We start from the raw sequence: 52,328 nt of genomic DNA on the forward strand, positions 1-52,328 counted from the left end.
AACCCTAACTTTACTTTTACCGCCACCTCGGGAAGCGGCCTTAACTTTTATATCGTAGCGCCAGACTGCGTTCCGCAGACGATAGCGCTGAGCGCCAACCAGAACTATATCCTCACCTCGGTGCCGCAGGTAGGAGGCATGACGAGCGCGGCTTCGCTTGCAAACCGCACCACCTGCGAGCTGATGCAGACGGTGCAGTATATGGACGGCCTGGGCCGGCCGCTGCAAACCGTGCAGGTAAAAGGCTCGCCATTGAAGAAGGACATCGTACAGCCCTTTGCCTATGACCAATATGGACGTGAAGCGATGAAATACCTGCCCTATGCGGCCACAACAACAGACGGCAGCTACAAGAGCGACGCGCTGACAGGCGCATTAACCAATTTTTATAATCCCGGCAACACCTCGGCAACGCAGCAAACCAATGGCATGCCGAATACTTCATTTCCCTTTGCACAAACGGCTTTCGAGGCATCGCCCCTGAGCAGGGTGGTTGAACAAGGTGCACCGGGAACGTCATGGCAACTGGGCACTACACCTGATGCCGGCAGCAACAGCCATTCGGTACGGATGGTATATACCACCAATGACCAGACCAGCACTTTTAGTACGGTTGTAACCGGGAATAACGGGAGCAGGATAGCAGCTTTGTATACGGCGGGTATCAGTGCGACCGGCAATCAAAGCCGTATCTTAAGCAGGGCGAACAACAATGCCACCTATGCCCCTAACCAGTTATCGGTCACGATCACCCGTAACGAAAACTGGAAGTCGCTGCCATCATCTGACGGTTGTTTCAACACCACCGAAGAGTATAAAGACAAGGAGGGACACGTAGTGCTGAAACGCACTTATAATATCAAGGGAGCGGCAGCAGAGATGCTCTCGACCTATTATGTGTATGATGACCTGGGCAACCTGTGCTTTGTATTGCCGCCGGCTGCAAACCCGGATGCACAAGGCACGGCAATTTCCCAGATAACGCTGGATAACCGCTGTTACCAGTACCGTTATGATACTCGGAACAGGCTGGTGCAGAAGAAAATCCCGGGCAAAGGCTGGGAATATATCATCTACAACAAACTCGACCAGCCGGTAGCCACCCAAGACTCGGTGCAGCGTATGAAATCGCCACAAGAATGGACGGTCACAAAGTATGACGCTATCGGCAGAACCGTACTGGCAGGCATTTATCAGCATACAGGCAGTACCGCAGGTGTGGATATCCACGCGGCGATCCAGGGACTGGTGGATAACCAGAGTGCCCAATGGGAAACACCGGTTAACACCGGCAACGGTTATACGACTAATAGCTGGCCGGGAACTATGGCAACTCCGCTGAGCGTGAATTATTATGACAGCTATGCGGGCATCCCAAGCTTTCCGGCAGCCTATGACCAGACCGGCAATACCGCATACAGCAAGCAGACAACCGGACTTTTGACTGCTTCAAAAAGGCTGGTGCTGAATACCGCAGGCGACTATTTATGGAGTGTGCCGTATTATGATAATAAAGGGCAGGTGATCAGGACGTTCAGCCAGCATTATGTAGGAGGAAATGCCCTGTTAAGCGTTTACAATTACGACGATATACAAACCAAATACAATTTCACCAAACAGCCTACGGAAGCATACAGGTACCATTACTTAAAGGACTCGGCAGGTAACGCTGGGGTGCGTACCCTGACCGAACGGAATAGTTATACCTATGATCACATGAGTCGTGATCATAGAACCGTCCACCAATTACAGGACGGCAGCAGTGCAGCGCCGCAGGATTCAGTGATATTGACCAGGAGTGATTATAACGAAGTCGCCCGGCTCAAAACCAAACGCCTTCATTCAAAAAATAGCGGGACGAACTACCTGCAAACCATCGACTACAGGTACAATCCGAGGGGCTGGCTGAGCAGCATCAACAACGCGAACCTGAACAGTGACGGTGGCCTGACGAACAATGATACCAACGACAAATTTGGTGAGGAATTGAGCTATGACGGCACAACCACGGCAGCCAAACAATACGGCGGCAATATTGCCACCGTGGTTTGGAAATCGGCACCAATTGTCATCGGGGGTACTACAATAACACCGATAAAACAAACCTATAATTATGGTTACGATAACTTAAACCGCCTTCTTTCCTCAGTATCAATAACAAGCACCAGCAACCCCAAGGATAACCTGTATGGTGAAAATGTGACCTATGACAATATGGGAAACATTACTGGCTTGGGGAGGTATGATAATACCGGCACAGCAGCCAGCCCGGTAAGAACCCGGATCGACAGCCTCACCTATACCTATACACCCAATACCAATCTGGTAGACAAAATCGATGACGCAGCAACAGGCTATACAGGAAACGCAGGTTTCAAAGATGCGGTACAAACAGTCCACGAGTACACGTATGACGGCAATGGCAACCAGACCAAAGATCAGAATAAAGGGATTACCGGCATAACCTACAATCTGCTGAACCTGCCGCAAACCATCACCAAAAGCGACGGTAGCACGGTAACCTATGTGTACAGTGCAGAAGGCAACAAGCTACGAAAAATATTGGTAGCAGGTGGCCTTACCACAACAACGGAGTATGAGAATGGTATCGAATACGACAACAGTACGAATACTATCGCCTTTATCCAAACCGAGGAAGGCCGGGCAAGGAAAAGCGGCAGCACTTATGTATACGAATATGACCTGAAAGACCATTTAGGCAATACCAGGGTAAGCCTGACGCCTGATCCGGCAGACGGCAGCCAGCAAACAGCGAAACTATTGCAGGAAAATGATTACTATGCTTTCGGGTATGGGATTCAATCAACACAACAAACAATATCTCCCAAAAATGAATACCTTTATAACAACAAAGAGTTACAAGAAGAAATCGGAGGGCTGTATGATTATGGCGCGCGGTTCTACGATCCGGTTATTGGGAGATGGACAACGGTTGATCCTCTCGCAGAAAGTTACCGTACTTGGTCTCCCTTCAACTATGTTCAGAACAACCCCGCAAGAATGACAGACCCTGACGGAATGGGTCATTTCGATAGGCAGGGAAATTGGATCGCGGATCCTACTGATAATGACACCTATGATTTTCGGTCGCAGGTGACCCAAAATGGTCAAACGTTTACCTGGATGGGAAACAACACAGGGTGGATCGCGGAAAATCAACTACCCGATGATCAGTTGGAAAGTATGTATAATGGTTATACGCGGGCAGGCCAAAATCCATACCAGGGAGCCTACGGCAACCAAATAAGGATCTGGGCTCAATCCTGGGCTGGCTTTCAATCCGGTTACCAAAGGAACACCAGGGGACTTGCTTTAGCCAAAGGTACGGCAATAGCTGCGACAATGGTGATGAGCGGCGGGTTAGGAGCTGGAGAGGTTGGGGGAAATTTCTTAATAAATGGAGTTGCAAGAAAGGCGGATTTTGCGGAAGGATTGGCTGCTAGATTAGCAGCGGAGGGATTATTAGGCTTAAGAAACGTTGCGGGAATAAGTTTAAAGGAAGCTTTAGCAAAGGTTGGCGGCTCTACCGAGGCTTCGGAATTTTTGGGATGGGGCAGTAAAACTGTATTAAAGAAAACAGCAGCTGACTTTACAAAAGAACAATTGTTAGAGGCTGGTTACACGAAAGAAGCATTGCAAGATATTTATTCAGGTCTTATGGAGGCCGCTAAGAAAACTATTCGGACCACCGGGAAATTGAATCCTGCGTCTGTTGTAAGAGCTGAACAAGTTTTAGAAATTTTACTAACTCATTTCTAATGAAAAAAATTAAAATCCGAATTAAGAACGATAGCGATGACTTAATGTCAATAATAAAGGAGCCAGAGGCAATAGAAGGATTTATTAGCAAGGGCGATAGGATTTGCGTTGAAACCAACGATGAAGAAGACAACATTCAAATTAATGTTGGTAAGAATGTTGATGGAACAATCTTCATCCAAATATGGGATGCGCTTAATACATGTTATACGATAAATCATAATGGCAAAAACATGTTTGAGGAGTACCTTTAGATGTAATAGCCACAACTTGATCTGACAGTTGAGTGGTTTTAAAAGTTGTCAGATGGGTTCTGTGAATATAGCTTATTTTGTGCAAACTCGGCAGACACAGCTTTTATCTCATCACTTTGTGGGGTGTGAGATAAAAGCTGGTCTTCGGCCAGTCTCTCCAGTAGCTTTTCCTGCGCCATCGGGATGCTGTCGATAAAGGTCTGCGTAGGCGTTTTGCCAAAGCAATATCTTCCGCTGTGCGTACGCTCATTGTTGTAATTAAGCATCCATTTGTCCAGGTCAGCCTGTAGTTCAGCGATGCTACGATAGATCTTCTTTTTGAAAGCAATAGCATAAAACTCATCCTGAATGGTACGATGGAAGCGCTCACAGATGCCATTGGTCTGTGGGCTTTTGGCTTTGGTCTTGCTGTGATCTATATCCTCGATAGCCAGATACAACTGATACTCGTGCTGCTCCCGTGATCCACAATATTCTGTCCCTCTGTCAGTCAGCACCCGAAGCAAACGCAGGTCATATTGTTCAAAGAATGGAACTACTTTGTCGTTATTATACATCGCACTAACCATATGTGGATAATTGGGCGTATACTCGCACGAGTCAAACGGGCAGGTTGCTCGATTTGTAATAAGTTTAGGTTTACCAAGGCGGGGCGCGAGGTCGCCGCTTCGGTTATTTCACAACAACATCCATTTACCCAATGCATACCACTCCTGAAGAACGGTTATTCCTCGAAAAGGTCGGCCTGAAAATCGCGCAATTGCGAGAACAGAAAGAATGGAGTCGACAGCAGTTGGCCGACATGGCGGATATCGACATCGCGATGCTGATTCAAATAGAACAAGGAGCCTGCGATGTCGACTTGTGGGATATGGACAAGCTGCATAAAAGCCTTGGGGTGGATTCAGGGAAATTCTTTGCAGTCCTTTAAAGAATGCAACCCGGAGGAGTATGAAAAGAGAAAGTAAATAAAACCATTTGCTGACGATTACCGAATTGAAAGTTAATAGGTGTTTTAACCTTTGTGTTTTGTTTAAAACACCTATTGGATTTCAAAAGAACAATATTTAACTTTCGCGCAATTATATAACTAATATGCACCTTAATATCACAAATACCATGAATGTTCAGATAACATCACTTTGTTATCACTTATTATTCGTAACCGCCCCTCAAAAGCACATCAACTCTAAATACATTGTGAAATAACGCAATTTTTTAGCGCACTATGTTTACGATTATCAGCAGCAATTGCAAATAGGTAAGCATATTAACAAACTTAAACTATTATCCAATTTAAAATGAATCTCCTTAACCCAAGGTTTTATTTAACCCTTTGTGTTTTGTGCACTTTTTTTTCGATCAGAACATTGGCGCAAAACGATCCACTAAATCCATTTATGGCAACCGAAGTTCTCCCGCCCGCGCCCAATGCCGGGCAGTTGGGACGCTTCGGCGGCGTTGGCCCAAGTCTATTTACCGGTGCGGCACAACAGCAAATAGCATTATTTACAGTTCAAACCAGAGACCTGAACGTACCGATCAGCTTATCCTATCATTCTTCAGGAGTAAAAGTGGACGAGTTGGCATCACGGGCCGGTCTTGGCTGGGTGCTGAATTTTGGGGGTGTAATCAACAGGACTGTCTACGACGTCCCGGATGAATTTGGCACATTCAAATCTCCTCCCACAAGCTTTAGTAATCGTATTCCGACGTTGTATAATTATCTTAAGACCGCCGTGCAAAATGACTATACCGGCCAGGACACTCAGCCCGACGTTTTCAATTTTAACTTTAATGGTATCTCAGGGAAATTCATACTGGATTCTATCAAGCATCCTATATTGATTGACAAATCCAACCTGAAAATTGAGCCTGCTTTTTCAGGAACTGTGTGGAATTTTAAAATCACTGATGGTAACGGCACACAATATTTTTTTGGCGGAAGTCAGGCGACAGAGAACACCAAAACCTATACGGCAGGCGGCACGGGCTGTGGGAAAACCTATGGATCACCCATACCAACTGCCTGGTATTTGAATAAGATCAAGTCGGTAAAAGGCGACTCTGTGGTATTTAAATATACTGAGATCGATTACTTCTACAGCTCAGCAGTGAGTGAGTCTTTAACCCGAACACCAAATACCGGAGCCGGAGCGACATGCCCCGGCGATCAGACAACCTGCGGAACCATCTCCAATGATATTGTGTGTGGGGCATCGCTTAGTACACAGGGTGTTGCATTAGCTGAAGTCGATTTTGATCAGGGCAAGGTAACAATCGACAATATATCAAGGGCAGACGTAAATGGCGATGTTCTAATAGGTAACATTAACATTTATAATAACACCAGCTCGGCTGTACTTAAACAATTCTCGTTAGGGTATATATATTCCAATAGCGGGACAAACTATGTTTCTAATAAATATATCGGAAGCAGGGAAAAAGTAAGACCGTTTCTTCAGAGTGTCATGGAAAAAGACGCAGGTTCCGTCGTTTCTCAAAAATATGTTTTCAGTTATGAAGACATAAATGGACTCCCACCACGCCTTTCGTTTGCTCAAGATCACTACGGTTATTTTAATGGAAAAGACAACACGATCTTTGTGCCTCCTGCGGATGATCCGTATATCCAAGACATGTTCCCCGCGTTTATGGGCAATAGAAGTGCTGATTCCGCTTACGCGAAAAAGGGACTTTTAACAAAAGTTATTTATCCCACGGGAGGAAGTGACAGCCTCGTCTATGAACCCCATAAAGGCCTTGTTACCGTCGCTATTCCTCCGCCAAATAAGACCGTTTCCCAAACCGTGACCGGGGCTGGCGTAAGGTCGCCGGTCACAGCTTCGAGTACGTCAAGCGTGATATTGAAATTAGCTGGCGGTGTTTTTACCTTATATTGCGAAGGGCTCGGAGGATCGGGCACCTATGACACGATACATCAATTTGCGGAAGCCGAAGTCGACGATGCCGCTTCCGGTTCGAGAGTTTTTTACTTGAAAGCCCTTCCGTTTGAAACAAAGACAGCCAACTTTGCTCTCGAGACAGGGCACACTTATACGGTAAAAGTTACTGCATATGGTTCGGTTATAGCAGGAAATGCCCGGCTTACTTACGCTGATGGGGATGTTACTTATCAGCAGCAGATAGGACAATTTGGCGGAATGCGTGTTGCAAAGGTTATCACATTCGACCCCGTTCAAAGTAACACTTCGACGAAACGTTTTTACTACGCGCCTCTATCTAATTTTAGCGCCCATTCGAGCAACACAGTTATCGATGCGGCTTCGATTCTTTATTATAAGGATTATAAATCGATCACCAATTGTGAGACTTTCTGCACTTATAAGCAAGGCAGTTCATCCAGCTTATATAACCTTTTTGTCTATGACGGCGATAATGTGGTATATGACAGCGTAATTGAAGGGTTCGGCAACAATTTTGAGAACGGAGGAGTAGAGCACCTATTTACCGTCCGTTCCGATATCCCCGCTCATATTGCTATGGGAAGCGATGTCAAAGGAGCTCCGCTTTCAAATATCGGCTGGGATAATGGGCATGAAACCAATACCAACTATTTCAAAAAAAACGGGGCTGGATATCTGTACACCCGAAAGATTTATAATCACTTTGTAAACGACAGTCGGGCAAAAGAAACTCATTATGGTTACGTAATCACTAATGAGTACACGATTGAACATAACCCGATTGCCTCGACCGATTACGATCAGTTTGACGTATTGCAATACAACATTAATTCCAATTGGGTATATAAGGACTCCACCAGGACGACGGACTATGATGCCCAACAAAATATCATATCTTCCCATTTAGAAGTTAACCGATACGACAACCCGAATCATTTCAATCTAACTCGCAATCAGATTACTAAAAGCAACGGACAACTGCTGACAACATTAACTACCTACCCACAGGATTATACAACTTCAACAACCTTCATTAATAACCTTGTTACCAGTCACGTACTTGACGTGCCAGTTGAGACGGTAGCATATCGGCAGAACGCGGATGGCACCAATACCAATATTATTTCCGGACTGCTGAGGACGTACAAGCCGGGTGGAAAAGGGCTTGTCGATTCGGTATATGGCATCAAGACGGTGAATCTGATTCCGCTTGCTTCTTTCAAATTCTCCAATGCCGCCTTCGGAGTGTTGCCCATTACGGGTGCAGCGGGAGGATATGCAAAGTCCGCCAGCTACGAGCTACGACTAAATTCAGTTAGCTATGACAGCTTCGGTAATTTGACCGAGCAACGGGTTGAAAACGGGGCGTTCATTTCATATAAATGGGGATACAACTCGACCTATCCTATTGCAAAAGCAACCAATTCGGAGCCGAACGAATTCTATTACGAGGGATTTGAAGAAAGCACAGCAAGCGGCGTGACAACAGGTACGGGGCATACGGGCGTCAGATACACTACCAACCCTTTGGTCACGTGGACAAAACCAAACTCACGCAGCTACGTGATTAGTTATTGGTATCGTAGCGGCACCGGGGCGTGGCAGTTCAGAAAAGAACAGACATATGTTGGGCCAAACTTCACTATGTCGGGCGGAGACTCTTTTGATGATATCAGAATTTGTCCAGCAGATGCCCAGATTAATTCGTTCACATTCAACCCTATGCTTGGCGTAACAAGCAGTACTGATGGTAAAAGCGAAACTACATACTATGAATATGACTCGTTTCAGCGATTGATGAATGTTAAAGACAAGGATGGCAACATTGTTAAACATACAGATTATCACTACAGCGGACAATAACACCTAAACAATATCAATATGAAAAGACTAATGCTAATCACAGTTCTGTTCGTTTCCATATCGAACTATCTTTTTGCTCAATGGACGCCGAGTGGAAATGATATTTATAACAGCAATACCGGTAATGTGGGGATTGGAACGTCGACCCCGAAAGCCATTTTGGATATGGGCAAACCATTGAACCCTGGGCAGGTAAGTACCATTTTGGCCCGACTCTCTGAAGGCTATAGCGCTGGCGGAGGGACGTATCTCGGCACGGTAGGCTATAACACACAACCGAGCGGAACAATTACAGATGTGACGGACGTGAAAAGCTTCGCGATTGAGCACAGCTTCTATGGATCGACCAACAGCTCCATCAATTTTTTGCGGGGTGGCGGTACGACCGGGGGTAGCATTTCATTTAACACCAATGACAATACTGAAAAAATGCGCATTCTGTATAACGGGAATGTGGGCATTGGTATAGCACATCCGAAAAACAAGTTGGACGTGAACGGCACTGTTCATGCCAGGCAGGTTCAGATAGACCTCAATGGCTGGGCAGACTACGTGTTTAAGCCAACGTACCAGTTGCCTGCATTGAGCGATGTAAAATCATACATTGACCATAACCAGCATCTGCCGGACATTCCTTCGGAACAGGAGATTTTGAAAGATGGATTGAATGTGGGAGAGATGAACAAGCTGCTGATGAAGAAGGTCGAAGAGCTGACTTTATATCTGATCGAGAATGAGCGAAAAGACAAGGAAAAGGACAAGTTGCTGACAGGCATGCAGAAACGCATAACCGAGTTGGAAAATAATACTTCAAAGCAAAAAAGACGTCAAAAATGAAAAAGACCTTATTATCACTAACATTTATATTCTTTTCTACCATTATTGCTCATGCCCAATGGAGCACTACCGGCACAGTTACCTCTACAACCAATTCAGTTGGTATTGGAACAGCAGCGCCATCTCAAGTCTTCGATGTAACTGGAACGGGAGGTTCTTTTAGTACCACTGGTAAAGCTAATGCTGCTTTCATACAAGATCACACCAATTATAGAGGCATAAATCTTGGTTATGATAGCTCTGGCCAGATAGGTATCATTGGGAGTAGTACACCTGGAGCCCCGAGCAATCTCGCATTTTGGAACCATAGTGGTACCGGCTGGTTTGAAGCTATGCGCCTTACGTCTAAGGGCTATTTAGGTATTGGAACAACAGCCCCACAAGGCGCGTTGCACGTCAATGGCATGTCTGTTTTTGCCGGAAACTGGAGTAATTTAGATAACAGAAATAACACGGTTAGCCTTAATTTTTTAGCCAATACCGGCCAGATGGTTTTGGGATGGAATAGGACACAAGCTGATGGGGAGACGGATTTTATCGCCAATCAGGGAGCCGGCACCGTTGGTGGATTCGCATTCTATAATCATAATAATAGTAATAACGAAAGTCAGTTACTTTACATTCGGGGAGATGGTAATGTAGCCATTGGCACGTCAGATCCTAAAGGCTATAAGCTTGCAGTGAACGGCAGTGTTATTGCAACCTCAGTTACTGTCAAGCTTTATGGCAGCTGGGCAGATTACGTTTTCAAGCCGACGTATAAGCTTCAGCCCTTGGCAGAGGTTAAGTCCTATATCGATCAAAACCAGCACTTGCCGGAAATTCCTTCGGCGGACGAGGTAGAAAAAAACGGGCAGAACCTGGGCGAAATGAACAAATTGCTGCTCAAGAAAGTGGAAGAGCTGACCTTGTATGCAATTGAGAATGAGCGGAAGGATAAAGAGCGGGAGGCAACCAAAGATAAGCTGCTAACGTCGCTTCAGGAGCAGATCAATCTGATGAAGGAGCAGCTTGCCGCTATTCAAAAAGGGAATAAAAACTAACCAAACCAATCACAACTAATATTTGAAGCATGAAAAGAAATGCTCATTATCATGGCCGTTTTACGGTGGCTTTATCATGGCTGCTGTTTGTGTTCGCCATGCGGGGCTCGGCACAGACCTATCTCGCACCGCCGGCAACGCTAACCACCGCACCAGCAGCGGGTTCCTATTACAACAATAGCAGTATCACCTTAAACCCGAACTTTACTTTTACGCCAACATCGGGGAGTGGCTTGAACTTTTATATCGTTAGCCCAGACTGTATTCCTCAAAACATTTCACCGAGTGCCAATCAGAACTATATTTTGACTTCTATCCCTAGGACAGGGGGGATGAAGAATACTGGAACGGGTATTAATTCGGGAGACCTTGCTAACAGGACTTCCTGTGAGCTAACGCAGACCATTCAATACCTGGATGGCTTGGGCAGGCCATTACAAAACATACAAGTGAAGGGCTCGCCGTTGAACAAAGATATGGTGCAACATTTCCTGTACGATGAGTTCGGGCGAGAAGCAACAAAATATCAACCGTATGTTTCAACGAGCATCGACGGGAGCTACCGTTCATCGGCACCTTCTGAGTTGTCTTCATTTTACAATCCTACAGGAAATGGCGTGAGTGGGTCTCAACAAGCCAATGGTATTGTTGTTAACCCCTCCCCTTACTCCCTGAGCCAATTTGAACCGTCTCCTTTAAACAGAGTTACAGAACAAGGAGCTCCGGGCACTCCATGGCAGCCGGTACTCAATAGTGCATCCGGCCATACTCTTAAAAAGTCATATACAACTAATAACCTGACCGCGGTTAGCGATACGGTGAATGGCAGAGCCGTTGTGTGCTATATAGCGACCATTAATGCTAATCAAAGCCGGGCACTAACAAGCAGTGGAAACTACCCGGCAGGACAATTGTATGTAACTATTACTAAAGATGAGAACAACAAGGGCACCCGTGGCGGATCGGTGGAGGAGTATAAAGACTTAGAAGGCCATGTGGTATTAAAACGGATCTTCAACTTTGCGAATGGGGCGCTCCAGGTGTTGTCAACCTACTACGTTTACGACGATATGGGCAAGCTGGCGTTTGTACTGCCACCCTCTGCATTACCGGATAACGGAGTCCCAAGCAAAGCTATGCTTGACGCATGGTGTTACCAATACCGCTATGACGAACGGGGGCGGCTCGGCCAGAAGAAGGTTCCCGGCGCGGGCTGGGAGGTAACCATCTACAATAAACTGAATCAGCCCGTCCTGAGCCAGGACAGCGTCCAAAGGCTTACCAACCAGTGGGTGGTGACCAAATACGACGCACAGGGAAGAGTGATCGTTACGGGCTTGTGGAATGCCGGATCGATGATAGCCCGGTCGGTGTTGCAAAGCAGCATAGAGGCCGGCGCGCAGTGGGATGTACGGGATAATACCAATGTCGCCACTGGCTACAACCTCACCAGCTACCCGACTTTAAGCACGGTGCTTACCATAAACTACTATGACGATTATGCATTCAATGGTAATCCCTATACAGCGTTCACTAATTCATTGACAACCGGGACAACGGGTCTCGTGACGGGCTCCAAAGTGGCTGTATTGAACGCCGACGGTACTTTTGGGCAAATGTTATGGGAGGTTCACGGCTATGATGGTTTCGGCAGGGGAACCCTTACCATCAAACAACACTATAAGGGAGGCTCGGCAGGGTACAACACGGGGAACATGGACATTACCACCACTACCTACAACTTTGACCATCAAATCAATCATAGCACATTCGCTCATATCCTCGCCGGTATAAGCAATCCGAAAGTCGGGGTTGGTACTCAATATTACTATGACCACATGGGGCGGCAACAACAGATTTGGAAAGTGATCTGGGATGAGTCGCTGCCGCAGCCAGACGGGACACTGATCAGTCAGATGGACTATAACGAGCTTGGACAGGTAAAAACAAAACACCTGCACAGTCCGGATAAAGGGACCACCTTCAAGCAGGACATTAACTACACTTACAACGAGCGTGGCTGGCTTTCGGCCATCAATAACCCAAATTCGCTCACTTCTACCCAACTGTTTGGCGAACAACTCACCTACAATGGCGGCACTTCTCCGCAATACAACGGAAACATCGTCGGGATGGCCTGGCAGACGACCGTGCCGACCGGCCTCGGCCTAACGCAGCAACTGCAAAGCTATTCCTATTATTATGACCAATTAAACAGATTGTTGAATGCAAATTACACGACAACAGGATCGGTCGGTAAATTCAATGAACGACTGGATTATGACCCGATGGGGAACATTAACCATTTGTGGCGTACCAATACGACAACTGTCGGTACATACCTAAACGCCTTTACCTATGATTACACCACTGGCGGCACTGGTAACAGGTTATGGGGTGTGACAGATGCGGGCACAGCAGCGCAATCTGGAACCTATACCTATGATGGCAATGGCAATGTGACGAAAGATACAAAAAATCAAGTAACTGCTATTGCCTATAATCGATTGAACTTGCCTGCAACTGTAACCCGTACGCCTGGCAATATTAGTTACGTTTATGATGCTACAGGCGACAAATTACAGAAGATATCAGGTGGCATCACGAGAGAATACATAGACGGAATAGAATACAACAATGGTGTTATAGAATTTGTCAGGACAGAGGACGGCCGCGCAACGCCGAGCGGCAGTACTTACTTATATGAGTATTACCTGAAAGATCATCTGGGCAATACGCGGGCTGCGATCAGGCAGGACGGAACGATTAGCCAGGTACAGGATTATTACGCATTCGGCATGGACATGAATCCGGGCAATTCGTATTCTGCGTCCCCGTTAAATAATTACAAATACAACGGCAAGGAGAAGCAGGAGACAGGGGATTATGACTATGGCGCACGGTTCTATGACCCCGGCATCGCAAGATGGACAAGCATTGATCCGATGTCTGAGGTTAGCAGACGTTTCAGTCCCTACAATTACGGCGAAGATAATCCCATTAGAAACATCGACCCTGATGGGATGATTGTTGCAGATGTTGCTCCTAATAGCGCTGTTCCTGTGGAAACAGCAAGTTTTACTTTATATGGGGATGCGGCAAGAACCTTTTTTGATCAATTAAAAAATTCGAACAAAAAAAAGAAACATGATGCCCCTCCTGGGGCTAAGTCTGATGCAACCCGCGTTGCGTCAAAGGTATCAAAGTTGCAACCGAAAGTTAAGACCTATTCTATTTATTCAAGATTTGTTCCAGACTTGGCCCAGAATCCTAGTGTAATGCAGTCATGGCCCCCGCCACAGCGGGTTGATATGCAGGATATTGGACAGCCTTCGACAGCTTTGTCGGTAACCAGCCCCGTTCTTGATGTATATGGCGCTGTTTCCGGAGTATCAGAAATTAAAGCAGCGATATCTCTTTACTCGCTTACCAAGATCGCAGCTAAAACTTCGGAAGATGGGGCGAGTTTATTTCATTATACAACTGAAGCTGGTTATAATGCTATAATGGAATCGCAAGAATTATTACCATCAATAGGTGCGAAAAATGCTCGTTACGGGGCTGGTCAATATTTAACAGACTTAGCGCCAGCAGATTTTACTGCCGGACAAGCTTCGAGGAAGCTGTTTGGCGTCCCGTGGAACGCCCGCAAACTAACACATTTTATAGAAATAGATATTAAAGGGTTGAACGTCATAAAAAATGCACCATACAACTACTTAGTACCAGGTGTAGAAAGCTTACCTTTGGGCGGACGAATTATTCGAGGCGGCGTTTCAGTATTTAAAGTGGTTCCTAAATAGCGTTATAATGAAAGAGACATTTGTTAAAAAATTTTGGGAAGAAGAGAAAACTTTATTCTATCTACATTTTCAAGACGATATGGCTGTAAGGCAAATTGAAGTTAACTCTAACGGTAAAGTATTTTTATCGGAAGAATTCCCTATAAAAGGCGATTCAATATTGTATGACCAGCCATTACAGGATCTCGATTTGCAAGAAAATGATTTCATCAGTGAACAAGAATTTGAGGATGTTTGGAGCAATAGGTAATGGTTGAATACATCGAATTTGGGAATATCTTTAATATTGCCGGAGTTCAAAACTTCGCACATGGCTGCAATTGCGCGGGTGCCATGGGAAAGGGCATTGCAGTCCAATTTAAAGAACGGTTTCCTGAAATGTTTGTTAAGTATAGGGCGCTATGCAGCGAGAATAAATTTAACTTGGGAGACGTTTTTGACTATAAATATGAAAATGGGATTGTTTTTAATCTCGCTACTCAGCGGTCTTGGCGGACAAAGGCGGAAATCCACGCTGTCAAACATGCTCTTAAAGGCATGCTTGATATAGCAGCAAAAAATCGTATAACAGAAATAGCGTTGCCTAAAATTGGAGCAGGCTTAGGAGGATTAGATTGGGGCGACGTAAAAAATCTCATAGAAGAAGAGGCCAAAAAATATCCCCAAATTTCGCTTCACATAGTATTAAATTTCAAAAATAAAACCTGATCAATAGCCTTTAATTCAAGTCCAAGGCGGTTTATCGCACGCCTTGGGCTTGAACTGGGCTGTCGCAAAAAATGGGCAACGCAGCTGCTTTATATAGCAAGCAATGGGATAAGAAACACTCCCGGAGCCTATGAAACTGGGAAGTTGTTTGCTCTACCTTTTGAAGAAGCCACGAGATTTGACCGAGGGCATTTCAAATTTGGCGGTATACCCACCTTTATAATGGGGGTGAAAGTTCCTAAAAGAGTGTTAAAGCAGCTCTCAAATTTGAAGCAGATGGCATGAACGCTATTTCTATTCCCGCAGACCAGTTACATCTGTTAAAAGCAACAGCGGTAAATTTTAGCCCGGTAGTATTAGCACCATGATATTATGATTAAAGTAAAAGCATCTATTAAACTTTATGAAGGTGAAAACGTTCGCAAAACACCCTTCACAACGGGCTATAGACCCCTCTTCAATTTCATTACAGACGTTAAGACATCTGGTCAAATATCACTGATAAAACACGATAAATTTTTCCCGGGTGAACAAGGTTCGGTTGATATTGAGTTTATAAATAATTAATATTTGGGCGATAGATTTGGCGTCGGAAGTAAGTTTACGTTTGGCGAGGGTGGCGATCCATTGGGAGAAGGGGAAATCACGTTTTTATACTAATAAAGACATTCCGGACTTGTAAACCTACTGATATTGTGTAGACTACTGTGTTGATCAGTGGGCGAAGCAGGCAGCAAGGCTATTCCCAATTATTAAAACAAAAATAGACAGTAATAATACAGCGCTGTCTATTTTTGTTTTAAATCAGAATTTGAAAGATTTTGTACAGGCGACTTTTCTCATTTCGGAGCTGACTTGAAACAGAAAAAACACCCCTATATGGGGTGTTGTAATAAATGGTTTGGCAACTCATTCCAGACGGAATGAATCAGCTTTTGATACGTAACGTTTGCGACCGGCTTGCCCCGTTCCCAGCGCATTGTGGCATCTTCCGACACGGACAACAATGCCGCACATTGCTTGAAGGTAAGTCCCTTACACTGCCTGATTTGTAGTAGCTTTCCGGCAAGCGTCTCTGCCTCGTGACTGAACGGGTAGTAGCCGAGGAATTCGATAATGCGGGGGTAGAAGTGGATTTGCGGAGTGTTCCTTCCGTTCTCCCAATAGGTCACGCAGTTTTCAGAAACATCAAGCAGTTTCGCCACATCCTTTTGCAGGAGACCGTTTTGCATCCGTTTCTTGCGGATGTGTTCGCCGAGCGTTGTGGGATGCTCGACATAGTGCGCAATGTTCGGGCGTTTCGTTATCTTGCAGGATGGAAGAAGCTTTCTCACAGGGATGCCCGTGCGGTTACTATAACCATCCCGAAAAAGACTGCATTTGCCCCCGGATATGGTACAAAAATACCTGAGTAAATCTCGGGCCCGTTATTATATAGGATTAAACCTGCAAGTGGAAGTAACACCTGTTAACTTCAGGGATTTAGTGTCTGATGGCCCTGTGATATACGTGTCGTTAGTTCCTTTCGTGAATGCATGCCTATGTTTTGATAATATGGACACCGGCGATACATCCCAGGTAAGGTAAGAAAACTGCTATTATGTTTTACGGCTATTATGCCGGACAACGTGGTGTCGACGCAGGGAGTAAGGAGATCCTATGCCGGGACCAGCTTAAAGCATGACGGTTTATCGCTATGGAGGCAATAATTCTTTTTTTGTTTAACGATCCGTTGGGAGATAATTTTAAAGATATCGCCAAACAAAACCGTTCCATTGTTTATATAATCCCTTTGCTACCTCGATTATAGCTTTTTCTCCCTGTTTCACTTGCCTTGAGGCTTCCTTAATGCTCGGATATTTTTTGATCAGGTTTCCTTCCAGGTCGTACTGGGCAACCGGTTTGCTGGTTGAATAGTTCTTCTTCCAGCCAGACCTGTCGGCGTTTTTAGATAAGGTAACACGCGGTCCCTTTGAACGGCCCGTTTTTGCTTTTCACCTTTTGGTTACCAGCTTTAAATTTTCCGGGCGGTTGTTATAGCCATTATTGTCCGTATTGATCACATACAGGCCGTCTTTATTGTAATCCAGATGAGGATCAATAAAAGTTTTGTAAATCAGCCTCCGGGTATTGAAATAATAGGCCCTGTTTTCGATGGTGAGTGTTACCCGCAGATGAATCATGGGAACATCCGAAACCAGGTTATTATTTTTATGAATGGATTGCCTTAAGATTGGCCTTTAACGAACTGCTTATATTGCCTTGGGTACGGTATTGTTCTGTCCAGCGATTTTACCCTCCCGAGGCTGGATGCCTGGTAGTGTCTTCGAAACCCGGTACGTCTTTCCAGACTTCACCAGGCAGGTCAGCTAATGATCTATTGAGGTAAATAGCGTTAATATTTAAAACGGTCATGTAAAATTCCCCGCAGTTTTAAAATGGTATACAGCATTTTGATATTCAAGCCTGGTCCAATAGGTAGCTTTAAAAAGCTGCGTTGAAACATTGATTTTGCTACTCCATTTAATTCAAAGTTAGTTCATCCGGTTTTATTTAAAGCGAAATTCTGTTTTGCTGTAATTTCGTTACAGGTCGTGTTCAGGAATGTTTCTATTGCATAGCAATCCGCTGGTCGCCGGGTCAAATGGAATGGCTTTTTTGAATTATAGCGTAGCTAAGTATAAAGCGAAATTTGTAGATTCGCAAAAAATCAATGTAATATTGATTTGTGATAAGGTTTAGGAAAAGTCCCGGGGAGCGAGTTCTACGGGGCTTTTATCTTTTCGGGAAGTTTGGTTTATGGGCTACTCTAAGTTCAACTTCAGGTTAGCTGGGATGGTGTCGATGCGATAAAGCTAATGTATTTGGAATAATCCGAAAGTTAAGCTTTCAGCTCCGAAGTACAATAGTATTCAATAGCCGATTTAATCTCGTTAGCGGCTGATGTTGTTTTGCTTACCATATTGTCGACGATCAAAAGTCATAGATAATAGTAACCGGAAATAAGGGATCCGGCAGGTCAAGATCATTAATAACCACCCTGATATAGTTCCCCGCAGTTTCGAATACCCCGGTTTCGGTAGCTTCGCGTGCTGCTCTTTGAGCAGGCATAATAACCCTTAAGGAGATCCCCGTGTCTAACAAAAAATAAGGCCCTCACCGTCCTGTCTGATGATTTCGAATTTCTTATCCATGATCCTTCAAAATTAAACCCAAACAATTTGTCCGGTTAAACCCGCTTTATACTTTCCAGTAACTCATTCATTTCACGCTGGCAGCCGGTAATGACCGCAGCGACATCTTCCTGCTCGCTTATACTCAACAAATCCCCGTCATAAATCCAGTGATCCTCCTGGTCGAACAATAATCTTCCCAATGCCAGTTCCGGTAATGGTTCATACAGCCAATAGCCGCCCGTACTGTCCGGAACGAGCTGTACCCAGCGTCCTGAGCCTGTTTTTACGCTGACGACCTTCCCGTTGAATAACTTACTCCTCATGTAAAACAAAGGTCAATAAAAAATTGTAAAAAAGCATAGTGATTTGCTAAAAATATTAGCATAGTTTTGTAGTCCCCAAATTGAAATGCTATGATAGACGAGAAACATTCAAGTACTTTACTTCTTGTGTTATTGAATTTATCATATATTTGTATAGTAATTGATAACTCAAGTATATGTCAACAATAAGTAGTTCTTTAAGGATATTAATTAGCATCATGAAAGTTCAATCGGTTATAGCGCGCCGCTTTGACCGTCTTAGTGTTCATGGGCTTGGTTTTAGTGATTTCGTAATCCTTAATTTGTTAGATAATGCTCCGGCAAAAAAAATGCGACGCGTAGACCTAGCGGAGAAAATAGGGCTCACCGCTTCAGGCGTTACACGACTTCTTTTACCAATGGAAAAGACTGGTTATGTTAAGAGAGAATCGAACCAGCGAGATGGACGTGTAAGTTACGTAGTACTTACCGATGTTGGTAGAAACATCTATGAAGAAGCTGTTCATACCGCAGAGTTGATAGCTTGTGAGCTTTTACCGCCACTTAAAAGTAAAGACTTAAAAGTTTTATCAGAAGCCCTCTACATTATGGGTGGAAATCTTTAATACATATCAATTGATTAAGCAATGAGAAGTTTAGTAAGTTAAAATGGAAAAGTCAATAAGGAAGCAACTCAAGGAAGAAATGAAGGATTTGAAAACAGTTGTTGGCATAGTTTCCATAAAGAACCTGATTAGTAGTAAGGTTTATTTAGAGGGCTCTACTAATGCAGACGCTTTAATAAACAGAATAAGATTTACCTTGAATGGAGGGCAGTTTCACAACAAAGTACTTCAGTATGACTGGAATGTGATCGGCGAAAAGGGCTTTTTGTTTGAGGTTATCCGGGAAATTAAAAATGAACAAGATAACACATCGGATTTCCGAAAGGATGTAACAAAATTAAAAGAACAAATCTTAGATGAGTTAAAACGGTCCGGGATTGATATGTATAATGGATAGGCTGGTAAATAAGAATTCTAACAGGCTGATAGTTTTTTGATTCAGGTTTTATGGGAATAGCGAAAATAAACAACATCGATATATGCTACGATATTTTAGGCGAAAATAATGACATAAACGTTATTTTAATATCAGGATTAGGGACGCAAATGATTCGCTGGACCGTTCCGTTTTGCGAAATGTTGGTGAAGAAAGGTTTTAGAGTGATCCGGTTTGACAACAGAGATGCCGGTGCCTCTACCTTTTTTTCAAATGAAAATACTCCTGATTTGAAGGAGTTACCTGCCATTTTGCAAACTGGAAAATCGATCCCGGTGCCGTATACCCTCTTCGACATGGTGAGTGATGTGGTGAAACTGATGGACTTTTTATCCATATCAAAAGCCCATTTTGCGGGAAGATCAATGGGTGGAATTATTGCACAATTAATTGCAAGTGCTCACCCTGAACGGGTGTTAAGTCTAACCTGTATCATGTCAACGTCCCTAAATCCAATGTTGCCACCGATTCAATCTGATGTTATGGATATGATGGTGCCACCCAAACCAAGTTATACTATTGAAAAGGCAGCTTTTATAGAGAAAAGCTTAGCATTTGCGAGCCGAATTACTGGTAGTAAGTACTGTATGAACGAAAGCGAACATGTTGCGATTATTGAAGAGGAGATGGTTCGTTCAAACAATCAAAGCGGCGGATTATGGAGGCAGTTGTTAGCGATTATGGGAACCGGCTATAATAGAGAACGTTTAGAAAAAATTAAAGCTCCTACCTTAGTAATACATGGCGACGAAGATCCGATCTTTTCACCTGAATGTGGTAAAGATATCGCGCGTACAATTGAAGGGGGCAAATTTGTTTTGATTGAGGGTATGGGACATGAGATCCCCCCCGCCTTATATGCGCGAATCGTTACTTTGGTTGAGCATCACGCCAGGGATAACCATAGCTGGAACAAATAATACATTGAAGTTTCTAAAGATCTAAACCATTTGTTTGGGGAAAGTACGCATGTTACCGCAACAATGCTAACCTGAGCATTTAGCTTGTTATAAGCGATACTTTAAAAGATGGATTAAAACAAGGCATGGTTATATGGACGCAATGAGGATTATAGGCACGATATAAATAAACATAGATACTTTATCCGGAAGTAAGGGCTGGCTTACTTTTCTACCCTGATCATAAACCCAGTTTCCATCGCGATATTGTTAGGTTAACTTTCAATCCTCCAATTAAGCTTCCATTATCATGCATCTAATCGCTATTATATTGAAGACGTTCGACGCTGTCACCGTTAACGCGGGCATTTGAAAGATACCTCCTTTACTTATACCTGAAAGCTTTGATGTAACGCTGTTTTTACTTTGTGCATATCGCTTGCCAGGATATCGTATATTTTATCATACTGATTGCACAAATCAAATATGCCTACGCTGTATTGACCAAGATACCTCTCGCTGTCTTCTTCGCTATCTGCGGCCCGTAATTTACTCCCGATATCCAATATCTTCAAATACAGCTCATGAGATTTATTATTGGCGGCAATCAGTTCATCATAGGATAAAGTGACATCGAAGTAAAGCCCGATAAGGTTATGCCTCCAGTTAGCGGCATGCATTTGTTTTAGCCGGGCATCAGCTTCCGCTAAACTTTCTGTCATCGATTTATAACTTGCCTCGCTTCGTTGTATATTTCTACCCTTCCATAATTGAACGCTTTTTTTTAGGATAGACATCGTTTCGCCAGTCACATAATAATAATGCTCCGCTATCTCGACCTTTTTTGCCCTGTAATCTTTCTTGTTTTCAATATCAGCCTTTCTTTTATCGCCAACGTAAGCAAATAAGCCAGTTAAAGCTTGTGTTATTAAAGCGCCTGCAAGACCTGAGAATGCGCTGACAATTAGGGTGGTGTTTTCTGCCATGTTAATTTATATGTTTATTACAGATGAGCGAGTGAAACGTTTCGGCGTTTTGATGAATCGGCGATCGATGGTTACCATGCCGGGTAAGTCACCTTTGGTGAAACAATTGTTTAGCCGTTTGGTTCAAATTAATATAATCAACGGCTAACGGCCATGAGACGGCACCAGATTCCTCAAAAGCAAATTGACATTATGCGGAGGCAGTTCATACGAGGCGATGAAACAGGCTACCGGATCGCAAAAAAACTGGGCATTTCGACGGTTACTTCCTGGAGATACATGACTGAGTTTAAGCGGATCAAAGCAGCTTACCCGGAAAAACTAAACAATATGAAGTTTTTTATGCCTGAAGAACCTAAGCAGCATAGAATGACTCCATTGTATGTCCAATTCCTCAGCGTTTTACCACGTCTATTAGCGGACGAGGTACCTGGAGTGAAAGCGAAACCCGTTTGGCGGAAATACCGAAAGTTATACCCTGAAGGCTATGCCTATTTACCGTTCACTGAATTATTTTACATATGGATTAAAGAAAACCATGTGCCGGGAAAACCTAAGATAATTCAATCTTTACCGGAGAAAGACCTGAAGGTTTTGAAAAAATGGAAGCATTCGGCAATTCGAAGGAATTGGCAAATCGCTACTACACTGCTCATGGCGCTGGAAACTTCCTGTTACAAGGATATCACTGATAAAACAGAGGCAACCTTTCAAACGATAAAAAGCTGGATCAGTACCTACGAAGAGAAAGGCTTAAGCGCATTTGCGTTGCCTAAGCACAAAATTTTCCCTACGGTAATCAAGCGGATGAACTCGCGTGCCGGCAAAGTCATCAAATTGCTTCATGAATCTCCGAAAATGCACGGATTGAACCGTACCAGCTGGACAATAACTGCTTTGGCAGAGACTTACGAAAAGGTATACGCTGAGAAAATCTCCTGGGGGCAAACATCTTATACGCTCAAACAAAACGGGTACCGATTTAAAAAGTCGCGGGACATGCTTACTAGTCAAGACCCTAAGTTCCGAGAAAAGATCAACAAATTGCAAAACGCCCTAAGGCGTTTGAAGAAAGATGAAAAATTCTTCTCTATCGATGAATATGGCCCTGTTGGCGTTAAAATCAAAGGTGGACGAATGCTAAAGAAAAAGAATGAGGACTATCAAATACCGGATAAGCAGAAGCACAAGGGCGTGGTTATATGCACCGCCGCACTCGAGTTATCTACCAATCAGGTAACCCATTTTTATTCCACCAGGAAAAATACCTTCGAAACCATGAAGCTCGTCGAGATGCTGATATCTGAATATTCGGATCAAAAGCGTATTTTTCTTTGTTGGGATAACGTAAGCTGGCACCGGTCAAATATCCTGCTCGGCTTTATCAAAGAACATAATAACGGAAGTCGTCCGCTGGTAGTGCCGATGCCCTTACCTTCCAGTGCGCAGTTCCTGAACGTGATCGAATCTGTTTTTGGCGGCCTCGCGAGGGCTGTTATACACAACAGCAACTATGACGGCCTTGAAGATTGCAAGGCCGCCATTGACAGGCATTTTATGGAACGAAATGAGTATTTTAGAAACCACCCGAAACGTGCGGGTAATAAGATATGGGGTAAAGAGCCCGTAGCGCCCAGGTTTTGTGAGACGCAGAAGTGCCGGGACAGAAGAGCGATGCGTGGTGCTGATCAAAAGTAATAAGCTTGTGAAAACTGTAATTTTAACTCAGCTGCGCTACCTCCTCCGATTTAACTTACCAGCGATAAACAGAACCGGATCGCTTTATGGATTTCCAAACCATTAAGGACACCTTCCTGACGGCGCGATCAACCAGGACAACGAACTATCAGGGGGTTTGACCATAAATTATTAGCTTTGACTTATGGAGGAAACTATACAGTCGCGTTTAGCGGCTTCCCGAAAGGAATTGCTCGACCTGGGACTTCGCAATCCGTTATTGAATTATAAACTGACCAAAGGAAAAGGCGTTCACATCGTTGACGAAAAAGCCGCAGCTATTTATGATATCCTCGTCCGCCAGCAAAAGGCGATGACATTTCTGGCACTGAAAGAAGGACAGCTTTTTCCGGAGGGCGAAGCTAAATACCACGACACCCGCCTGCAAACGGACGAAGATGAGCAAAAGTTGCAAAGCCGCCTGTTGAATACTTATTATTTTGCACGAACAAGTATCGAAGAACAGGGCGTCAACCTGCTCTACCTCGCTTTAGGAATGTTGCACTGGTATGACACCGGGGAAACCGAAACCCCGCGTTCGGCCCCACTGATCCTGGTGCCGGTGAGCCTGGAACGCTCCAGTGCACAGGAACGTTTCCGGCTGCGGTATACAGGCAGCGAGATCGGTGCCAACCTGTCCCTGCAAGCCAAAATGAAAAGCGATTTCAATCTCAGTATCCCGGACATGCCGGATGCGGAGGAGTTTGATTTCAATAATTATATCAGGGCTGTGCAATCCCACATGACCAGGGAAGCGAACTGGGCCATTGATCCTGATGCTGTCGAACTGGGCTTTTTCTCTTTCGGTAAATTCCTGATCTATAACGACCTCGATACCGAACAATGGCCTAAATCCGCCAAGCCCGAAGATCATCTTAACGTGTCAGCCCTGCTGGCAACGGGATTTCATGAAGATGTCCCGGAAGAAGAAAGCGACCTCGACACTGACACCAAAGCAAATGAGCTGTTCCGCGTGGTGGATGCCGACAGCTCACAGCTGCAGGCTATGTTGGCCGTACAGCAGGGGGGCAACCTGGTCATTCAGGGCCCGCCGGGTACCGGAAAATCGCAAACCATTACCAATATTATCGCCAATGCCGTAGGCCAGGGTCAAAAGGTCTTATTCGTAGCTGAAAAAATGGCTGCGCTGGAAGTCGTGAAGCGGCGGCTGGATAATATTGACCTGGGCATGGCCTGCCTGGAACTGCACAGCCATAAAACCAATAAGCGCGATGTCCTGGCTGAAATCAAACGTGTCATGGACCTGGGCCGCCCGCAAACAGCCAAACTCGAACTGGAGATCCGGATGCTGGAGATCTACCGCGGGGAACTGAACGATTATTGCCGGGCGGTGAACAACCCGCTGGCAGGCAGCGGGCTCACCGCGCAACAGGTGATCGGATTTTTGCTGCAGATAGATCAGCAGGCAAAAGACCGCCACCTGCCGCAATTACCCCTTGAAAATATCAGCCACTGGAACGCAGAAAAGATCAGGCTTGCCGGGGAATGGGCCGACCGGATCCAGGCACGTCTGGCGGATATCGGTAAACCTGCGCATCTTGTTTTTTTTGGTACAGACCTGACACTGGTGTTGCCGCACGCGAAGCCTGTAATATTTCAAAGGCTGGAGGCCGCCTTAAGGGTAACTACGGAATTATTGACCTTGCTGGATGGTATCCATAAAACTACCGGCTTTGCTATACCGGATAAGGAAGACGAGGTGCCGGCGCTGGAAATGCTGTTATCGAAAGCGGCGGAGGCCCCCAACCTTCAAGGACTGAATGTCTCCGACCCGGTCTGGCAAACCAAAACAGCGGACATTAAAGAACTGCTGGCCACAGGTGAAGCGTTGGAAAACCTGTACCGTAGCTATAAAGATACCTTTGTAGCCGAAGCATGGTCGCAGGACATCCTGGAAATCAGGCGGAATATAGTTACTTACGGGGAGAGCTGGCATAAAAGCCTGCACAGCGGCTACCGCAAAAGCAAACAGGCGCTGGCGGCACTGCTTAAAATAGCTTTACCCGAATCTGCCGCAGAAAAACTAAAGCTCGTAGATGCGATCTCGGAAGCCAAGCGCCTCGAAGGTACATTACAACAATATGACCTGTTCGCGCAGTCCTTATTCGGGCCGCGCTGGCTGAAGCAGCGCTCTGACTGGCGGTCGCTGCAGGCTGCCGCCGACTATTTGGCCGGTATCCGGGACCAGGTTTTGCTGGCTTATTTAAGTAAGCTGAAGCCTGTATCGGAGGCGGCCGATTACCTGATCGTGCTTCAAAAGGAATTGAAAGTGCTGCAGGAGCAACGGGAACAGGCCCTGCAGGCTTTGCAGGTTGGACTTTTTCCGGTAAACTTTGTGGAACAGGAAAAAACCTGGAAAAACTGGATCGCTCATTTTGATGAACTGCAATTAGCCGTAGACTGGAACCAGCTTTCCATGCAATCAGAAAAAGAAGGTTTTAAGTTCCTGGCCGATGCGGCCGTCAGTTGGGATGAGGCAAAGGACCTGTTAAAGATCAGCCTGCAAAAAACATGGTACGAATACCTGATCACCGAAGCATTTAAACGCAGCCCGGAGTTGTCGAAATTTGAACGTACGGGCCACGAAGCGGTGATCAGCAAGTTTAAAAAGCTGGATCAGCTGAACTTATATTATAACCGGGCCGTGGTCGCCCTCAAACACTGGGAGGGCCTGCCTAAAGGCAATGCCGGCGGGCAGGTAAATATCCTCAAAACGGAATTCAATAAAAAGGCGCGCCATATGCCGATCCGTAAACTGGTGGAGGAGGCAGGAAAAGCCATGCAGGCCATTAAGCCGGTTTGGATGATGAGCCCCATGTCCATTGCCAACTACCTGCCGCCCGGCGCGATCGATTTCGACCTGGTAATTTTTGATGAGGCCAGTCAGGTCCGCCCCGTAGATGCTATCGGCGCTATCGCCCGCGGCAGGCAACTGGTGGTGGTCGGCGACACCCGGCAGCTGCCACCGACAAGCTTTTTTGATAAGCTGAATACGGATATTGAGGAAGAAGAGAACGTAACTGCTGATATGCAAAGCATCCTTGGCATGTGCGACGGCCAGGGTGCGCCTACACGGATGCTGAAGTGGCACTACCGCAGCCAGCATGAATCATTGATTACGCTGTCCAACCACGAATTTTACGAAGATAAACTGGTGATCTTCCCCAGTCCCGGTGCCAGGCAGAACCTGGGCCTGAGGTTTCATCATTTACCCGATGCCATTTACGATCGCGGTAAAACCCGGAGTAATCCGGCAGAAGCTGCAGCGGTTGCCAGAGCAGTGATCGGCCACGCCGCCAAATTTCCGGCTCAAAGTTTAGGGGTGGTCGCTTTCAGTACCGCGCAGGCACAGGCTATCCAGGCGGCGCTCGAGACCGAGCGTAAAGCCAGCCCCGCCACGGAAAGTTTTTTTACCGGCCGGCCTGATGAACCCTTCTTTATCAAGAACCTGGAGAATGTGCAGGGCGATGAGCGCGACGTGATCCTGATCAGTATCGGTTATGGCCGCACCGGGGACGGTAAAGTACCCATGAATTTCGGCCCACTGAATAACGAAGGCGGCGAGCGCCGTTTAAACGTATTGATCACCCGTGCCAAAATGCGCTGTGAGGTGTTTACCAATATTACTTCGGAAGATATTAAAGTGAATGAACCTGCCCGTTTCGGTATCCGTGCGCTGAAGCGCTTTTTATACTTTGCCCAGTATGCCAGGTTTGAAAAGGCCGAAGAACTTATTCCGGATGACATCAGGCCTTTTGAAGAAGAAGTAGCGGCGCAACTGGCCAAAGCCGGCCATGTCGTCCGCAGCAAAGTTGGCTCGCCGGGATTTTACCTGGATTTGGCGATAGTCGACCCCGAAAATCCTGGGCGTTATATCCTTGGCCTGATTTGCGACGGCAAGGCCTACGACAGCGCGGCTTCTGCCACTGACCGCGACCGGCTGCGTTCGCAGATACTGGAACTTTTTGGCTGGAACCTCTACCAGGTGTGGAGCGCTGACTGGTACCGCAACCCTGCGCGGGAACTGGCCCGGCTGCTGGCAGCCGTCGAGCAAGCCAAACTCATCACGGAAACGACAGACAGGGAAAACGATACCTGGCAAACAGAGCTCAGCCGTGATGAACTGCAGGCATACAGCCCCGCCACGCCGGAATACCGGTTTGCAGATATACATATCGAGCATCTCCGGCCCGAGTTCCAGTTATATACTTTTGCCGAAATAAGCGGCTGGATAGCGGAGGTGGCTAAAGTAGAAAGCCCGGTACATTTTGATGAAGTGGCCAGGCGTGTCACCGATGCGGCAGGCATAGCCAAAGTAGGCTCCCGTATCCGCTATACCCTGACGCAAGCATTAAACCAGGCACAGGGCGAAAAACTGGTAGCCGTCAAAGATGACTTCATCTGGGCACCGGAAATGGAGAAGGCCCAGGTGCGCGACCGAAGTAAACTGCCTTCATCTTACCGAAAATTAAACCTGGTTGCCCCGGAAGAAATAGCTGAGGCCATTATTCAGGTCATTGGCGGGGCGATCTCCATTACCGAACAGGAAGCCATTCCCTTGGTGGCCAAACTGCTGGGGTTTTCCCGCGTGACGGACGATATGCGGCAGCAGTTGTCAGAGGCTGTTGGTAAAACCATCCGGGCCGGAACCGTGACTTTTGAAGGGGTCAACCTGAAGCTGGCCGGTTAATGGCCCTGGTATTCAGCGGATGTATTACCGGCAGTGCATTAGCCCAATTTAGGGCATGGCCGGTGTCAACTATTGAAACAGGTGGTACCTTACCCCGCTTTTTGCTGAGAATGAGGAGAAAGGGAAAGCATTGAGAAATAACCTCAGGATTATTTTTACGCAAGTTGATCATTACGAACGGCTATCGGGACGCTGTACTTTTCTTCATGATAAAAACAATGCCTGTAGTGCCGCCTGTTCCCGAATAGGCCTCCGTGTATCCAAGCGTTTGGACGAGTTCGAATTTGTTTTGAACCATAAAATTTAAAATAGCAGCATAGGACTTTTTACCTGTCAGCTTTTCGGAATATTCCTTTCCGGCCTTTAACTGCTCCGGAGTATCCCCAAAATCAACATCCACTTTTAGTTTTTTCGAAAGTAATTTACCTTCAATTTGAATGTAAGCATAGGTGAACATCGCATTTCGCGAAAGATTTGCAAGACTATCAGATGGTACCTCCTGAGAAGATGCTTTTATCGGGAGCATCGTCAAAAATAAGATGGACAGTATAAGCCTCATGATTGATTAAAAAAGTTCCCGTTTAACTCAGTTTTTCAGATTGCCACCTAATTTAAAACATTTTTAAAGTTATGCCGATGATGCCAGTGAATTTTTCCAGGTAATATTGGATCGTCTTTAACTTAAAGTCTTCCCAGTAGCCTGACAAAGGTAACAGTCGCGAGCCGGAAGGCAGATCAGTTTAAAAGCTGATCTTTTCGCCCTGCCATCCGGTCATGCGCAAAAAACGTTCCCAGGTTAGGGTACCGGGATCGATCCGGCGGCTCCATTCCAGGTCGCGGCCTTCGCGGAAATAACCATCTTCCACGGCGTATTTCACCATTCCGATAGTTTCCTGCACCAACAGCTCGTTGGAAGCAAACGCCGGGAAATGCCGGAGAAAGTCTTCGCGCGAATAAGCTGAACTGTAAACAGCCTTTTTGCCGGTTACCCGGCTAAAAGTAGCTACCATCTCCCGCGGGGAAATGATGTCGCCGATCACAGGCAACGACCGCCCGGCATATTGCTGCTGGTCAGAAAACAGCTCCAGTACAGCGGGCCCGGTAGCTGTTAAGGGATCAACGAAAGGCGCGCGGAAGTCTTCCGGCAGATAGATGGGAAAGACCAGCGTACCATCCTCCCTGGCCAGCGGCGTATAAAACTCCAATAGGTTCGTGTAGAAAAAAGCCATATAAATAAAGGAACTGGTAATGGGCAGTGTCCGGATATAGGCTTCGATCCTGGCTTTATCTGTAAAATGTGGTGCGAACTTCTTTCCCCGGGTGATCTCATCAACGTTTTCCAGGCTGCTGAAGATCACGTGCTGTACCCCGGCTTCCACCGCCGCATCTGCCAGTTGCTTACCCAACTCAAATTCGTGGGTATCCGGCGGCGCGATACCAGGCGTCATCATGAAAACGCCGTGCGAGCCCCGGAATGCTTCGGTATAAGCTTTCTGATGACCGATATCCAGTGGCAGGTTAACCAATTCCGCACCCTGTTCTTTCAGGCTGATCGCAGTCGGTGAATCCGTACGGCGGGTAATACCGCGCACCCGGTACCGGCCACTTTGCAAAAGCGTTTGCGCGGCGCTGTAGCCCTGCTTGCCTAAAATTCCTGTGATGGTGATCAGCGGTTTGAGCGCTGTTTGATTGAATTCCGATTCCATAAATTAAACTATAAAAATGATAGTTGCAAAACTATTTATCGTTCCTTAGTTTTGCAATAACTATCCATTTGGATAGCCTCACGAACCTATGCGAACAGAATGTAAAAGCGATTTTATCCGGCTCCGTGACAAGCGATATCCTTGCACCGTAAGCCTGGCGATGGACCTGATCGGCGGGAAATGGAAAGCGGTCATCCTTTACCATCTGAAAGATGCGGCTAAACGGTACAGCGTGCTCGGCAAGGAAATGCCCGGCGTAACCGAAAGAACACTGAGCCTGCAGCTCAAGCAAATGGAAGAAGACGGCCTGGTTTATAGAAAGGTCTACGGCGAAAAACCGCCGGTCAAAGTGATCTATGGCTTAACCGAATTTGGAAGATCCTGCATTCCTTTGCTTAATGCCATCCTGCAGTGGGGTAACCAGGTTGCCGAACAGCAAGGTCAATTTCTAGATCTATAGGTCACCCTGATCCGGCATCTGTAAACTGCTCGACCTGGCCGCGCTGGTGCAGCCCAAGCCCGAAGCGACGCACCTGCTTTGTTATGGTTACGATACTTATACCACCAATATCGGGTTGGAGGAGGCCCTGAAACCCGATGTACTGTTAGTACATACTTTCGACGGGCAGCCGCTGCCTGTGGAACATGGTGGTCCTTGCCGGATGATCACACCGCAGCTGTATGCCTGGAAAGGCGCCAAGTGGATCAAACGCATCCAGTTCCTGACGGAGAACAAGCTGGGTTTCTGGGAAGAGCGTGGTTATTCCAACACGGCTTATCCCTGGCGAAACGATCGTTACAACGAGGCGTAGGCCGGCAACAGCTGTAAAGCCAATAAAATACCTGAAGGCAATATTGAAATTTTACCCCGGGCTATTAAAGATGTATTAACTGATGCAGAAAACCATATCCGTAAAAACTTTCCGGATACCATCACGGAAAAGGAACGCGATTTTCTGCAGGTGCACCGGCCGAAACAAACTTTGACTCTCAGCGGTGAACCTATTCTTAAAGCCGGGCCCGATAAACGCAAAACCTATTATGCCGATAGCCAGGTATTGTTTGAATAACGGTTCGGATTGACCTGCCACAATAGTAACGGCTTTTAGAAACGAGGCAAGAAGGATTAGGCTGGTGGGGGGAAAAACAAAGGGTGAAAAACGGAAAAACGGTACTGCCTGGTGATTTTGTTAGGTCCGAGTCCGATTTCCGGTTATACGCTGTTCTCAAAAAAGGCGGCAGAATAGCGGAGGTAGCTAGTGCCAGACACCAACGTTTATTTATATAACCGGATTGATTGCAGGACAACGGTCAACCGTGATAATGGCACCTTTGGGTTCGCATATTTTCAATATGCAGACGACGAGGGACTTTTCCAGCAGTTCGCTCAAAGTGCGATAAACGACGCGAAAAAGGCATATGGTTTAGACCTTTCCGCGCCGGGTGAAAATATGATTCATTTTTCAGCCCTCCCCTGGGTTGAATTTACATCGCTGTCTCATGCCCGAACATATTCCTTTCGTGACAGCTGCCCGAAGATTGCTTTCGGAAAATATCGGAGATCAACAATTTAAGAAAAATGCCGGTGTCCGTCCACGTACATCATGGTTTAGTCGATGGTTATCACGTTGGTCAGTTTTCCGAAAGATTTCAATTCTTACTTCTTGAAGAATAAAGCATGCAGAAAACCATTATCCAATTTGTAGCCCCGAGGGAATCCAACCCCGACCTTAGGCTACATTTAGACTACTTAAAAAATTCAATTGCGGCAGGATTTGGTTCGAATTCCGTCCAGTCTGGGGAGCAAATATTATTGACATCGTTAACAACGATTATGTCCCCTAACTGGGCTGAATTCGAACGGTTTTTAAATCAAATGTGTATTTTGAATGATTTAGAGCACTTTAAATGATCCTTTACTTTTCACTTTCTGTTCTTTATCGTCCCAATAAATTCTTGAGTTATTAAGTTTAGACCAAGCTAACTATAATCCTGATGGATATTGAATCTGCCCATAATTTTTTGGATAGCTGGGCATTCTTCCATTAGTAATGCGCCTATAACAAAGCGGTAACGTTACCCAATTCGTAATTATCTTTTAACGATCTTAATCAGCAACCTCTATTTTTTGTAATATATATTCTCTGAATCGAAAAAAGGAAAGCAGAAATAAAAGATGAAAGAGAAAATACTAATTCAGTTTTTTCTCTAAATAAATTTAAAATAGGATACCTAAGCTCATCATTTAAATGGAAAATGTGTAAAACACCAAAAAAAGAAAGTTCACCAGATATACACAAAAAAGAGATTTCTGCCAGTAAGTATAATATCAAAGAGTCTATAAGAACATTGTTCTGTTTATTGAATTTGAGTAAAGCGCGACAAATACCAAAAAACAAAATTATTAATAGCGAAATTCCTACGGAAATTATAATGAACATCCCTGTTGTAGGTGCGCCATCAGTGGCAAATTCAATAAAAGTAAAGATAAATATAAAAATAAAGTAAAGGGTATAAATTGACGCTATTTTAGTGCTTTTCCAAAAAGACATATTACTAGTTTAATAATCATTTAGTGTGTCAGAATCCGCTAAATTACTCCTATATAACTGGAGTAATGTATTATTTAATCTTCAGTAACAGAAGTTTGAGTCGTTGTGTTTTTCTTGAATTGTCCATCGCTTCCTCTAGTATACTCATCGACCTGAACTGTTTTGACAGAGAAATGCGAACCATAGTTTTGATTTCTTTGTTTTATATATTGGCTAATTTGCTTAGTGAAGGCATTAGTCCCTAACAATATATTTTTATGTCCGTTTAATATACTGATTTCAGTTTGAAAAATCGCATCATTAGCCAAATGATCTGTATGATTTTTTGGGTTAGCGATATAATTGAAAGTAAACATATCATAGTTATTACGCGGAGAATACGCATCATTCAACAGTCGAGCCAGATTATTGACATATTCAAGATATAAACGGGGACGTAGGGATATCTGATCAGGGGCTCCTCCATCAAACAAGAAATGCCTCCCTGTAAAATAACGGTTGCCATACATTACTGATTCATCTCCTAGTTTGCGATGTGCATAAGAATCGCCTAGTCGATGGATTGCAATGCCTAAATCCTTCATATTGTTAGCGGCATAGAACATATCTTCAGAATTATTTGTTTCCAATTCTGCGTAGCCACCTGTCAAAGTATGATACTTTTGTTGCAATCCTGGTATATAATATGTGGGTATTGACGCAACATCCGGCCATTCCGCGGCATCCGCTAATTCTCGGGCATTCTTTAATCCGAATTGTGTTGCTAACAAATAAACTGTCCAAAAATGTCCGTCTTCTTCATAAGCTCCGTTTGGATCAACCATGTTTATCGGATTATTGAAACCATATCTGAAAGGAGTAAGATCCCGTGCTTTCTCCGCTAATGGATCAATACTCGTCCACCTACAGATAATTGGATCATAGAACCTCGCGCCATAATCATATAAGCCCGTCTCTTCCTGTAATTCCTTATGATTATAAAGATACTCGTTTTTTGGCGATGCAACCACTGAACCAGGTATTTCAAGACCGAAAGGATAATAATCGTCGGTTTGTGTTACTGTTGGAGTAGCAGTCTGCATACTGAACGACAGCCGTGCATTACCGAGATGATCGGACAAATTATATTCGTAGTTGGCCGTCGTTCCCGAAGTAAAAACCCGGCCCTCATCAGTTCGGATGAAACTTAGATTGCAGGTGCCGGTATTGGCCGGGTCCTCGAACTCTATTCCGCTTATATAATATCGTTTCCCGCCGGGGGTGCTGAATTTGCGAAGTTTATTACCTTCCGCGTCATAGGTATACGACACCGTCTTTGAACCCGATACCAGGTTTGGCAGGTTAAGCATATTGTAACTGATTGCAACAGGGCCGGTACTTCGCGTTGAATCCACCGTGCCGTTGCCATTACCGTCATATCTGTAGCGGGATATTCCAGGTTTTATTCCTGCCGTGTTTGTAGTAGAATCTGTGATCGCTTGTAATTGATTGGTACCATTATAAGTATAGGTTAACTTATCAATATAAGCTGAAGCCGATGTTTTGGATCTGTTCAACTTCAGGATGTTTCCGTTAAAATCATAACTGATATTGCTTTCGTTATTCCCGTCTCCGCTTATTCCTCCAGTGAGCCGGTTCAGGTTATCATAGGCATAATCATAGCTATGGTTTACTCCGCCTACGGTCCAGTTCTGCGTTTTGATATTGCCGTTATAGGCTTTTGAAGTACCTGTGTTATATAATAAACTCATATTAAACAGGCCTGAGTTTGATGATGATAGCCAGCCCCGTTCATTATATGTAAATGTCATGCTCTGCTTAAAGTTTACGCTGTCCGTGCTATGCAGATTTTTGGTCATCAGCTGCCCGATCGGATTATACGCGAGTTTCGACACCAGAGTATTGGTGGTAGCAGCGTTGGCGCCGTTTGTAATTTGTTCCCAAGTGCTCAGCTTACGGTTTAAGTGATCGTAAGTGTATTGATTTAATATCGTTATGCTAGGATTAGCCGTATTCGTCATATTATAGTGTTTTCGGGTAACTACCGTAGGTTTATTAGTAAAACTGTATGTAGTTAAAAACAGGTCGTAGTTATTTTCACTAACAGTCGAGTTATAATAATGTTGATTCTTTTGCTGGATAACATTTCCTATATTGTCGTAGTAGCTAACATCCCATAACATGGAGCTTGTACCAAGAATATTTACTCTCTTCGCCGTCTGGAGCCCTTTTGTCATTGTGCTTACGCCGCCGGGCGTCGTCCAGCCGGTCGGGAAGTTAGGCATAAGTCCCGTCGTATACCCGTCATAATAATTCACTTTAAGCATTGTTACAACATTGCCAACCGGCCATGCGGCATTGGTATAACCATAAGTCGTGCCTGCTGCAGCTGTTTCCCACAGGCTGGTTTTAGTATTGAGTGTATCCTGCAATGATTTTTGCGAGATCGCAATATTGTTATTGTTCCAGATCCCGTTCATCACTGCTCGGCCGAAGCCGTCGTATTTAATAAATACCCACTGCTTTGCCACCCTTTGGAGGCTATCCTGTGTTGCGACCAGTTGATCGGCTTTGTTATAAACAATATATTCCCAGCCTTTTCCCGGGATCTTCTTTTGACAGAGCCTGTTCCGGTAATCATACCGGTACTGGTAACATAAATTGTTCTGTTTGGCTGTCGTAAAACTGAAGTTGGGTTGATCCGCACGGGCTGCGGGTGGAAATACAAAGGTCAGATTTCCGAAATCATCATAGACATAATAAGTAGCAAGTGTGTCAAGCTGCCCCGCTGGATTTTGATTGAATGTCTTTTTTGCCAAAATCTTGCCTTGGTTATCTGTATAGGTTTCCGTGGTGCCGGCCCTTCCCATACCCGATTGCCAGTTTTCATCTTTCGTAACAGCTACCTGCAACTGATTTTTGGGAAAATAGCCACTGTTGCTCAACAAGGGGGAGCCATCGTAATTCGGTGTTATGTAATATCTGCGGATACAGAATCCGCTTCCTGTATAAGGGGTCGTTGCATCATTGAGATAATAACCCGTTTTAACAGTATGACCGGGGCTTGTGGCGGAAGTGTTCGTGCTTATCTGCCAGTTATCTCCCGAGAAGCCCTGCTCAATCGTACGGTTCAGAAATGAAGGTTCAAATAAAGTTTCTGAAGAAGGGAAACCATTCCGCACAACGCCATTGGATTGCTGGGTCCCGGTTGAACCTGATGGATTATAAAAGGCAAACGTGCCCATGCCTGATGTCAGCGCATCACTTTTAAAACTCCCGTCTCCGGTAGTGGCTACAAAAGGCTGATATTTGATATTGTCGCGTCCGAACTGGTCGTATGCAAAAGGTTGCACCAGGTCTTTGGTCGCGTCCGCACTACCTTTAACATTAACGGTTTGTGATGTTCTGCCGAGCCCGTCAAAATATTGAACTGTGGCCATAACCTCACAGACGTTTTTCGAAGCAAGATTGTCGCTTGCGTTAAATGCTACAAGCGGTGTGTAAGTAGCAACGTAATTTTGGCCTTGACTAAAACTGCTTGCCAGCGGCTGGCAAGCCGGATTGGCAATATAAAAGCTCATGCTGCTTCCTGCTCCGGCGGTAAAACTGAAGTTCGGATTCAGTGTAATACCGCTGTAATTATAATAAGAACCGGCGACAGGAGCGGTCGTCAATGTTGCCGGTGGCGGAAGATAGGTTTGCGCCGAAACCGGCCTGTACAGACCGGACAATATCAGTAAACAACAAATTAACAGGCGTTTTTTGTGATAAGCATTTCTTCTCATGCCTTAAGATATTAGGTGTGATACGGATTGGTTAGTGTTTTGCATTTCCTGTAATCGCTGTAAGCTGTTGCTTCAGCAGGTTGATCTGCTCCTGGAGCGAAGCCAGCAACTTGTCTTTTTCTTTATCCTTCTGCTCGTTTTCTATCGCGTACAAAGTCAACTCTTCCACTTTCTTCATCAGTAGCTTGTTCATTTCGCCAAGGTTTTGTCCGTTTTTTTCAACTTCCTCTGCTGAAGGAATTTCGGGAAGGTGCTGGTTCTGGTCGATGTACGATTTAACTTCCGTTAAGGAAGGGAGTTGGTAGGCTGATTTGAACACGTAATCCGGCCATGCAGAGTTAAGTTTTACCGTGACTGAAGTTGCAATAACGCCGCCGTTTACCCCAAGTTTATACCCTTTGGTATCAGTAGTGCCAATACCGACGTTTCCAGTCGCAAAAATGTTCCCGGTTCCGTAATCCTGATTATTAGACTGAAGCCCTACCAGCAAACTTGCGTTATAAACCTTAACCGGCTGCACATTGGTGCCGCAAAGGTTCAATCCCCATATTTCCTGTATGGCGGTCACGGGCGCCCCCGATGTAAATGTTAAAAGGGAGTTCGTTGAGCCCAACGGACCCGAGCCCGAGGTTTGAACTGGCACATTCATCTGTGCAAAACTGCTCAGTGAGCAAAAAACTATCGCTAATAAAATTAGATTCTTTAAGTTATTCATGTTATTTGATAATGATTAGGTTAATGACAGCTGTTCTTCGCAATGTTATTTTGAAACAGTTTTTTCAAGTTGTGCTACCCTATTCTGCAGTTCTTCCAATTGCTTGTCTTTTTCCTTGTCCTTTTTCTCATTATCAATCAGGTACAAAGTTAGCTCCTCCACTTTCTTCATCAGCAGCTTGTTCGTCTCACCAAGGTTTAATCCATCCTTTGCTATTTCATCCGCGGACGGGACTTCCGGCAAGTGCTGGTTTTGGTCTATATACGTCTTGACTTCAGCCAAAGGGCGGAGTTGATAGGTTGGCTTGAAAACATAGTCCGGCCACGTGGAATAGAGTTTGACGAATACAGCGGTCGCAATGGCGCTGCCGTTCACTGCAAGTTTATAACCTTTGGTATCTGATGTACCAATACCTACGTTACCAGCATCTCTTTGTAAAGACAAAATCCCTCCTGCCGTAGCTCCTCCGCCGATAAAGGTTTGTAACAATCCGTAACCGGTTGGTCCCCCGGTAGTCCCCGATATACGGAGGTTCGAGTTGCTACCGTCTCCTGTAACTATGCCATAAGTATCAGTGTTCGTAAATACATGGAAAGGGGCAATAGGAGTCAGTGTACCTATACCGACATTTCCTGCTGAGCTTGCGCCGTTTGCAGTTGCATTGATAACAAGCGTTGGAAGTAATGGATTCCCGATACCGAACTTACCCGCTCCCATGCCCCATCCTCCATGGCTTAAATACACGGATGTTCCATTATAAATAGTTTGGATACCAGTCTCACCTGCGTTGTTTAAGGTAAGTGGATAAGTCGGGGATGTGGTTCCGATACCTACCTTTCCGCTATTGTAGTAGATGTTTGCTCCATTAGTAGTCCATTGCGCGAAGAGACAATTCGATATAAAAACGAATAAAACCGTGATTAAGGCTAGTTTTTTCATGCTATTTATTTTAGTTTTATTGGCTGCTTAAGATCAATTATGGCATCAGCGAATTACTTACGGTAATCGTATAGGTTATGCCAGGACTGAATGTTATCGCATCGCCGGAACGCGCGTAGAACCCTGAGCCCGTCGAAGGCTGCACATAATATTCCAGGATGCTCAGATTAAAGTTCTCGTTAAGCCGGAAACCCAATTGGTAATTTCCGGTAGACACATAAAAGTCCGTGCTTCCTGAATTATACGGAAATTTTTGAGACGCTACTATGTGTTTGTTTTGGAACAGATCCATGTAAGCATTGCTCGGCATAGCGCTCCCCGTATACATAAACGCTACCAAAGAAAGGTGGACCATCTGACCCACAGGACAGGGGATACCGGCAGATGCAGCAGGGCCATCTGTTGAAAACAGGGCAGATTCGGCACTTGAATTCGCCAAAGCAGCCGAAGTACTCGTGAATTTACCACCTGTTTCCACGTAATTCCAGCTTTTGTAAGTTCCGCCTGATCCGCATAAAGCGCTGAACGTTGCCATTACCGGTACACTGGGGCTGACCACATAGCCGGGAAGAGCAAGAATCGAACCAGGTCCGGTCTCATTATAGGTATATTGACTGATCACTTTTTTATTGTGGTCTGTTATCCGCATCAAGCGGCTGATGCCGTCATAATCATAATATTTGTTAAGCCCGTTTGGCGCAGTCTGGCTGGAAACTCCTGTTAACAATTTATAGGTGGATGATGAAACCATTGCGTTTGGCAAATTAGCCCTAACCGAGGTCAGGGTCGATCTCAAAGAACTATCCACTACGACCGTCTGAAGGGTCGGGTAGTTTACGATAGTGGATACCTGGCTGTAGTTTGCCCCTAAAATTTCGGCAACCGGATATTTATAATTATACCCCCAAAGGTATGTTTTGGGAACCCCATCTCTTCCGGTAACCTGGACTAGGTTTGCCTTTACATCATAGACATCATACGTGATGGTGTTCTCCAGCGCGTTGCCTTTTACAGACGCCTGCTCGGATGATTTTGCAATAAAACCTGGCCCTGTCGTGAAACTGGCATAGTTGCTTTTTACGTGCGTAAGTTCAGCGTTCGCCGTGCTGTCGAATTTAATATCTTCGATCACATCATTGATCCTGTTGGCAGCCTTCATCTGATCATAAACAGACGTTCCGCCGTAATCATAAGGACGTTTGATCGTCTCCAAAATATGGTGACCGTCGCTATTAATCGTCACGATCCGAGACACCTGTAAATAATTCGGGTTATCATAGTAATAGCTTCTGGCAATGGTTGTACTGTCTGTATTAGTGAACCATTTTTCGCGTTCTCCGGTTAGCAGTAGCTTTCCGACTTTTATGCCATACTGGCCGGATTGATAATCGGAGCTTCTTCCCTGCCAGCCGCCTGAAACCGAGGTGTTATAAAGTCCATCAGAACCGCCTGAATATACTCCTCCGGATGCTACCTGGCAAATATTCCGTAAGAAGGAATAAACTACCCGTGGCTGGCCTGATTGTTCCCATTTTTTATAATCAAACTCCTTTTTATGTACCGGAAGGTATTGCTGGTTTTCGTATTTATATTCTGTCTCACTTTTTTCCATCCCGAAAAAGCCATCGGATTTGATAATCGGGATATTGGTGCCATAAAAAAGATTATTATAGGTAAGGGTAGCAGGAACAAAATAATCCGGGTCATAATAATTATAAACTTTTTTTCCTGTTATAGCACCCATGTCGCTGTTATATTCGGTAACCCTTGTATAATAAATAGGCGAGCCGCTTGAATAGGTATAATCAAGGGATGACGACGGTTGATAAGTTGTTTTGATTTCCTGGCCTTGCAGAATCATGCAAGAGGCATTCTGACAGGTTCCTGATGTCGGCCCGAAAAAATAACTAACGGTTTGGTTATAATGAAAAGCGTCCCAGGTAAAAACACCCGAGTTAAACTGCCGCGGCAGTGAATTTACAACAACACCAAGCCCGTCTTCCAGTTCACCGTACCTGTAATATTTCTGGGATACCGGCTTGTTATTTTTACCGTCCCAATAGGTAATGCTGCGAATGCGCAGCCCTCCGACCATATAGCTGGGTTTGGCATTGGTAAAACTCGTGATTTTGGCCATATTATTTTCAAAATCAAAATCCGCATAACCACCGGTAGGATATACGATCCGCTGAAGCATACCTTTCTGCGAGGCATTTTGATCAGGGCTTTCGATATTGGCGGCCGCGCCAAAAGTAAACGTATGATTAACGCCGTTGGTGCAACCAGCATAGGTATCATAATGGTAGAACTGAGTTACGGACTGTTTAGGGATATTGGCTTGCATCGCTGATAGCGAAATATCCTTTGTCGCCGCGTTAACAAAGCCCCAGGCATCTCTTCCTTTGAGATGACTGCCAAAACAGTATTTGTTATAATACATCATGTACCGCTCATAATTAATATTATTGTTCCGCACACGAACAGAATCAAGATAGAGTGTGCCATTCCACGTGGAGCCATTGTATAGCCTCGCGGACGTCATATCAGGAGAAGTTGCATAGGAAGAAATTAACGCAATCGTTTTGATCTTTTGACTCGAAGAATTAATAACTGAAATAGAGTCGATCTTATCAGTTCCTGAAAACTGGACTGATCCGCCATTGAAAGTTATTGAAGACGGCGCAAGCGACAGCACATTGCTTTCGCCCAAATCAGTTCCAATCGAGATCCCGCCTCCGTATGTTTGGTCAACAAAGGTTGAGCTCCAGCTCATGGTACCAGAATTGTATGGTGCGTAAGGTATGTGGAATATACTTCCTGAGGCAGTTTTTTCCATGTATTTAGGCCATGGCAGTGTCCAGAAAGGATGAGAGTTGATCAGGGTAGTATAATCCATGCCGGCAGTGGTCTGCGGAATATCTGAGGTTAAGTAAGATCCGCCATAGCTGCAGGGATTAAGGTTGTCATAATATTCAATGGATTCGCTGCCGTTCGTATATTGAAGCAAGGTCTTGGCCTGATAGGCAAAGGTAACCTGCGCGGTATTGGTTGCATTTTGGATCTTTGTACATTTCCAGCCGGTCACCGAGCAATTATTACAGGTATTATTAAATATATTAATCCCTCCTGACAATTCAACCCCCATGCTTGCCGCTGTAGAAGGATAGGCAACGCCGGAAGTGCCGAAATAATAAATTGTCCCATCAGTGTCAGTGATAACAAATTGCCCGCTGTTGTACTGGATTTTGATATCATCATAAGGCACAGGCACAATAGAATAGCCGGTACCATTATCACTTTTCCGAAAATAAAATGAGCCTGATTTATTAGCCAACTTGTATGAAAAACGATCAGGGGCTCCATCGGCACCGCCTGTGGCGATCTGGGCATCATAGAAATAAGTACTGCCTAATGGAAAAGCACAACTTGGGCAATAATCAAAATTCTCATAATAGGCACGCATATTGGTATTGGCCAGATACCCAACAGTGGGTTTAAAATCATCCATGCCGTTAACTGTTCTTGTAATACCGATATCGCTGTCCAGGCTCCAACCCAGCCCTACGCTGGTCGACTGTTCGTTAATCTTAAAGCCACCTGCGTGATAGGAAATACCGATAGGTACTGTTATCTCTTTATCCTGGATCTGGTAAAACGGGATATTGATATTGGGCACACCTGTATTCAGGCTGACCGGGAAGTTGACCAGTTTCGATAATGCTGAAGCTTCGGGGGAAGTAGGCATAATCTTGGGCTGCTGGGCTGATAGTTTAGCTATAGACATTCCAAACAGCAACGCTGTCAGAATCCATTTAGGTTTCATCATAAAATAAGGCAGGTTAATACGGTTATTGGTTTAAACAGTCCAGGTTTGCGGTGATCTGATTGGTTTTATCCCGCAAGACCTGTATAGAGATTGAATGGCCGTTCACGAGCAGGTCCAGTTGTGCCGGAGGATTCTTTTTCAACGCTTCCGTTTTTGTGGCGGAAATATCCCCCTCGAACAGGATCGCGGTACCATTGGCCACCGTGGCTATATGAGTATGGCCGGAGCCAGAAACCGTCTGCTGGGTTTGATCGGCAAAGGTTATTTTTAATTGAATAGCATTAAGATCTGATACTGAAAACCGGGATGGGCTCATGATCGCCAGTCCCACTGATGTTCCTGTTCCCGATCTTATAAAACTGAGCCGGGCCGACCGTAAGGTCGAATCAGTTTCCAAAATAGTAGTGACCGAGGTTGTAGTTTTGCCGGTATTCGGGTCGGTTTGCGTAATGCAGTTTTGTGACTTTGCTGTGAAAAAAATACAAATCAGGAAAACTAAGGTTAAGGTTAATTTCATGTGCAGGTTAGGATGTTATAATTTAGAATATCCTAATATAACAAGTATGTTATTTCGAAAAAATGGATAATATTATCTAAAAAGCATTTTTTAAAATTGCGTTCCAATTCAATACAAGTGTCTTTTTATCAGAAAATTAAGTATAGTAAAAAAACTCTTGGATTCCCTGTATGAATCGAATACTTTACATTTTGTACTAAATACTCTTTTTCGCGGAGCCGTAGATGTGTTGGCTAACCCAATTTTGTTGTCCAATTTGAAATTGTTAGCGCTTTCAACAAATTGCTCATCGCCAATTACAAAATGGACAATTCGATTCTGACCGAGAGGATGTGGTTTGGGAAAGCAATTGGACCGTGTTATCATTACCCATTACGATAACGACCATATTCAAAGCGCAGGCCGGTTGATCAAAGAAAACGGTAAGTTTAGCGAACCAAAGATCATCCCGATCAAACAGGTCTGGCTTAATATCTTCCAGCATTTACACGATATTCCGCAAAAAGTGGCGGAGCTGTCTGATGAGGATCAGCAACACTTGAAAGAATTTATGGCGGAGCACAGCGAATTTACGGGCATAAATGATGAGGAGGAATATGAGATCAATGCCGAGCAGGCGGTTTTTTTAGGCAAAGAATTACTGGCTAAAGGTTATCCCTGGAATGACGATTTTCGTGGAAAGGCGGTGTGTATGGAAAACGGGCGCAAAGTTTTAGTAAAAGACACCGTCAGGTTATGGATCCCGTCTGCCGCCGATCCGCATCAGAAGCCATAAAGAACGTCTAAAATTGTCCCTGTATGAATTGCCAATAGTCTTTCTTGTCTTTCCTCTTTACAGTAAACATAAATGCATCTTTGTAAATATTATTAGTACATGGAGGCCCTACTAAATAAACTTGAGAATCTTACGAAAGAGGTAAGGGATATTATGCTTTTGGCGCAATCCTCATTTAAGATCGTTGAATATTTGTATTTAGATAAAGCTCCTTTGGAGCTTGAAGTGATTAAGCAAAATCAGTTTTTAAAATATAGCCGTGAAATACATTGGCGCATTTACGTGACGGAACTTTCCAAGTTACTAGCTAACCGGCCGGGGGACTATTACAATCTTCACAAATTCATTGAAAAGTTCAAGCCGGGATTCGAGTATAATTCGGTTAAATCAATTAACCTAACCACACTTACTGCCTGGGAAAACCAATTGATTTCTGTGAAAGATAAAATTGATAATTTGCTGCTACAGCGTGATAAACTTTATAGCCACACAGATAAAAGCAGGGCTGGCGTAAAAAACATATTGTCGATAAAGGATGCACGGGAATTAATCAACATAGTGCAGCAAGTAGTTTACGACATATACAATTCCGTATTTGGTACCCATATGTCCTTTGATCCCATCGGAGAACCGTTAGACGGCCTGAAAAATATCATGGCAGCTATGGTTCAGCAAAAAAAAGATTTGATCAACTCCTTTATCACCCACAGCAAGGACGTGGGAATTGATCCTGCTGATGTAGGTTTACCCTCAGACCTTCTTAAATGAAGCTCTTCTGAGTATCATCATCTTGATTATTCAGTATCGAAGCTATTGCTTCGATTTGCTCCCTGTCTGCCGAAATTAATAAGTGCTCCTGTGAAACGAGCGACCAATAATTGATTAATCCTGCCAAGTCTGTTCCAGGCTTTTCAAACGTTATATCTGTATTCGTCAAATTCAGGTAAATACTATCTCCTTTCTCGTAGGGGCCGATTTGCAAACAATAATCTTTAGATAGCGGGAAATAAATAAGCGTTCCGTTATCTAAAATATTCCAAAAAGGATCTGGCAGTACCTTCTGATTCTTTTTTATTTTATCCAGGTTTATACCGAATCCCGGGTTATCGGTTGTCCACCAATAATTAGCTCCGGGAGCAATAAGGATTTTCCATTTTTTACTTAGAAGGATGTTGGCAAATTTTTCGATCATTTCATTAAGCAGGCTCTCCTCTGTGAAAAATGTCAAATGCAATTCCTTAATCAATTTTTCTTTGGAGAAATCCAATTTGGCCCCCTGAAATTCTTTTGAATTCTCTAAAATCTGTAAATAATACCCCCTCCAAACAGGACTTCTCAGTTTACTATAAATAATCCATTGAAATAATTCAAGCTTGATGGTCCATTCAGATACCGCAATGTTCGTTTTTAAACAATTAATTATTCCGCTATAGGTGGGTTCAATGTCTCGCGCGAAAAATGTTTCCAAATCCGTTGGGGTGGCAAATTTGTCGGAATTATAAAACTTCTTTTGCCAGAATACGGTATGGCCGGAATCTACTTTTTGAATATATGGACGGTGCTTATCAGCACTGTTAATAACAAATAAATCCCTGCCATCCTCGTTTATAGAGAAATGCTTTAAGTAAGCTTTAGAAACCGTATGTTGTTTTACGAGCTTATTTGACACTTTACAGTTTTTCTCTACTTCTCAATAGGTCTTTATTTTTCCGATAGCACCAAAGGGAAGGTTGTAGTCATGATTTACCTGGTTATTCTTGTCCAGTAAAATAATTTCCATTGCGGTACTAATTCCTTTGTGTTGCAATTTTGGCTGAGGCTTCAAGATAAGATATTTAGGGAACGTGAGTCGTTCATCAGGCACCAGGTCGTAAACTTCCAAGGTTGGCACATCAAACTCGTCCGTAGCATGGTAATTTTTCAAACCGTCAAAATTAACTACATTCTCGACAACGTAATTTTGGAACGTAGTTAGTTCATCATAGGTGAATCCACGCTCGTTCTCACCTTCTTCATCAAGATCGAAATAATACCATTCGACAATTAAAGATTTGTCCGCTGGTTTGTGACCGATTTTAAAATGGTGCAGTTGCGTTTGTAATTTATAGCTCATGTGGTATGGTTTAGCATTCTTTAAGTGTTCTATGACTTCATTAATAATGTAGATCACTTCTCCCAATATATCGGAGCATACAGTACTATTTCCTTTTCACATTAAACGGAATTGTCTTCAGCGAATCTATGGCTTTCGCGACCTCCTGAGCTCTGCCCATCTGAATATCCATAAAGTCCATGAATTCATTTCTTAGTTGTTCATATTCAGTTTGCCAATTCTTTTTTAATTTAAATTCTATTGGTCCCTTCAAGTCCTGAATACGTTTACTAAAAGATTCCATTTGTGCTTCAAAATAGTGCCTGCGAAAGTAATTCACGTTTTCTTCCTTTGCCTTTTCCAATTCTTTATATGCTTCATCAAACCTATCGATGCCCGAATTAAGGAACGGTAGAAGTTTGCTGTTGTCAAGTGTTTTAAGCCTTTGCAAAAACGCTTTGTCAATTGCTTTAGGTGCGCCAGCGCACATAGTATTTAGATCCTCAATCGCCTTGTTAATATATTTAATTCCAAATCTGGCAATAACATCTAAGTACTGTTCCTGTATTTCAGCGTCCCAATCCAGTCGGGTCATCTTTTCCTGCCGGACATGTGTGAGTCCCTGGCTTACAAAAAAGGAAAGAATATTATAGCTGCCTGTATAATAAAGATCATTTTCAGCAGTATTCCTCAACCAAACGTTTTTGTAATGAAAAGGAGGTAATTGATGTAAATAAAAATGCTGATATTTTTTTTCCAGTTCAAGCAGCTTATTGAGCTGTGGCTCTAAAGCCATTTCCTGACCTGGCTGCTCTGGTTCGGAATAGGCAACAAAAATTTTTCCTCCCTTTTTTAAATACTTTTCAAAAAATGGAATGCGATAGTTTGTCGCTTTTTTTATCCAGGGGCTAATAATCCATAACTCCTCAGCAGTTTCATCAAAAAGGCGCTTTAATTCAACTTCGAACTCCAGTGAATTAAAATGCCGCCTTATCTGGAAGATTTCAGACTCTATCGTTTTGATCTTTTCAACGTCTTGGGCGTCTATTGCCTCATCTATCTCGTGTTGCTTTTCAATTAAATCCTGCTCGATTTTAATTTGATCCTCTTTTTTCTCCTCCTGCGTATACTCAATAGCTTCGTCCAGCTTAATAAGTTGGTCAAGTAATTTCAATTTAACCGGCTCTTGCTGATCGAGTATTTCCGAAAGAATATCTAATACTTTATTCTGCCGTTCATCATAAACAAGTGTTCGGATGGAATTATCTCGAAAATTTTCGAGCAGGATTACCCATACTTTTGCCGAATAACTTTCTGCTCCTACAAACTCTACTTTTTGCAGCAAATAGTTCTTAGCCGGAAAGTGGATTTCCGGAGCTTGAAATTCTGCCAAATTCTGAATAGCGGCAAGACTATTAGGCAGTCTGGTGACTGACGCATCAACCCTTTCACTTTCCAGGTTACTGAAGATGTTTTTTATATCATTTGTTGAACCAAATGAAGTGTCAAAGTATAGTTCAAACTTTCTGCTAAATGTGGAATATTTGACACCTTGCTGCGCATAGGAAATTCCGGTTGGTGACAAGAATAAAAGGTTATCGTCACCGTCCACCATTTTATCATCTTTTAAAGCTTTTAAACCGGTCGTTAATATTTCACGTTCTGCAGGATCATTAATAATATCAAGCCCTAAAATGCTGCCGATTTTTTCAATCGGCATTTTTTCAACCAAAAGTAGATCACATATTACCTGATCAAAGACTGTAAAATCAATGGGTTGGGAACATTCACCTTTGTATTTGGCAACTGTGAAGTTCCATTGGAATTCCGTGAAGCCTATGATCCTCTCTATTAATTTTTTCTCCCGGCTGGCTGCTTCAATTATTTTTAGTTCGACAGGAAGATATTCAGAACCATTTGTTTCGGGCTTAAAGGCCGTTGGTTTATTGCCCGAATTTCTGCTTCGGTCAACCAGGTAAGCTGTATAGTTATTTCTTATTAATTCGGCAATCTCATCTGATAGAATCTCATTCGGATCTTCTTCGGTTTCAAAGCCATTAGATCGTAAAAATCCAGCTATATCTGCAACACTGGCCCGCAGATCCCTGGCGATTTTATTTAAGCGTATACTCACTTTTCTATAAGGTTTTGAAGTTGTCGGATATCAAGGCGGTGCATTTTCTGAATAGCATACGCATATTCAGGCTTATTGGAGAAATGGGCTTCATTGCCAATTACAATTAATAAACGTTTAGCACGCGAAAAGCCCACGTTAATACGTTGCAGTTCCCGTGCAAATCCCAAAGCAAATGGATATTTGTTATTGTCAACTATCCGCCTCCTTCCATTATCATCAATAACCTGCTTGTTACTTCTCACCGTCGAAATGATAACAATATTACGCTCCATACCCTGGAAACGGTCAACGGTATTTACCCGAAACGGTAATCCAAACTCGTTCTCTGCTTTATGCTGCTCAAAGTTGCGCCATTCGTTTTTTGTAAAATGTGGATACAGAGTATTTCTAATGCGTTGCATCTGCGGCATGTAATAGGTAATAATTCCTATTTCCCGCTCTTCATCTTTTTTGAAGTGGCTGAGATATTCTTGAAAGCCGTCCGCCTGAGTAAGGGCTGAAATGATCGTTTTAATAGCAATAGCCTCTCCTTCGTTTTCATAGGATGTTCCTACTTTCGTTTCGGGCGTGTCCACATTTATCCATATAGCGTGATATTTCGGCTCCAAAAAAGGTTCCAATTTTAAGCCGTGCCACCTGCTTGTTTTAACCGTGAAATCAGGTACGTCCATGCCACTTTTAATACCACAGATCAAGCCATTTTCCAATTCTATCTGATCGCTGTAAAACTGTGAAATACAATTCATGATCTGCTCATGCATGCGGAATTGCGTGTCAAGGCTGGTCACTATTTTCTTTGGTGCATTACGGAACAGCTTTTCAAATTGTGATACTTTGTAATCATCTTTGGTCCAGTCATCAATAAGATCTTTTGCCCCTACAGCATCCAGTGCTTCTCCAAACTCTCGTTCATCAATCATAGGTGGTAATTGCTTATGGTCTCCGATAATTACAACTTTCTTGCCTAATGTCAGCGGCAAGACAAGTTCGGGAGGAGTTGCTTTACTCGCTTCATCCATAATTACCAGATCAAACACAGGGTCCCCTTGCTCTTCGGAATTCTTATTGAACATTGCCTGATAGGTATCTCCGAAAGTCCTGCTACCGCATTCACTACAAGTAGCTGCGAAGACGTTTACGTGCTTATGATATGTTTGAGCAAATGTTGACTTAATTAACGCGGGTTGCTCATCCAACTGTTGCTTCCAAAGAGCTACCGCTCTACTGTATTTAGGGTCGTCACTGCAATTGTTTTTAACTTCCTCAATCCATTTAACTACAGCATTATCCTTGTTCATTTCCTCCTGATCGGAACCGGCTTTTCCATGTAACCAACGTTTTATTTTTTCATTGGCATAGACTTTTCCTTCATCTTCAAATTTTTCGATGTTGCCGACTCGTATTGGCCTTACCGATTTTCGGCTCTTCAAACGCTCAAGCGCATTATCTACCGCAAGATTGGTCTGCGACGTGATCAATAGTTTGGCAGTTGGATTTCTTAATAAGGTTTGCCAGATAAGCTCTGCGATTACCGTGGTTTTTCCCGTACCTGGCGGACCTTGAATCAACGCCAGTTCAGGTGCAAGTATTGTTTTGGCAACTGCTTCTAACTGCTTTGGCTGATCGCGTAATAGCGGCTCATTAAGGTTAGCTGCGATTATAATTTTCTCCTCTTCTAATTCTTTCTCATACAGCCTACTTTCATTAGGATCAAAAAGGAAATTAGCAAGGTTAGGATTCACAGGGAAACCATTTCTCTTACCAGGGGCAGTGACCTTTCTCATTGCCCTGATCATTCTGCCGATATTCGTAAGTTCACCTGGAAATATTGGCTTTATAAAACCTGCTTCTACATCAGTCAAATCCAGGCGGTCCGCTTCTCTCGCATTTATTTTCTGATCAAATTCTTCTGTAATTTGAAATCTTAACTTCTCTCGGTCTTTACGAACTAACTTTCCAATCTGCACTCCGTCCTTGAAATAGGCATCTATACCTTTCTGCTCGATTTCTTTAGCCAGACGTTTATTCTGCTCAGGGGTAAGGAAAATAAAAGTAGCTTGGCTAACATTTCTTCTAACCTCCTTTTCCCTCTCCAGTTCTAACGTTTCATTTTTCGTCATTTCATAAAGAGTACGTCCGGATTTACTCTCAAAATGATTGGTAATCCAGTCCTTATATCGCTCGCATGTCTGGGAGATAGCACGAACAAAACTGCTTCTATCGTCTTCGTCTTTAAATTCGTAATAGTAAAGAATCCGGGTCTGCCCCTTAACAACATCAAATGACACGTTGGTAGTTAGGGAATTATTTATTTCTGCCTGGAGTTTTCCGATTATTTGCTGACGCTCCTCCGCCAGCTCAGTCTTAAATACAAGTTGATACCGGGGCGCAAAAGGCTTTTGTTCTATTATTGCGTTCGGGGATGAAAGCTGGATTCGCTGTATCTGACGTTGAAAATCTTCCCTATCATCAGCCGTTATAGTAAGTTCAGAAGTGACAATTGAAAAAGATGATTTACCGGAAAGATCAGTAGCCGTCTTAAAATCCCGCAACGTAGACTGACTTGCTTTAGGATTGACTTTAAAATAGTATTGGGTTGGTAGTCTTCTAAAATCAATGCCAAAAGTCCGTTTGAGCAAATCAGACGCCAAGCCAACCTGCTCTTTACCTGCATTTGTCAACTCAAAGCACCTGTTATTGAGCGTCAAACCATTAACCGGATGTAAATTAATAGATCTAAATGGTTCAAATCGCGTAACTGCTTTTACAAAAGATAGCCCTTGCGATTCAAATTTTAACCTTGGAATAAACGCGGAGACGGCAATAATAATCTCCTGCTGGTCAGGTACACTGGAAACAGTCGCCTTATCTAAACCATCGCTGTTTAATATTTCCTTAATCTGTCCCATGATGGCCTGCAGGTCAGATAACGATTTAAAGCTGACCTTTAGTGTGGAATTTCTATCCTGCCGTAGTGTGAGATAATGAGCGAAATTGTCGTCTATAATCTTCTGCAAATGATGAATGTCACTTTTCTGCAGATTAATGTATTCATTCGTGTCGAGGTTAATTTCTAACTGATAGTCATCAAGTAACTTCTGCTGCAAAACTGCCAGCAATTCCGTTTTTGATTCCGGGTCAGAAAACCTGAAATCTATTTTACCCGAAAGATAATGGGTAGGCGCATTTGGCGACAATTCATAAAAAGCTTCTTCGGCAAGATCCTTTAGCTGCGTCAATTCTTTAGCAGATAGTTCCCGGTAGTTATTAAATTCAATGAAAGCTTTATCGTCATTTACACCTGAATCGTGAATTTCAGAAGGTTTGAATAGATTTTTTAGGCTTTTACCGAATTTATCGCTCAGCTCTTTTTCGTCAATAAAAATATCTATAAATGTAGCGCGCCCTGTGCCATCGTCCTTTGTAACAGCATACGGACGGTTGATGCTTGAAATTTTCCAGACCTGTTCCTTTTGTTTAACAAGTTTCTTTAAAGCAGTAACATATTTTTCCCAAATTGCTTTATCCTTTTCTTTATTCAGGTCAACCTGCGGAATGGGATAATTATTGATTGTCTGATATAATTTTTGGAACGCCTCGTCCGGTGCATCAATTCGCTCATTTACGTCAGTAAATTTCACCCGACATTTTTGTTTGACGGTATCTTTTTGCGGTTCATTAAAAAAGTTGGCCTCCTTGAATTTATTGACCCTATATGAATATCTACGGTTGAAGGTATCAATCTTATGCTCCCACAATTTTACAATCGCTTCTATAGCTCGCTCCTGACCAATCGGAATAATGATTTTATGCCTGCTTTCCCCACTCTTTTCATCGGCTTTATACTTCTGAAAATAGCACGTGACAACCCCGTCACATATGATGCTTCTGATCTGGCTAAAATTGTTTTGATTATTCGCATTCCGGTTAAATGTACCCTCGTAATCATCGGAAAACCGTAGAGTAAGATCAATTTCCGTTTCAGGCAGTGATTGTGAAAGGTCGGGGATAAGGATACTCATAATGAAATTTCAAGTAGGTGCTAATGTAATAAATAAACTCATCGGGTTAATAACCTCATATCGATATGTGACTTCTAAAATTGCTACCGGCCATTCCCTGCGGGCCGGGCTCATATTCGCTGCAAGTCCTCGCTGCACTGCGGGCTATCCGCTGCTATCCCTAATGGGTTGTCATTACAGTTTTAGGTCATTCTACCCATAATTTAGGTCGGCTTTCTCCCTTATGCATTCAAACCATTGCTTCGCAACCAATTGAATGCATCGCTAAGTCATTCCTTGACATTGGTCAAATAAACAACAGCGTTTCGCTGTACTCAACCCTGTTTCTACCAGACTATTTATAGGCTAATCGTAAGTGGCCTAATAAATTAGAAGATGTCACAAGCATTCCATAAATTTAGCAAACCAATAAAGGATAACTGATAATTATCATATGTGAATATGGATCAAATAATCAATGCTGTAAACAACGCACAAGCAACAGCAAGATTTATTGCGGAAAATCCCGCTAGCTATGTTGCAGTTCAGGGCACAATGGAAGGGGTTAAACGAATCGATCAATAGCATCATAAAACAATCTCCACTGGATTATTACTGCTGCATACTTTTTACAGGAACACATAGAAGAAACGCCAGACTTAATCAGCCTGACGTTTCCTGTTCCAACATAATATTGTAACAAGAGAAAAAAATTGAAGCCCCAATTAACATTGATTTACCTGCATTATTTTTTCAACAACTATAGTTAATCCTTTCGCTTAAGTGCCTCGTCTATTTTGCTTTGAATAGCAGAAAGTTGTTTTTCATATAATTCAATCACTTCCTTTAATGGATTATTGATAACATTTTCGACATTAGCACTAACTGTAGTTGCCGAGACGCCGCTATTCTCATAGAAATTTATAGTATTATAGAGTACTTTTTCTTCATTGAAGTTTTTCAATCCGTCAAAAGTAACGCCTAAAGCAAAGGCTATATCCTTTAATCTTTCATCGTCGATGTCTTCTGATTGTTCTATTTTCGATACGGCTTGCTTGCTTATACCTCCTAATTTTTCGCCCAAATCGGACTGCGTCATACGTAGGATGAGCCCCCGGCGCCTTGTTTTATTACTAAAGTAGGTTTCCGAGAGCTTTCCTCCAAACCGTACGTGCACCTCTCAGCGCATACGGCT

General features: G+C 43.9%; 38 protein-coding genes and 2 pseudogenes (1 of these 40 only partly in view). 18 read left to right on the top strand and 22 right to left on the bottom strand.

Annotated features, from left to right (window positions below):
• Window positions 1-3,780, top strand: the 3' portion of a protein-coding gene (locus ABIC84_RS20400; RefSeq protein ID WP_429264749.1) for a DUF6443 domain-containing protein. It extends 165 nt beyond the left edge of the window; only the last 3,780 of its 3,945 coding nucleotides appear in the window; the start codon falls outside the window, past its left edge; the stop codon is at window positions 3,778-3,780.
• Entirely contained in the window at window positions 3,780-4,034 is a 255-nt protein-coding gene (locus ABIC84_RS20405; RefSeq protein WP_429264750.1) for a hypothetical protein, read from the top strand. The genes ABIC84_RS20400 and ABIC84_RS20405 overlap by 1 nt, the downstream gene beginning before the upstream one ends.
• A 149-nt stretch (window positions 4,035-4,183) precedes the next feature.
• On the opposite strand, the pseudogene ABIC84_RS20410 reads toward ABIC84_RS20405, so the two are convergent.
• Window positions 4,184-4,582: pseudogene (locus tag ABIC84_RS20410) on the bottom strand (integrase core domain-containing protein); the annotation flags it as partial.
• 152 nt (window positions 4,583-4,734) lie between these two features.
• Here ABIC84_RS20410 and ABIC84_RS20415 point away from each other — a divergent pair.
• The 7 genes from ABIC84_RS20415 to ABIC84_RS20445 all read left to right on the top strand — a co-directional run bounded on the left by ABIC84_RS20415 (window position 4,735) and on the right by ABIC84_RS20445 (window position 15,215).
• Window positions 4,735-4,965 carry a helix-turn-helix domain-containing protein gene (locus tag ABIC84_RS20415; RefSeq protein WP_429264751.1) on the top strand — a complete coding sequence of 77 codons (231 nt, stop codon included), beginning with the start codon at window positions 4,735-4,737 and terminating at the stop codon, window positions 4,963-4,965.
• A gap of 469 nt (window positions 4,966-5,434) precedes the next feature.
• Window positions 5,435-8,824 carry a hypothetical protein gene (locus tag ABIC84_RS20420; protein WP_429264752.1) on the top strand — a complete coding sequence of 1,130 codons (3,390 nt, stop codon included), beginning with the start codon at window positions 5,435-5,437 and terminating at the stop codon, window positions 8,822-8,824.
• 18 nt (window positions 8,825-8,842) lie between these two features.
• The gene (locus ABIC84_RS20425; RefSeq protein ID WP_429264753.1) at window positions 8,843-9,661 is read left to right on the top strand and encodes a hypothetical protein; all 819 of its coding nucleotides are present in this window, start codon (window positions 8,843-8,845) and stop codon (window positions 9,659-9,661) included.
• Window positions 9,658-10,704 carry a hypothetical protein gene (locus tag ABIC84_RS20430; RefSeq protein WP_429264754.1) on the top strand — a complete coding sequence of 349 codons (1,047 nt, stop codon included), beginning with the start codon at window positions 9,658-9,660 and terminating at the stop codon, window positions 10,702-10,704. The genes ABIC84_RS20425 and ABIC84_RS20430 overlap by 4 nt, the downstream gene beginning before the upstream one ends.
• A gap of 29 nt (window positions 10,705-10,733) precedes the next feature.
• Complete coding sequence (locus tag ABIC84_RS20435) at window positions 10,734-14,507, top strand: DUF6443 domain-containing protein (protein ID WP_429264755.1); 3,774 nt, start codon at window positions 10,734-10,736, stop codon at window positions 14,505-14,507.
• Between the two features lie 7 nt (window positions 14,508-14,514).
• On the top strand, window positions 14,515-14,757 hold the full coding sequence (locus ABIC84_RS20440) for a hypothetical protein (protein ID WP_429264756.1): 243 nt from the start codon (window positions 14,515-14,517) through the stop codon (window positions 14,755-14,757).
• A complete protein-coding gene (locus ABIC84_RS20445) occupies window positions 14,757-15,215 on the top strand; it encodes a macro domain-containing protein (RefSeq protein WP_429264757.1) in 459 nt (152 codons plus the stop codon). The genes ABIC84_RS20440 and ABIC84_RS20445 overlap by 1 nt, the downstream gene beginning before the upstream one ends.
• An 875-nt stretch (window positions 15,216-16,090) precedes the next feature.
• On the opposite strand, the gene ABIC84_RS20450 is transcribed toward ABIC84_RS20445, so the two are convergent.
• The 7 genes and pseudogenes from ABIC84_RS20450 to ABIC84_RS20480 form a co-directional block, all read right to left on the bottom strand.
• Window positions 16,091-16,549, bottom strand: coding sequence for a helix-turn-helix domain-containing protein (locus ABIC84_RS20450; RefSeq protein ID WP_429264758.1), 459 nt, complete (start codon window positions 16,547-16,549; stop codon window positions 16,091-16,093).
• Between the two features lie 411 nt (window positions 16,550-16,960).
• Window positions 16,961-17,107, bottom strand: a pseudogene (locus tag ABIC84_RS20455) (NUMOD1 domain-containing DNA-binding protein); the annotation flags it as partial.
• 102 nt (window positions 17,108-17,209) lie between these two features.
• On the bottom strand, window positions 17,210-17,398 hold the full coding sequence (locus ABIC84_RS20460; RefSeq protein WP_429264759.1) for a hypothetical protein: 189 nt from the start codon (window positions 17,396-17,398) through the stop codon (window positions 17,210-17,212).
• Window positions 17,399-17,442: 44 nt separating this feature from the next.
• Window positions 17,443-17,565, bottom strand: a complete 123-nt coding sequence (locus tag ABIC84_RS20465) for an NUMOD4 domain-containing protein (protein WP_429264785.1) — start codon at window positions 17,563-17,565, stop codon at window positions 17,443-17,445.
• Entirely contained in the window at window positions 17,508-17,630 is a 123-nt protein-coding gene (locus ABIC84_RS20470; RefSeq protein WP_429264760.1) for a hypothetical protein, read from the bottom strand. Before ABIC84_RS20470 ends, ABIC84_RS20465 begins: the two co-directional genes overlap by 58 nt.
• Before the next feature lie 558 nt (window positions 17,631-18,188).
• The gene (locus ABIC84_RS20475) at window positions 18,189-18,326 is read right to left on the bottom strand and encodes a hypothetical protein (protein WP_429264761.1); all 138 of its coding nucleotides are present in this window, start codon (window positions 18,324-18,326) and stop codon (window positions 18,189-18,191) included.
• 118 nt (window positions 18,327-18,444) lie between these two features.
• The gene (locus ABIC84_RS20480; RefSeq protein ID WP_429264762.1) at window positions 18,445-18,714 is read right to left on the bottom strand and encodes a hypothetical protein; all 270 of its coding nucleotides are present in this window, start codon (window positions 18,712-18,714) and stop codon (window positions 18,445-18,447) included.
• Window positions 18,715-18,932: 218 nt separating this feature from the next.
• On the opposite strand from ABIC84_RS20480, the gene ABIC84_RS20485 reads away from it, so the two are divergent.
• From ABIC84_RS20485 to ABIC84_RS20495, 3 genes are read left to right on the top strand one after another with little or no spacing between them, the layout of a single operon-like run.
• Window positions 18,933-19,319: a MarR family winged helix-turn-helix transcriptional regulator gene (locus ABIC84_RS20485; protein WP_429264763.1), complete on the top strand. Its 387-nt coding sequence runs from the start codon at window positions 18,933-18,935 to the stop codon at window positions 19,317-19,319.
• Between the two features lie 43 nt (window positions 19,320-19,362).
• Window positions 19,363-19,716: a GIY-YIG nuclease family protein gene (locus ABIC84_RS20490; RefSeq protein ID WP_429264764.1), complete on the top strand. Its 354-nt coding sequence runs from the start codon at window positions 19,363-19,365 to the stop codon at window positions 19,714-19,716.
• A 50-nt stretch (window positions 19,717-19,766) separates the two neighbouring features.
• Window positions 19,767-20,675, top strand: coding sequence for an alpha/beta fold hydrolase (locus tag ABIC84_RS20495; RefSeq protein ID WP_429264765.1), 909 nt, complete (start codon window positions 19,767-19,769; stop codon window positions 20,673-20,675).
• A gap of 368 nt (window positions 20,676-21,043) precedes the next feature.
• Here the strand turns inward: ABIC84_RS20495 and ABIC84_RS20500 are convergent, their stop codons facing one another.
• Entirely contained in the window at window positions 21,044-21,640 is a 597-nt protein-coding gene (locus ABIC84_RS20500; RefSeq protein WP_429264766.1) for a hypothetical protein, read from the bottom strand.
• 153 nt (window positions 21,641-21,793) lie between these two features.
• Between ABIC84_RS20500 and ABIC84_RS20505 the strand changes: the two genes are divergently transcribed.
• Together ABIC84_RS20505 and ABIC84_RS20510 are read left to right on the top strand one after the other, a co-directional pair.
• On the top strand, window positions 21,794-23,338 hold the full coding sequence (locus ABIC84_RS20505; protein WP_429264767.1) for an IS630 family transposase: 1,545 nt from the start codon (window positions 21,794-21,796) through the stop codon (window positions 23,336-23,338).
• Window positions 23,339-23,522: 184 nt separating this feature from the next.
• Complete coding sequence (locus ABIC84_RS20510) at window positions 23,523-28,088, top strand: DUF3320 domain-containing protein (RefSeq protein WP_429264768.1); 4,566 nt, start codon at window positions 23,523-23,525, stop codon at window positions 28,086-28,088.
• A 181-nt stretch (window positions 28,089-28,269) separates the two neighbouring features.
• Here the strand turns inward: ABIC84_RS20510 and ABIC84_RS20515 are convergent, their stop codons facing one another.
• Both ABIC84_RS20515 and ABIC84_RS20520 read right to left on the bottom strand, forming a co-directional pair.
• The gene (locus tag ABIC84_RS20515) at window positions 28,270-28,647 is read right to left on the bottom strand and encodes a hypothetical protein (RefSeq protein WP_429264769.1); all 378 of its coding nucleotides are present in this window, start codon (window positions 28,645-28,647) and stop codon (window positions 28,270-28,272) included.
• A gap of 181 nt (window positions 28,648-28,828) precedes the next feature.
• Window positions 28,829-29,794 carry an NmrA/HSCARG family protein gene (locus tag ABIC84_RS20520; protein ID WP_429264770.1) on the bottom strand — a complete coding sequence of 322 codons (966 nt, stop codon included), beginning with the start codon at window positions 29,792-29,794 and terminating at the stop codon, window positions 28,829-28,831.
• Between the two features lie 88 nt (window positions 29,795-29,882).
• On the opposite strand from ABIC84_RS20520, the gene ABIC84_RS20525 reads away from it, so the two are divergent.
• Window positions 29,883-30,254, top strand: coding sequence for a winged helix-turn-helix transcriptional regulator (locus tag ABIC84_RS20525; RefSeq protein WP_429264771.1), 372 nt, complete (start codon window positions 29,883-29,885; stop codon window positions 30,252-30,254).
• A 34-nt stretch (window positions 30,255-30,288) separates the two neighbouring features.
• Complete coding sequence (locus tag ABIC84_RS20530; protein WP_429264786.1) at window positions 30,289-30,606, top strand: molybdopterin-dependent oxidoreductase; 318 nt, start codon at window positions 30,289-30,291, stop codon at window positions 30,604-30,606.
• Window positions 30,607-31,905: 1,299 nt separating this feature from the next.
• On the opposite strand, the gene ABIC84_RS20535 is transcribed toward ABIC84_RS20530, so the two are convergent.
• The 6 genes from ABIC84_RS20535 to ABIC84_RS20560 all read right to left on the bottom strand — a co-directional run bounded on the left by ABIC84_RS20535 (window position 31,906) and on the right by ABIC84_RS20560 (window position 42,128).
• Entirely contained in the window at window positions 31,906-32,346 is a 441-nt protein-coding gene (locus ABIC84_RS20535) for a hypothetical protein (RefSeq protein WP_429264772.1), read from the bottom strand.
• Window positions 32,347-32,420: 74 nt separating this feature from the next.
• A complete protein-coding gene (locus tag ABIC84_RS20540; RefSeq protein ID WP_429264773.1) occupies window positions 32,421-36,131 on the bottom strand; it encodes a DUF6443 domain-containing protein in 3,711 nt (1,236 codons plus the stop codon).
• 31 nt (window positions 36,132-36,162) lie between these two features.
• Window positions 36,163-36,846: a hypothetical protein gene (locus ABIC84_RS20545; RefSeq protein WP_429264774.1), complete on the bottom strand. Its 684-nt coding sequence runs from the start codon at window positions 36,844-36,846 to the stop codon at window positions 36,163-36,165.
• A gap of 45 nt (window positions 36,847-36,891) precedes the next feature.
• The gene (locus tag ABIC84_RS20550; RefSeq protein WP_429264775.1) at window positions 36,892-37,785 is read right to left on the bottom strand and encodes a hypothetical protein; all 894 of its coding nucleotides are present in this window, start codon (window positions 37,783-37,785) and stop codon (window positions 36,892-36,894) included.
• Window positions 37,786-37,822: 37 nt separating this feature from the next.
• On the bottom strand, window positions 37,823-41,611 hold the full coding sequence (locus ABIC84_RS20555) for a hypothetical protein (protein WP_429264776.1): 3,789 nt from the start codon (window positions 41,609-41,611) through the stop codon (window positions 37,823-37,825).
• A gap of 22 nt (window positions 41,612-41,633) precedes the next feature.
• Window positions 41,634-42,128 (bottom strand): hypothetical protein, encoded by a 495-nt coding sequence (locus ABIC84_RS20560; protein WP_429264777.1) that lies wholly within the window; start codon window positions 42,126-42,128, stop codon window positions 41,634-41,636.
• 349 nt (window positions 42,129-42,477) lie between these two features.
• On the opposite strand from ABIC84_RS20560, the gene ABIC84_RS20565 reads away from it, so the two are divergent.
• Window positions 42,478-42,903 carry a hypothetical protein gene (locus ABIC84_RS20565; RefSeq protein ID WP_429264778.1) on the top strand — a complete coding sequence of 142 codons (426 nt, stop codon included), beginning with the start codon at window positions 42,478-42,480 and terminating at the stop codon, window positions 42,901-42,903.
• 99 nt (window positions 42,904-43,002) lie between these two features.
• A complete protein-coding gene (locus tag ABIC84_RS20570) occupies window positions 43,003-43,671 on the top strand; it encodes a hypothetical protein (RefSeq protein ID WP_429264779.1) in 669 nt (222 codons plus the stop codon).
• Here ABIC84_RS20570 and ABIC84_RS20575 read toward each other — a convergent pair.
• The 5 genes from ABIC84_RS20575 to ABIC84_RS20595 all read right to left on the bottom strand — a co-directional run bounded on the left by ABIC84_RS20575 (window position 43,664) and on the right by ABIC84_RS20595 (window position 52,232).
• Entirely contained in the window at window positions 43,664-44,572 is a 909-nt protein-coding gene (locus tag ABIC84_RS20575; protein WP_429264780.1) for a DUF4238 domain-containing protein, read from the bottom strand. The genes ABIC84_RS20570 and ABIC84_RS20575 overlap by 8 nt on opposite strands.
• 21 nt (window positions 44,573-44,593) lie before the next feature.
• Window positions 44,594-45,016, bottom strand: a complete 423-nt coding sequence (locus ABIC84_RS20580) for a hypothetical protein (protein WP_429264781.1) — start codon at window positions 45,014-45,016, stop codon at window positions 44,594-44,596.
• Window positions 45,017-45,101: 85 nt separating this feature from the next.
• Window positions 45,102-47,129 (bottom strand): hypothetical protein, encoded by a 2,028-nt coding sequence (locus tag ABIC84_RS20585; protein WP_429264782.1) that lies wholly within the window; start codon window positions 47,127-47,129, stop codon window positions 45,102-45,104.
• Complete coding sequence (locus ABIC84_RS20590) at window positions 47,126-51,154, bottom strand: DEAD/DEAH box helicase (RefSeq protein ID WP_429264783.1); 4,029 nt, start codon at window positions 51,152-51,154, stop codon at window positions 47,126-47,128. The genes ABIC84_RS20585 and ABIC84_RS20590 overlap by 4 nt, the downstream gene beginning before the upstream one ends.
• A gap of 745 nt (window positions 51,155-51,899) precedes the next feature.
• A complete protein-coding gene (locus ABIC84_RS20595; protein ID WP_429264784.1) occupies window positions 51,900-52,232 on the bottom strand; it encodes a helix-turn-helix domain-containing protein in 333 nt (110 codons plus the stop codon).
• Between the last annotated feature and the right edge of the window lie 96 nt (window positions 52,233-52,328).

Origin of the sequence: Mucilaginibacter sp. 3215 (genome assembly GCF_050433785.1) — a bacterium.
GTDB lineage: Bacteria > Bacteroidota > Bacteroidia > Sphingobacteriales > Sphingobacteriaceae > Mucilaginibacter.

Bases quoted from the DNA above. Each gene is read 5' to 3' on its own strand.
- ABIC84_RS20405 (WP_429264750.1), top strand. From the start codon at position 3,780: ATGAAAAAAATTAAAATCCGAATTAAGAACGATAGCGATGACTTAATG.
- ABIC84_RS20415 (WP_429264751.1), top strand. From the start codon at position 4,735: ATGCATACCACTCCTGAAGAACGGTTATTCCTCGAAAAGGTCGGCCTG.
- ABIC84_RS20420 (WP_429264752.1), top strand. From the start codon at position 5,435: ATGGCAACCGAAGTTCTCCCGCCCGCGCCCAATGCCGGGCAGTTGGGA.
- ABIC84_RS20425 (WP_429264753.1), top strand. From the start codon at position 8,843: ATGAAAAGACTAATGCTAATCACAGTTCTGTTCGTTTCCATATCGAAC.
- ABIC84_RS20430 (WP_429264754.1), top strand. From the start codon at position 9,658: ATGAAAAAGACCTTATTATCACTAACATTTATATTCTTTTCTACCATT.
- ABIC84_RS20435 (WP_429264755.1), top strand. From the start codon at position 10,734: ATGAAAAGAAATGCTCATTATCATGGCCGTTTTACGGTGGCTTTATCA.
- ABIC84_RS20440 (WP_429264756.1), top strand. From the start codon at position 14,515: ATGAAAGAGACATTTGTTAAAAAATTTTGGGAAGAAGAGAAAACTTTA.
- ABIC84_RS20445 (WP_429264757.1), top strand. From the start codon at position 14,757: ATGGTTGAATACATCGAATTTGGGAATATCTTTAATATTGCCGGAGTT.
- ABIC84_RS20460 (WP_429264759.1), bottom strand. From the start codon at position 17,398: ATGATTCATCTGCGGGTAACACTCACCATCGAAAACAGGGCCTATTAT.
- ABIC84_RS20470 (WP_429264760.1), bottom strand. From the start codon at position 17,630: ATGACCGTTTTAAATATTAACGCTATTTACCTCAATAGATCATTAGCT.
- ABIC84_RS20475 (WP_429264761.1), bottom strand. From the start codon at position 18,326: ATGCCTGCTCAAAGAGCAGCACGCGAAGCTACCGAAACCGGGGTATTC.
- ABIC84_RS20480 (WP_429264762.1), bottom strand. From the start codon at position 18,714: ATGAGGAGTAAGTTATTCAACGGGAAGGTCGTCAGCGTAAAAACAGGC.
- ABIC84_RS20485 (WP_429264763.1), top strand. From the start codon at position 18,933: ATGAAAGTTCAATCGGTTATAGCGCGCCGCTTTGACCGTCTTAGTGTT.
- ABIC84_RS20490 (WP_429264764.1), top strand. From the start codon at position 19,363: ATGGAAAAGTCAATAAGGAAGCAACTCAAGGAAGAAATGAAGGATTTG.
- ABIC84_RS20495 (WP_429264765.1), top strand. From the start codon at position 19,767: ATGGGAATAGCGAAAATAAACAACATCGATATATGCTACGATATTTTA.
- ABIC84_RS20500 (WP_429264766.1), bottom strand. From the start codon at position 21,640: ATGGCAGAAAACACCACCCTAATTGTCAGCGCATTCTCAGGTCTTGCA.
- ABIC84_RS20505 (WP_429264767.1), top strand. From the start codon at position 21,794: ATGAGACGGCACCAGATTCCTCAAAAGCAAATTGACATTATGCGGAGG.
- ABIC84_RS20510 (WP_429264768.1), top strand. From the start codon at position 23,523: ATGGAGGAAACTATACAGTCGCGTTTAGCGGCTTCCCGAAAGGAATTG.
- ABIC84_RS20515 (WP_429264769.1), bottom strand. From the start codon at position 28,647: ATGAGGCTTATACTGTCCATCTTATTTTTGACGATGCTCCCGATAAAA.
- ABIC84_RS20520 (WP_429264770.1), bottom strand. From the start codon at position 29,794: ATGGAATCGGAATTCAATCAAACAGCGCTCAAACCGCTGATCACCATC.
- ABIC84_RS20525 (WP_429264771.1), top strand. From the start codon at position 29,883: ATGCGAACAGAATGTAAAAGCGATTTTATCCGGCTCCGTGACAAGCGA.
- ABIC84_RS20535 (WP_429264772.1), bottom strand. From the start codon at position 32,346: ATGTCTTTTTGGAAAAGCACTAAAATAGCGTCAATTTATACCCTTTAC.
- ABIC84_RS20540 (WP_429264773.1), bottom strand. From the start codon at position 36,131: ATGAGAAGAAATGCTTATCACAAAAAACGCCTGTTAATTTGTTGTTTA.
- ABIC84_RS20545 (WP_429264774.1), bottom strand. From the start codon at position 36,846: ATGAATAACTTAAAGAATCTAATTTTATTAGCGATAGTTTTTTGCTCA.
- ABIC84_RS20550 (WP_429264775.1), bottom strand. From the start codon at position 37,785: ATGAAAAAACTAGCCTTAATCACGGTTTTATTCGTTTTTATATCGAAT.
- ABIC84_RS20555 (WP_429264776.1), bottom strand. From the start codon at position 41,611: ATGATGAAACCTAAATGGATTCTGACAGCGTTGCTGTTTGGAATGTCT.
- ABIC84_RS20560 (WP_429264777.1), bottom strand. From the start codon at position 42,128: ATGAAATTAACCTTAACCTTAGTTTTCCTGATTTGTATTTTTTTCACA.
- ABIC84_RS20570 (WP_429264779.1), top strand. From the start codon at position 43,003: ATGGAGGCCCTACTAAATAAACTTGAGAATCTTACGAAAGAGGTAAGG.
- ABIC84_RS20580 (WP_429264781.1), bottom strand. From the start codon at position 45,016: ATGAGCTATAAATTACAAACGCAACTGCACCATTTTAAAATCGGTCAC.
- ABIC84_RS20590 (WP_429264783.1), bottom strand. From the start codon at position 51,154: ATGAGTATCCTTATCCCCGACCTTTCACAATCACTGCCTGAAACGGAA.
- ABIC84_RS20595 (WP_429264784.1), bottom strand. From the start codon at position 52,232: ATGACGCAGTCCGATTTGGGCGAAAAATTAGGAGGTATAAGCAAGCAA.